This is a genomic window from Sporosarcina obsidiansis (assembly GCF_009651005.1).
In the GTDB taxonomy this organism is placed as follows: Bacteria; Bacillota; Bacilli; order Bacillales_A; family Planococcaceae; genus Sporosarcina; species Sporosarcina obsidiansis.
Genome location: NZ_WHVW01000019.1, coordinates 1 through 57,671 on the forward strand (window position 1 = coordinate 1; position 57,671 = coordinate 57,671).

Annotated in this window: 51 protein-coding genes, 1 other RNA gene, 2 CRISPR repeat arrays and 1 riboswitch (1 of these 55 running past the window's edge); of the genes, 43 read left to right on the top strand and 9 right to left on the bottom strand. The window is 40.5% G+C overall.

Going from position 1 to position 57,671, the window contains the following annotated elements:
• Positions 1-214: 214 nt before the first annotated feature.
• Together GD002_RS13845 and dapA are read right to left on the bottom strand one after the other, a co-directional pair.
• Complete coding sequence (locus GD002_RS13845) at positions 215-499, bottom strand: hypothetical protein (protein ID WP_153732958.1); 285 nt, start codon at positions 497-499, stop codon at positions 215-217.
• Between the two features lie 533 nt (positions 500-1,032).
• The gene (gene dapA / locus GD002_RS13850; RefSeq protein ID WP_153732959.1) at positions 1,033-1,917 is read right to left on the bottom strand and encodes a 4-hydroxy-tetrahydrodipicolinate synthase; all 885 of its coding nucleotides are present in this window, start codon (positions 1,915-1,917) and stop codon (positions 1,033-1,035) included.
• A gap of 120 nt (positions 1,918-2,037) precedes the next feature.
• A riboswitch (Lysine riboswitch) is annotated at positions 2,038-2,216 on the bottom strand.
• 393 nt (positions 2,217-2,609) lie between these two features.
• Between dapA and GD002_RS13855 the strand changes: the two genes are divergently transcribed.
• The 16 genes from GD002_RS13855 to GD002_RS13930 all read left to right on the top strand — a co-directional run bounded on the left by GD002_RS13855 (position 2,610) and on the right by GD002_RS13930 (position 22,933).
• Complete coding sequence (locus GD002_RS13855) at positions 2,610-3,134, top strand: D-glycero-alpha-D-manno-heptose-1,7-bisphosphate 7-phosphatase (RefSeq protein ID WP_153732960.1); 525 nt, start codon at positions 2,610-2,612, stop codon at positions 3,132-3,134.
• A 352-nt stretch (positions 3,135-3,486) separates the two neighbouring features.
• Complete coding sequence (locus GD002_RS13860; RefSeq protein ID WP_153732961.1) at positions 3,487-3,978, top strand: LURP-one-related/scramblase family protein; 492 nt, start codon at positions 3,487-3,489, stop codon at positions 3,976-3,978.
• Positions 3,979-4,450: 472 nt separating this feature from the next.
• Positions 4,451-5,294: direct repeats of the CRISPR family, unit length 33 nt; unit sequence GTCGCTCCCTTTATTGGGAGTGTGGATTGAAAT.
• Positions 5,295-5,610: 316 nt separating this feature from the next.
• The gene (gene cas3, locus GD002_RS13865) at positions 5,611-7,989 is read left to right on the top strand and encodes a CRISPR-associated helicase Cas3' (RefSeq protein ID WP_153732962.1); all 2,379 of its coding nucleotides are present in this window, start codon (positions 5,611-5,613) and stop codon (positions 7,987-7,989) included.
• 13 nt (positions 7,990-8,002) lie between these two features.
• Complete coding sequence (gene cas5c / locus GD002_RS13870; RefSeq protein ID WP_153732963.1) at positions 8,003-8,728, top strand: type I-C CRISPR-associated protein Cas5c; 726 nt, start codon at positions 8,003-8,005, stop codon at positions 8,726-8,728.
• Positions 8,725-10,659: a type I-C CRISPR-associated protein Cas8c/Csd1 gene (gene cas8c, locus GD002_RS13875; protein WP_153732964.1), complete on the top strand. Its 1,935-nt coding sequence runs from the start codon at positions 8,725-8,727 to the stop codon at positions 10,657-10,659. Before cas5c ends, cas8c begins: the two co-directional genes overlap by 4 nt.
• On the top strand, positions 10,640-11,515 hold the full coding sequence (gene cas7c / locus GD002_RS13880; RefSeq protein WP_153732965.1) for a type I-C CRISPR-associated protein Cas7/Csd2: 876 nt from the start codon (positions 10,640-10,642) through the stop codon (positions 11,513-11,515). The genes cas8c and cas7c overlap by 20 nt, the downstream gene beginning before the upstream one ends.
• Positions 11,516-11,531: 16 nt before the next feature.
• Complete coding sequence (gene cas4, locus GD002_RS13885) at positions 11,532-12,161, top strand: CRISPR-associated protein Cas4 (protein WP_330583386.1); 630 nt, start codon at positions 11,532-11,534, stop codon at positions 12,159-12,161.
• Entirely contained in the window at positions 12,158-13,189 is a 1,032-nt protein-coding gene (cas1c, locus tag GD002_RS13890) for a type I-C CRISPR-associated endonuclease Cas1c (protein ID WP_153732967.1), read from the top strand. Before cas4 ends, cas1c begins: the two co-directional genes overlap by 4 nt.
• A gap of 9 nt (positions 13,190-13,198) precedes the next feature.
• On the top strand, positions 13,199-13,489 hold the full coding sequence (gene cas2, locus GD002_RS13895; protein WP_153732968.1) for a CRISPR-associated endonuclease Cas2: 291 nt from the start codon (positions 13,199-13,201) through the stop codon (positions 13,487-13,489).
• Between the two features lie 158 nt (positions 13,490-13,647).
• A CRISPR array of direct repeats spans positions 13,648-15,297; the repeat unit is 33 nt; unit sequence GTCGCTCCCTTTGTTGGGGGCGTGGATTGAAAT.
• A 412-nt stretch (positions 15,298-15,709) separates the two neighbouring features.
• Positions 15,710-15,928 carry a hypothetical protein gene (locus GD002_RS13900; protein ID WP_153732969.1) on the top strand — a complete coding sequence of 73 codons (219 nt, stop codon included), beginning with the start codon at positions 15,710-15,712 and terminating at the stop codon, positions 15,926-15,928.
• Positions 15,918-17,189, top strand: coding sequence for a ribonuclease H-like domain-containing protein (locus tag GD002_RS13905; protein ID WP_153732970.1), 1,272 nt, complete (start codon positions 15,918-15,920; stop codon positions 17,187-17,189). Before GD002_RS13900 ends, GD002_RS13905 begins: the two co-directional genes overlap by 11 nt.
• Before the next feature lie 80 nt (positions 17,190-17,269).
• A complete protein-coding gene (gpsB, locus tag GD002_RS13910) occupies positions 17,270-17,563 on the top strand; it encodes a cell division regulator GpsB (RefSeq protein ID WP_153732971.1) in 294 nt (97 codons plus the stop codon).
• Between the two features lie 88 nt (positions 17,564-17,651).
• Positions 17,652-18,027, top strand: an RNA gene (gene rnpB / locus GD002_RS13915) — RNase P RNA component class B.
• 131 nt (positions 18,028-18,158) lie between these two features.
• The gene (locus tag GD002_RS13920; protein WP_194841613.1) at positions 18,159-19,820 is read left to right on the top strand and encodes a putative bifunctional diguanylate cyclase/phosphodiesterase; all 1,662 of its coding nucleotides are present in this window, start codon (positions 18,159-18,161) and stop codon (positions 19,818-19,820) included.
• Positions 19,821-19,840: 20 nt separating this feature from the next.
• Positions 19,841-20,968 carry a THUMP domain-containing class I SAM-dependent RNA methyltransferase gene (locus GD002_RS13925; protein WP_153732973.1) on the top strand — a complete coding sequence of 376 codons (1,128 nt, stop codon included), beginning with the start codon at positions 19,841-19,843 and terminating at the stop codon, positions 20,966-20,968.
• Between the two features lie 63 nt (positions 20,969-21,031).
• Positions 21,032-22,933 carry an ATP-dependent DNA helicase gene (locus GD002_RS13930; protein ID WP_153732974.1) on the top strand — a complete coding sequence of 634 codons (1,902 nt, stop codon included), beginning with the start codon at positions 21,032-21,034 and terminating at the stop codon, positions 22,931-22,933.
• A gap of 80 nt (positions 22,934-23,013) precedes the next feature.
• Here the strand turns inward: GD002_RS13930 and GD002_RS13935 are convergent, their stop codons facing one another.
• On the bottom strand, positions 23,014-23,472 hold the full coding sequence (locus tag GD002_RS13935; RefSeq protein ID WP_153732975.1) for a chemotaxis protein CheX: 459 nt from the start codon (positions 23,470-23,472) through the stop codon (positions 23,014-23,016).
• Between the two features lie 159 nt (positions 23,473-23,631).
• Here GD002_RS13935 and GD002_RS13940 point away from each other — a divergent pair, with 159 nt between their 5' ends.
• Genes GD002_RS13940 through GD002_RS13950 form a run of 3 tightly spaced genes read left to right on the top strand, consistent with a single transcriptional unit; the run spans position 23,632 to position 28,661 of the window.
• Positions 23,632-27,225 carry a dynamin family protein gene (locus tag GD002_RS13940; RefSeq protein WP_153732976.1) on the top strand — a complete coding sequence of 1,198 codons (3,594 nt, stop codon included), beginning with the start codon at positions 23,632-23,634 and terminating at the stop codon, positions 27,223-27,225.
• A complete protein-coding gene (locus tag GD002_RS13945; RefSeq protein ID WP_153732977.1) occupies positions 27,222-28,043 on the top strand; it encodes a sulfurtransferase in 822 nt (273 codons plus the stop codon). The genes GD002_RS13940 and GD002_RS13945 overlap by 4 nt, the downstream gene beginning before the upstream one ends.
• 18 nt (positions 28,044-28,061) lie before the next feature.
• Positions 28,062-28,661 carry a metallophosphoesterase family protein gene (locus GD002_RS13950; RefSeq protein WP_194841614.1) on the top strand — a complete coding sequence of 200 codons (600 nt, stop codon included), beginning with the start codon at positions 28,062-28,064 and terminating at the stop codon, positions 28,659-28,661.
• Between the two features lie 542 nt (positions 28,662-29,203).
• On the opposite strand, the gene GD002_RS13955 is transcribed toward GD002_RS13950, so the two are convergent.
• Complete coding sequence (locus tag GD002_RS13955) at positions 29,204-29,605, bottom strand: ribonuclease HI family protein (protein WP_153733022.1); 402 nt, start codon at positions 29,603-29,605, stop codon at positions 29,204-29,206.
• A gap of 108 nt (positions 29,606-29,713) precedes the next feature.
• Between GD002_RS13955 and GD002_RS13960 the strand changes: the two genes are divergently transcribed.
• Entirely contained in the window at positions 29,714-29,911 is a 198-nt protein-coding gene (locus GD002_RS13960) for a zinc-finger domain-containing protein (protein ID WP_153732979.1), read from the top strand.
• A gap of 110 nt (positions 29,912-30,021) precedes the next feature.
• Here GD002_RS13960 and GD002_RS13965 read toward each other — a convergent pair whose 3' ends face one another.
• Entirely contained in the window at positions 30,022-30,234 is a 213-nt protein-coding gene (locus GD002_RS13965; protein ID WP_153732980.1) for a cold-shock protein, read from the bottom strand.
• A 286-nt stretch (positions 30,235-30,520) separates the two neighbouring features.
• On the opposite strand from GD002_RS13965, the gene GD002_RS13970 reads away from it, so the two are divergent.
• On the top strand, positions 30,521-30,898 hold the full coding sequence (locus tag GD002_RS13970; protein ID WP_153732981.1) for a CidA/LrgA family holin-like protein: 378 nt from the start codon (positions 30,521-30,523) through the stop codon (positions 30,896-30,898).
• Complete coding sequence (locus tag GD002_RS13975; RefSeq protein WP_153732982.1) at positions 30,895-31,587, top strand: LrgB family protein; 693 nt, start codon at positions 30,895-30,897, stop codon at positions 31,585-31,587. Before GD002_RS13970 ends, GD002_RS13975 begins: the two co-directional genes overlap by 4 nt.
• Before the next feature lie 12 nt (positions 31,588-31,599).
• Here the strand turns inward: GD002_RS13975 and GD002_RS13980 are convergent, their stop codons facing one another.
• On the bottom strand, positions 31,600-32,139 hold the full coding sequence (locus GD002_RS13980) for a transcription repressor NadR (RefSeq protein ID WP_153732983.1): 540 nt from the start codon (positions 32,137-32,139) through the stop codon (positions 31,600-31,602).
• 16 nt (positions 32,140-32,155) lie between these two features.
• Positions 32,156-33,313 (bottom strand): IscS subfamily cysteine desulfurase, encoded by a 1,158-nt coding sequence (locus GD002_RS13985; RefSeq protein ID WP_194841615.1) that lies wholly within the window; start codon positions 33,311-33,313, stop codon positions 32,156-32,158.
• 110 nt (positions 33,314-33,423) lie between these two features.
• Between GD002_RS13985 and nadC the strand changes: the two genes are divergently transcribed.
• The 6 genes from nadC (at position 33,424) to GD002_RS14015 (ending at position 40,550) form a co-directional block, all read left to right on the top strand.
• Positions 33,424-34,257, top strand: a complete 834-nt coding sequence (gene nadC, locus GD002_RS13990; RefSeq protein WP_153732985.1) for a carboxylating nicotinate-nucleotide diphosphorylase — start codon at positions 33,424-33,426, stop codon at positions 34,255-34,257.
• A 20-nt stretch (positions 34,258-34,277) separates the two neighbouring features.
• A complete protein-coding gene (nadA, locus tag GD002_RS13995) occupies positions 34,278-35,387 on the top strand; it encodes a quinolinate synthase NadA (RefSeq protein ID WP_153732986.1) in 1,110 nt (369 codons plus the stop codon).
• Positions 35,388-35,804: 417 nt separating this feature from the next.
• Entirely contained in the window at positions 35,805-36,902 is a 1,098-nt protein-coding gene (gene proB, locus GD002_RS14000; protein WP_153732987.1) for a glutamate 5-kinase, read from the top strand.
• 13 nt (positions 36,903-36,915) lie between these two features.
• Positions 36,916-38,160 (top strand): glutamate-5-semialdehyde dehydrogenase, encoded by a 1,245-nt coding sequence (locus tag GD002_RS14005; RefSeq protein ID WP_153732988.1) that lies wholly within the window; start codon positions 36,916-36,918, stop codon positions 38,158-38,160.
• A 19-nt stretch (positions 38,161-38,179) separates the two neighbouring features.
• Entirely contained in the window at positions 38,180-39,256 is a 1,077-nt protein-coding gene (locus GD002_RS14010) for a branched-chain amino acid aminotransferase (RefSeq protein ID WP_153732989.1), read from the top strand.
• Positions 39,257-39,758: 502 nt separating this feature from the next.
• Positions 39,759-40,550, top strand: a complete 792-nt coding sequence (locus tag GD002_RS14015) for a DUF6612 family protein (RefSeq protein ID WP_153732990.1) — start codon at positions 39,759-39,761, stop codon at positions 40,548-40,550.
• Positions 40,551-40,570: 20 nt separating this feature from the next.
• On the opposite strand, the gene GD002_RS14020 is transcribed toward GD002_RS14015, so the two are convergent.
• Positions 40,571-41,866, bottom strand: coding sequence for a replication-associated recombination protein A (locus GD002_RS14020; RefSeq protein ID WP_153732991.1), 1,296 nt, complete (start codon positions 41,864-41,866; stop codon positions 40,571-40,573).
• Positions 41,867-41,993: 127 nt separating this feature from the next.
• On the opposite strand from GD002_RS14020, the gene cymR reads away from it, so the two are divergent.
• The 15 genes from cymR to mtnN all read left to right on the top strand — a co-directional run bounded on the left by cymR (position 41,994) and on the right by mtnN (position 56,714).
• A complete protein-coding gene (gene cymR / locus GD002_RS14025; protein WP_153732992.1) occupies positions 41,994-42,413 on the top strand; it encodes a cysteine metabolism transcriptional regulator CymR in 420 nt (139 codons plus the stop codon).
• 13 nt (positions 42,414-42,426) lie between these two features.
• On the top strand, positions 42,427-43,575 hold the full coding sequence (locus tag GD002_RS14030) for a cysteine desulfurase family protein (protein WP_153732993.1): 1,149 nt from the start codon (positions 42,427-42,429) through the stop codon (positions 43,573-43,575).
• Positions 43,576-43,597: 22 nt separating this feature from the next.
• Complete coding sequence (gene mnmA, locus GD002_RS14035) at positions 43,598-44,716, top strand: tRNA 2-thiouridine(34) synthase MnmA (RefSeq protein ID WP_153732994.1); 1,119 nt, start codon at positions 43,598-43,600, stop codon at positions 44,714-44,716.
• A 12-nt stretch (positions 44,717-44,728) separates the two neighbouring features.
• Positions 44,729-45,397: a tetratricopeptide repeat protein gene (locus GD002_RS14040; RefSeq protein ID WP_153732995.1), complete on the top strand. Its 669-nt coding sequence runs from the start codon at positions 44,729-44,731 to the stop codon at positions 45,395-45,397.
• 24 nt (positions 45,398-45,421) lie between these two features.
• Entirely contained in the window at positions 45,422-47,845 is a 2,424-nt protein-coding gene (recD2, locus tag GD002_RS14045) for an SF1B family DNA helicase RecD2 (protein WP_194841616.1), read from the top strand.
• A gap of 273 nt (positions 47,846-48,118) precedes the next feature.
• Positions 48,119-50,752: an alanine--tRNA ligase gene (gene alaS, locus GD002_RS14050; RefSeq protein WP_153732997.1), complete on the top strand. Its 2,634-nt coding sequence runs from the start codon at positions 48,119-48,121 to the stop codon at positions 50,750-50,752.
• A 96-nt stretch (positions 50,753-50,848) separates the two neighbouring features.
• Positions 50,849-51,121, top strand: coding sequence for an IreB family regulatory phosphoprotein (locus GD002_RS14055; RefSeq protein ID WP_153732998.1), 273 nt, complete (start codon positions 50,849-50,851; stop codon positions 51,119-51,121).
• Positions 51,118-51,537 (top strand): Holliday junction resolvase RuvX, encoded by a 420-nt coding sequence (gene ruvX, locus GD002_RS14060; protein WP_153732999.1) that lies wholly within the window; start codon positions 51,118-51,120, stop codon positions 51,535-51,537. Before GD002_RS14055 ends, ruvX begins: the two co-directional genes overlap by 4 nt.
• Before the next feature lie 11 nt (positions 51,538-51,548).
• On the top strand, positions 51,549-51,839 hold the full coding sequence (locus tag GD002_RS14065) for a DUF1292 domain-containing protein (RefSeq protein WP_153733000.1): 291 nt from the start codon (positions 51,549-51,551) through the stop codon (positions 51,837-51,839).
• 216 nt (positions 51,840-52,055) lie between these two features.
• On the top strand, positions 52,056-53,192 hold the full coding sequence (gene mltG, locus GD002_RS14070) for an endolytic transglycosylase MltG (RefSeq protein WP_153733001.1): 1,137 nt from the start codon (positions 52,056-52,058) through the stop codon (positions 53,190-53,192).
• A gap of 27 nt (positions 53,193-53,219) precedes the next feature.
• Positions 53,220-53,855 carry an O-methyltransferase gene (locus GD002_RS14075; RefSeq protein WP_153733002.1) on the top strand — a complete coding sequence of 212 codons (636 nt, stop codon included), beginning with the start codon at positions 53,220-53,222 and terminating at the stop codon, positions 53,853-53,855.
• Between the two features lie 23 nt (positions 53,856-53,878).
• The gene (udk, locus tag GD002_RS14080; protein ID WP_408020094.1) at positions 53,879-54,520 is read left to right on the top strand and encodes a uridine kinase; all 642 of its coding nucleotides are present in this window, start codon (positions 53,879-53,881) and stop codon (positions 54,518-54,520) included.
• A 168-nt stretch (positions 54,521-54,688) separates the two neighbouring features.
• Entirely contained in the window at positions 54,689-55,165 is a 477-nt protein-coding gene (greA, locus tag GD002_RS14085; protein WP_153733004.1) for a transcription elongation factor GreA, read from the top strand.
• A gap of 123 nt (positions 55,166-55,288) precedes the next feature.
• Positions 55,289-55,966, top strand: a complete 678-nt coding sequence (locus tag GD002_RS14090) for a YrrS family protein (protein ID WP_153733005.1) — start codon at positions 55,289-55,291, stop codon at positions 55,964-55,966.
• A gap of 55 nt (positions 55,967-56,021) precedes the next feature.
• Positions 56,022-56,714 carry a 5'-methylthioadenosine/S-adenosylhomocysteine nucleosidase gene (mtnN, locus tag GD002_RS14095; RefSeq protein ID WP_153733006.1) on the top strand — a complete coding sequence of 231 codons (693 nt, stop codon included), beginning with the start codon at positions 56,022-56,024 and terminating at the stop codon, positions 56,712-56,714.
• Positions 56,715-57,190: 476 nt separating this feature from the next.
• Here mtnN and sigK read toward each other — a convergent pair whose 3' ends face one another.
• Positions 57,191-57,671 carry the 3' portion of an RNA polymerase sporulation sigma factor SigK gene (gene sigK, locus GD002_RS14100; protein ID WP_153733007.1) on the bottom strand. The gene runs 218 nt beyond the window's last position, so 481 of the gene's 699 nt are visible here — the last part of the coding sequence; its start codon lies beyond the right edge, outside the window; it ends in the stop codon at positions 57,191-57,193.

Genomic DNA, 57,671 nt, shown 5'->3' on the forward strand with positions numbered 1-57,671 from the left:
TGGCGTTTACTCTATTGTAAAAGAAAATAGACTGTAGGAAAACTCCAAATTTCCGGAGTTTGTCTACAGTCTGAAACGCTCAAAATTTTGAGCGTTTTTGATATAGTATTTTGCTAGAAAGTGCGAATTGATTGTTCGACAATTGCACCCGTTAGTAATACACAAAGATTTACACAATAATTACACATTATATAAATGATGCGACAATAAGTAATTATTTTTTGTTTTTTAGCTCTAAAAGTATAGGTGTTATATTTAATAAAATCGATATAATCGTCAAAACCCATAACGCTGTTTCCATCGTGGGCACTACATCTAATAAAGCAGACCAATCTTCCACCTTTACCCAATCGGACACCATACTGTAATCTGCAACAAGTGTTAGTGCTGTAAATGATAATCCCATTGCCATTGCCAATTTATAATCTTTGCCTGTTCCATACATATAAAGATTTATACAAGTTGCTATTATTGCGATAACTCCTAATATTAACCACATAATTATACCTCCATTCACACTAAAAATTCTTGTTAGTTAAGACGGAAAGAGATAGTAATTAGTTTCATAACTGCAATAAAATGGTTCGTTTGTTGAATAACGAATACTCCCAAATTCTTTTAACTTATTTTAGCATAGAGTTCCTTAAATCCTTCGGAAATCTATCTTCCTCTTAAAAGTTGCAACATAATTGGTTATACAATTCGCAACCACTTTAGCATAGCGATTAACAACACCACATAAATTTATATGGTGTTGTTAGTGTGGACGCGAATTTGAGTGCCGATTATTGCACTAAACCCTTCAAAAGATTGGTATATCAATAAAATAGGGGACACCAATTCGTATGTGAATTGTGTCCCCGATTAGCTTGTTATTTAATGTTTTCTCCCCGTGAACCGAACCCGTTCCCATTTTAGGGATTGTCTTTTTTGAAAATAAAGGAATAGTAGAAAATGAACAATACCCAATTCCTAAATCAGATGATTATAAAGGGCGGTAAACGATAGCTATACTGCTACAAAACATTTTATTTAAATTGCTGCTTCCTCACGAATACCTAACACATGCTTTAATGACTGCAACTGTGCATCCGGTAAAGGTAGAATCGGCAAACGTACGCCTCCTACATGAACCCCTCTCAAATTTAATGCCGCTTTAACAGGCGAAGGATTGGGAGCTTTGAACATTTCTTTCATAATCGGCAGCAGTTGCCGGTGTTCTTTTGCCGCTGCTTGAAGATTACCGCTCTTGAAGTGATTAATCATAGACTGCATTTCATTGCCAATCACGTGCGCAGAAACGGAAACAACTCCAATTCCGCCGATTGCCAGCACAGGAAGCGTTAACCCATCATCTCCACTGTATAAAGAAAAGCTATCAGGTGTGTGTTCGATGATAGATGCCATAGCCTCTAAATTTCCGCTCGCTTCTTTGACCGCGACAATATTGGGTACATCAGCTAGCCGTATGATCGTCTCTGCTTCCATGTTCACCGCGCTGCGTCCTGGAATATTGTAAAGCATGACTGGCAAGGAAGTCGTGTTTGCTATTGTCTTAAAGTGCTGATACATGCCTTCTTGACAAGGTTTATTGTAGTAAGGAGTGACCAGCATGATCCCGTCGACTCCTGCATCTTCCGCTAGTTTTGTCATTCCTATGGACTCTTTCGTATTGTTCGTTCCTGTTCCGGCGATCACTGGCACTCTTCCAGCTACCACCTCTACAGTGAACTTGAATAATTCCACCTTTTCTTCGTTTGTCAGGGTAGGGGATTCTCCAGTCGTACCTGAAACAACCAACCCATCCGATCCATTTGCGATTAAATGATTAATTAAGTTCCTTGTTGCCTCAAAATCAATTTCTCCTCGTCCGTCAAACGGAGTCACCATAGCAGTTACAATTTGTCCAAAATTCATCTTTTCTCCACATCCTATCTTTTTATTAAAAAACATAGAGGTGGAGGGCAAGTAAGTCATTGAACGCAAAAAGCAGTAACGAGGGCTCGTTACTGCTTTGAAATAATGAATTATTTCTTTGCATAAGATAGCCCTCCATATAGTCGCCTATATGACAATTCTGCACTTGTTCAGTCCAGAACCAGCCTAGAGACAATGAGGATCTCTTCAGCTTCGGCAAATTCCCCTTTCCACAATCTTCATCGGATCTCATCATCCTCTGATTGTATACTGATGGTTTTTGCGCCTCTATCCTTACTTCGGAATTTTCGAAATAAGTGAATGTTTAATTACTCCTACCTTACACGTTATCTGAAAGAAAAGCAATCATAAGATACAAAAAGAAATTAGAAGTATATATTCAACGAAAGATATACTAAGACAAGCAATGAGAGCTGCTTTTAATAGGAGCTCGTGAATGGATTTAATATCATTCACGATATCTCATTTTTTAGATGGATCACGCTTCCTCTGTTTCCACCAATTGAAGTACAATCAATTTCATTTCCTTGATCTTTGAATCCATGACTTTTTACGCATGTAATAGAAAAAGGTTTTATGGAATAACTATTTTAAAATCGTATCACAATGTGTATTACAAAAGTCAAAGTGTAGATAATGCCTTTTAAAATGAAAATTAGGAGTGGTTTTTTATGAAAAAAGCAGTATTTCTCGATCGGGATGGTGTCATTAATGAAGTCTTGACTGACCGAGTGAAGTTTGTAAATCGTCCTGATCAGCTATATTTTTTGCCTGATGTGGCGGAAGCGATTCATCAGCTAAATAAAGTATTCGATCATGTGTTTGTCGTCACCAATCAAGGAGGCGTAGGGTTAGGTTTTATGAAAGAAACGCAATTACAACGGATACATGACCACATGATGGACGAGCTTAAGAAAGAAAGGGCAGTGATTGAAGAAGTTGCCTACTGTCCGCATAAACCAAAAGCAGGTTGCAAATGTAGGAAACCGAACAGCAAGCTAATTGAAGATCTAGCGGGAAAATATAAGGTAGAACTTTCCTCTTCGTACATGGTGGGGGATACCGACACGGATATTATCGCTGGAAAAAAAGCAGGAACAAAAACAGTATTTATTGGGGAAAATGATCCACTTGCAGACGCTGTGTTTCCTGATTTACTTAGTGCAGCAGAATGGATTATTGAAGATTCGAAATAAAAAAGGACCTTGCTCTCCAGAATCTTATGGGGGGAGGTCCTTTTTGAAATTGGAATTTTTAAGTTAATGGGTTTATTGTAGTCTTTTCTGTTGCATATAAATCTAAAATAAGTATGTAAGTGTTTAGAGTTTCATTGAAAATAGCAATTATCATTAAATATTGAGACTAAGAAAAATAGAAGCGAAAAATAGTCGGTCAACTGCTGCCTCCATAATAGAGTCATCGCTCGGCGGATTGTGTTTTGAAATTACGATATACTCCTTCTTCAAAGATTGTAAATACGAAACTTTTTCTGGAAACTAAGCGTATAGGTAAGTAGACAAAAGCTTGATATCAGGGGGAGGGAGTAGAATGAAACAACTGTATATTAAACAAAAAGTATTCAGTATGAGCGGGAAGTTTACAGTGAAAGATCAGGACGAGAAGGACGTCTATTATGTAGAAGGAAGTTTGATGAAGATCCCCAAGACGTATTCGATTATGAATCCGGAAATGAAAGATGTGGCACTGATTACGAAAAAGACATTCAGTTTCTTACCGACCTTTTTTGTGGAGGTAGATGGTCAAGAAATGGTAACAATTAAGAAGGAATTTACTTTTTTAAAAGCACGTTACGCAATTGATGCGGTGGGGATCGAAGTTCGGGGTAATTGGTGGGATATGAATTTTGAAGTTATACAAAATGGAGAAGTCATTGGGGCTGTTGATAAGCACTGGTTTACGTGGGGGGATAGCTACCAGGTTCAAATTGTGAAGGAAGAAATGGAAACTCTCCTCGTTGCACTCGTTGTTGCTATTGATTGTGCTAAGGCGGACCAGGCAGCGGCGGCTTCTTCTGTGTGAAGGCCTTTATTTTCGGTAAGATATTCATTTTCTTAAGACATACCTAGTTTCGTAAATGTTAGTGGGTAACCTATATTATCAAAAACTACATTTATCTAATGGGCTTTTATAATGAGGTAAATTGGTTAATAAGAAAATCTGGATGGAGAACGGGCCGTGAGAAGAAATAGCGTAAAGTGTTACGGTGGTAAATGTATTAGAGGGCATTAAAAAAGTCTCATTATAAGTTTTGTTTATAAAGATTTTCACGTCTAAAGTTATTCAGAATATTTCGTTGTCATATTTTGTTGTGGTATATTGAATAGAGGCGCTATGTGCGAACCTTAAGTGAACATGAAAACTCTGGGAGGTTCGCGCATAATAGCTTAATTAATTTGCATTAAATGGTTTAAAATGAAGCCGAGTATTGTTGTTTATATTTCTGTCCACTAGATATTGTGGAATGAGATCTAACCACGCACAATATTTCGCAGTCGCTCCCTTTATTGGGAGTGTGGATTGAAATTTTCTGCTAAACTGTTAGTAGAAAGGTAGGTGATAGTCGCTCCCTTTATTGGGAGTGTGGATTGAAATCACTTCCGTTAGATCGGTTGGACAACTTTATTAGTCGCTCCCTTTATTGGGAGTGTGGATTGAAATTTTGATCCGTTGGATGGTGGAAACGCAAAAGCGTGTCGCTCCCTTTATTGGGAGTGTGGATTGAAATGCTTCACGTTGTTGCATCTTGTAGAGTTCCCAGGCGTCGCTCCCTTTATTGGGAGTGTGGATTGAAATCGGGGTGGTTGAATGTGATACAAATACAACGTCGGATGGTCGCTCCCTTTATTGGGAGTGTGGATTGAAATCGATATACTTCCACTTCCGTTAGATCGGTTGGAGTCGCTCCCTTTATTGGGAGTGTGGATTGAAATACGTTGCTCCAACTCTTTAATACCAAAGCTTAGGTGTCGCTCCCTTTATTGGGAGTGTGGATTGAAATCTTCAAAACTTCCTCTTTAATTGATTGAATAAAAGTCGCTCCCTTTATTGGGAGTGTGGATTGAAATCATGTCGTGCGATAATCGGCAATGCATTTTTGTGTCGCTCCCTTTATTGGGAGTGTGGATTGAAATCTTATAGCGTTCACAGAATCAAACAATTCGTCGATCGTCGCTCCCTTTATTGGGAGTGTGGATTGAAATGGGGGATGGCTATCAGCTGTCCTTTTATTTTTGGTCGCTCCCTTTATTGGGAGTGTGGATTGAAATTCCACGAGCTTGCCTCCGTAAGTTTCTACCTTGCCCGTCGTTCCCTTTATTGGGAGCGTGAAACGAAATTAAGTATACAAAAATGAAGCTCTTTAAGGAGAAAGACCTCTGTATATAAAAATGCAGGGGTCTTTCTGTTGGAGAATATTAAGTAATTTTGTCTTTTCCTATTTTGATATTATATTAATAAGAACTATTTACATGAAAAATTTTCTTGTTTTAAAATATTTAGTGGATAAACTGTAAAACGGTATGAAAGAGAATAAATGTTTTTATTGGTTTTACTCAACCAAATTTTAAATAATCTTCTATTTTTAATATTGATATGATACATTAGTAATATATTTTCTTGAAAGTTAAGTCATCCTAACTATGGAAGGACGCGATGCTATTGCTGATAGCACATATCCGGCAAAGTGATTTTGTTGAACAATCCGTTCAGGAACATCTAGAAGAGGTTGCAAAACTTGCTCGTTCTTATGGAGATTCAGTTGGGTTAGGAGCCCATGCGGAATTGTCAGGATTATTACATGATATGGGCAAGTTTACAGTTCACTTTACTACCTATCTTAAGGACGCGGTGCTTGAAAATATAATTGCTGGAGATAAAATCGATCATTCTACAGCAGGAGCAAAGTACTTATTTGAACAATATGGTGGCCAAGATCCTATCCAAGATTACGTGATCGAGACAGTAGGAATGGTTGTTTTGTCTCATCATTCGGGTATGCAAAATTTTGTTCAACCAGATTTAAAACCTTCAGATTATGTGAGACGTGTGACGAATGAACAACTTCCCTACTTTGAAGAAGTAGTGTTTAATTTTGAAAGTATCACTGGAAATGTTGAAAAAGTGGAACGTCTTTTAGCCGAAGCAAAAGAAGAGATGAAGAAGTTTATTCAACTGGTAAAACCGCTTGGACATGCAAACATCTATTTAACGCTTATGCAAAAATTAGTCTTTAGTTGCCTCGTTGATGCAGATAGGACAAATACTAGGTGCTTCGAAGAAAACAGTAGTGTTCCAGATGAAAATAATGAGGCTGTATTTGAAGAAGGCTACCGTCACTTGATGGAGAAAGTGACAGATTGGCAGAAAAACAGAAAAGGTATTAATGCATTGCGTAATGATATGTCGGAAAGTTGTGATAAAAGGGCTGATTTACCATCTGCTATTTATACACTTACGATTCCGACGGGCGGTGGAAAGACATACGCCTCTCTTCGATATGCATTGAAGCATGCGAAAAAGTACAACAAGTCCCGGATTATCTACGTGGTTCCTTATACGACGATTCTTGAACAAAATGCAAAAGAAGTGAGAGAAATAATAAAGCAACCTGAGGCTGTACTCGAGCATCATGGCAATGTGATAGATGATGAAGGGTTAGACAATGGGACGGACTATTATGATACCCCATACCATAAGAATATGCAGCTTGGTCGGGATAATTGGGATTACCCTATTATCTTCACTACAATGGTACAGTTTCTCGATGCATTTTATCAAAAGGGGACGAGGAAAAGCCGTCGTCTTCATAATATGACGGATGCCATTATTGTGTTTGATGAAGTGCAATCTGTGCCTTATCAACATCGAGAATTATTTCATTCGGCAGTCAATTTTCTTCATGCGATCGGCAGGAGCAGTATCATACTTTGTACCGCCACACAGCCTGCCAATCATGCCGCGATCAAACAAATAGAAGTTCCGGTTCTTTTGGCAAAGGAACCAGAGATGATACCACATCTTGATGACGTGGTGGATGCGTTTAAACGTGTAAATATTACTTCGAAAGTGGATCTTGAAGGCTGGGATGCTAAACAAATAGCGAACTTTACTGAAACACTTTTAGAAGATCGAGATTCGGTTTTAATCATCTTGAACACAAAGTCCGCTGTAAAGAAACTGTATCAAGAGCTGGAGATACTTCAAGACACCTATATAGCACATTTGAGTACGTCCATGTGTCCTATGCATCGTAAAGTAGAACTTGAAAAAATCAAGGGGAAGTTAGGGAAAGAAAAAGTGGTTTGTGTTAGTACGCAGTTAATTGAAGCGGGAGTAGACATTTCATTTGAGTCGGTTATTCGGTCTCTTGCAGGATTAGACTCGATAGCGCAGGCAGCAGGTAGATGTAATCGCCATGCGGAGAGGGAACTAGGGGATGTTTATGTTATTCGAGCAAAAGACGAAAATTTATCCAAACTTCCAGAAATCCGTATTGGTGCTGAAGTCACGGATCACTATATCTTAACCAATCCTGAATTGGCAGAGCGTTTACTTCATCCGAAGACGATTGAAACCTATTTCACTCACTTCCTGGCGCAAGCTAAACGTGAAATTCCAATAGCCCCTGCAGGACTGGATTATGATTTATTAACTTTGTTGAGAGGTTCACTTGCAAGGAAACAGCCGAAGAAAACCAAGTCTTCAGGAATGTTTAAAACAATTGAAAAGCATTTTGAAGCGATTCATTCTCCTACGACAGCTGTTTTAGTACCGTATGAAAAGGAGGGGGAAGAGATCATCGCTAGTTTAAACGAACAGATCCATGATTTTACTCTATTCAATAAACTAATCAAGAAAGCACAGCAATATAGCGTGAACCTTTACTCGCATGAATTGCGAATATTAAGCAATGAAGGATTAATAGAATCTCTGCACGATGACTCAATTTATTGTTTAAAAGAGAAAGCTTACGATCTAAAATACGGGGTGACTTTGGAAGGCAAGGCGGAGTTAGAGGCACAAATTTTTTAAGGAGGTGAATGACATGAGAAATCAAATCGAATTTATCGTTCATGGGAAATATGGACTTTTCACAGATCCAGTTACGCGGATAGGTGGAGAAAAGTTTACGTATCAAATTCCTACCTATCAAGCATTGAAAGGAATTACGGAATCGATTTACTGGAAACCTACAATTACTTGGTATATCGATGAAGTACGAGTCATGAATCCGATCCAGACAGAAGTAAAAGCAATGCGTCCCACTAAGTATCAAAGTGAAGAAAATGATTTGATGTATTACACCTATTTGCGTAACCCGGTTTATCAAGTTCGTGCACATTTTGAATTTAACGAAAATAGACCAGATTTAGCGTACGACCGTAATGAAAATAAGCATCATAATATTGCCAAACGTTCTGTCGAGAGAGGTGGCAGACGAGATATTTATTTAGGCACAAGAGAATGTCAAGGATATGTGGAAGCTTGTACGTTCGGTGAAGGTGAAGGATTTTATGATCAGTATGGTGAAATCAGTTTTGGACAAATGTTCCATGGATTTACTTATCCTGATGAAGGGGATGGAAAGTCATTTCAAGCGCGATTATGTGTACCTGTGATGAAAGACGGTATCATTCAATTCACACGTCCTGAAGAGTGTGAAATTATTCGGACAATCCATGAAGAACCAATGAAATCTTTCGAGAAAGGAAAAAACTTTACTTCGGTAGATGAAGAGTACGAGATGATCTTTGAGGAGGTGGACAAATGAGCTGGATGAAACAGCTGGCAGAAGTATATGATCACAACGTTCATCAAGTGGGAGAATTCGAGGAGCGAAGAAAGCAACGGATGACGCTATTGCCAGTGTCGCATGTAATGCAGAGCGCTCAAATCGCGGTGTTACTGACCAAAGAAGGAGAATTTCATAGTGCAAAGGTGATTGAGAAGGAAAATGCTCGTACGATTGTTCCAGCGACTCCTAATTCTGCAAATAGAAGTAATTCCAGTGCACCGCATTTCATACATGACAAGCTGGTGTATGTTGCTGGGGACTATGTTCAGTTTGGTGGAGATGTAAAGTTTGCAGAACATCATCAACATTATAAAGAGCAAATGAGGGAATGGTCTGAATCAGAAGGTGTTTCTAGAAAGGTAAAAGCTGTATATCGCTATATATCTAAGGGTCAAGTTATTAAGGATTTAGTCAATGAAAAAATACTATATCTCAATGATGTAGGTAAGATATTGGATAAATGGCCGGCTACAGCAGAAATAGAAAAGCCTGATATTTACAAAGTGGCTCCATCAGAAGTTTCAGCAGCCTTCGTACGTTTTGATGTCATGCATGAAACAGCAGATGACCCAGTTATATGGGAAGATAAAGAAATATTTAAGAACTTTATCGATTTTCTCAATACAACAAACCAGATGGAGAGCGGAGTATGTTACATTACGGGAAAACAAACGAACTTAACAACACAACATGGTTCTCGAATCCGAAATGCAGGTGACATGTCTAAACTTATTTCTGCGAATGATAATACAGGTTTTACTTATCGTGGACGCTTTGGCAAACCTACGGAAGCGGTGCAAATCGGTTATGTGACTTCCCAAAAAGCGCATCATGCATTGAGATGGTTGATCCAACGGCAAGGTACGTATGTAGATTCGCGCTATTTTATTACGTTTGGTAAAGAGCAGCCAGAAGTGCCAAATCAGTTTGATGGCACTATGGATCTATGCAAGAATAGCATAGAAGATTTTGAGGATATTTTCTCAGATGAAACTGCAGAGTTTAGCCAAAAACTTGCTCATACAGAAGAATTAGTAGCGACAGAATTGAACAAAGCTATACAAGGTATGCGCTATACACTAGATAAAGATTTTTTGGAAAATATTGTCGTCCTGGCACTCGATGCAGCCACCAAAGGACGTCTTGCTATTGTGTATTATCAAGAGCTACGTGTTGATTTATTTTTAGATGCGATCCAGCATTGGCATAGTACATGTAAGTGGCTACAAACATATAAAAATCCCGACACGAAAAAAATACAAACCTTTATCGGCACACCTTCTACATATAGATTGGCAGAAGCAGTTTATGGAAGTAAAGCTGACAGCAGGATTAAAAAAGACTTCTATACCCGGATGCTCCCTTGTATCGTAGAGCGTAAACCATTGCCAAAGGATATTGTATCGCTGATTTACAATCGAGTGAAAAATCCATTCAGTTTTAAAAATACAATGGAGTCATGGGAAGCGACATTACAGATTGCCTGTGCACTCATCAATAAACAATATGAAAGTGAGGGACACACTGTGGCTATTCAAGAAGAAAATAATTCTCGCGACTATTTATTTGGTCGTTTACTTGGAATTGCTGAAGTCATGGAAAGACGTATTTTAAAAGAGCGTGATGAAAATAGAGCGACAAATGCAACTCGATATTTCAATGCGTTTTCTCAGCACCCAGCCCGTACATGGATGGTGATCAGAAAACAATTAACACCATACTTCCAACGTTTTGGAAGTGATACCGGTTTTTACGCCATGTCAATACAAAAAATTGAAGAACGATTAACGGTGGAGCAAATGACAGATGCACCTCTAGGTCCAGTGTTTTTACTCGGATATAGCAGTCAAATTCAAGAGATGTATACAAAAAAGGAGGATAAAGAACATGTCAGCATTGAAAAATAAAATTGACTTTGCAGTAGTATTTACAGTGGATAAAGCCAACCCAAATGGTGATCCACTCAATGGTAACCGACCACGCCAAGACTTCTTTGGACATGGTGAAGTGTCAGACGTTGCGATTAAACGCAAGCTGAGAAATCGTCTTCAAGATGAAGGTGAATCCATTTTAGTACAGTCAGATGAGCGACGATCTGATGAATATCGTAGTATCAAAGACCGTGTGGAATCAGTGGCAGAATTGAAAAAGCTGTTATCCAAAGCAAAAGCAACTGGAACGGATGAACAAACTGCCGAAATGATTGCGTGTGAAAATTGGTTTGATGTGCGTGCCTTTGGACAAGTATTTGCATTTAAAGGCGCAAAGATGTCAATCGGAGTTCGCGGTCCGGTATCCATCCATACAGCTACAAGTATCGAACCTGTTGATGTGACAAGCATGCAAATCACAAAAAGTGTGAACTCCACAACGAATGAAAAAGATCCGAGCCAAAAAACGTCTGATACGATGGGCATGAAACATCGAGTCGACTTTGGTGTCTACGTTTTCTTTGGCAGTATTAACCCACAACTTGCTGAACGTACAGGCTTTACTTATGAAGACGCAGAGAAATTAAAAGAAGCATTAAAGACGTTATTTGCGAATGATGCTTCCTCAGCACGACCGGATGGAAGTATGGAAGTGAATAAAGTATTTTGGTGGGAACATAATTCGAAATTAGGACAATATTCATCCGCTGCTGTGCATCGTACAGTAAAAGTGGAAAAAACAAATGATGCTGTAAGATCTTCTATCGAAAACTATCAAATTTCCTCAACACCATTGGAAGGGCTTCTTGTAGAAGAATATGCTGGGCTATAACGAAGAAGAGTATTTAATGCTTTCTGGTATTCAACACTTTGCATTTTGCAGAAGACAATGGGCTCTCATTCATATTGAGCAGGAGTGGGAGGAAAATGTACTGACGATTGAAGGGAATTATCTTCATGAAAAAGTAGATAATCCTTACACTAGAGAAAAACGTGGAGATACATTGTATGTCAGGGCGTTACCTGTTCACTCACAATATTTAGGGATTAGCGGCATATGCGATATGGTGGAATTTATTCAAGATGATAAGGGGGTTCCGCTCGATAAAGAAAAAGGTTTGTATCGAGTGAAGCCTATTGAATATAAGCGTGGAAAACCCAAAAGTCATGATGCAGATATTCTTCAACTCACTGCACAAACGATATGTCTTGAAGAAATGCTTGGCACTCGCATTGAAGAAGCTGCACTATTTTATCATGAAATCAAGCGTAGAGAACCTGTATTCATCACCGAAGAAATAAAAGTGCGAGTGAAAGATTTAACTAGAGAAATGCATCATTATTATAAGCGGCGACATACACCACGCGTAAAGACAGGAAAGCATTGTTTGCAATGTTCGCTTCGTCACCGCTGTCTTCCTGAACTACTCGAACGTGAAAAAGTATCGACTTATATGAATAGGATGTTGGCGGAATGAAACAATTATTGAATACCGTATATGTTTCGGATCCAGAAGTATATCTTGCATTAAAAGGGAAAAATCTTAATCTGTTGAAAGGTGAAGAATCTTTAGCCCGTATTCCATTGCATAATATAGAAGCAATCTGTACATTTGGACATCAAGGTGCAAGTCCCGCCTTGATGAGTGAATGCATGCAACAGAATATTAGCTTAACATTCTTTTCTAGCAGTGGGAGATTTCGTGGTCGTGTGACAGGAGAACTTAATGGCAATGTAACACTTCGAAAAAAACAATATCGTGTCTCTGATAAGGAAGACGAGTGTGTCCGTATTGCTGGAAATATGATTATCGGGAAAATATTTAATAGTGAGCAACTTTTGAAACGGACTATAAGAGACCATGCACTGAGAGTGGATGTTGATCGAATGACCAAAGTAATTGAGCGGTTAAGGGATTCAAGAAAAATAGTGAGTGAATGTAATGATTTAGAAGCACTTCGTGGAATAGAGGGGAATGCAGCAAGCGCCTATTTCAGTGTATTTGAGGACTCTATATTGCAACAGAAAGACGTTTTCTTTTTTAAAGGACGCAATCGGAGACCGCCGCTTGATCCGGTCAATGCTTTACTTTCTTTTGCTTATTCACTACTTGCCTCTGAAACGGCAGCGGCTCTTGAAGGGGTTGGCTTGGATTCGTATGTAGGATTTCTACACCGTGACAGACCCGGTCGTACCTCGCTTGCACTTGATTTGATGGAAGAGTTGAGACCGTTGATTGCAGACCGTTTCGTATTGAAAATAATTAACCGTCAGCAACTAAGCGACTCAGATTTTATCGTGAAAGAAAACGGTGCGGTCATTTTGACAGACGAAGCAAGGAGAAATTTTTTACAACTGTGGCAAAAAGATAAACAGCAGACAATTACTCATCCATTTTTAAAAGAAAAAGTATCTTGGGGGCTTATTCCGCATGTACAAGCATTAGTATTAGCTCGTTACTTACGCGGAGATTTAGATGCATATCCTCCTATTTTAATAAGGTAGGTGCTGTAGATGCTCGTACTCGTAACCTATGATGTCCAGACGTATACAAGCAGCGGTAAAAAACGTTTGCGAAAAATTGCGAAAAAATGTGAAGAGTATGGTGTCCGTGTGCAAAATTCGGTTTTTGAGTGTATCGTAGACAGTACTCAATTACGACAATTGGAAATTCAGCTTGAAGAAATTATTGATCCGAAAGTCGATAGTCTGCGATATTATCGTTTAGGCAATAACCATAATACTAAAGTTAGGCATGTTGGGGCAAAACCAGCAATTAAAGTAGAAGATCCCCTCATTTTCTAATGTGCGAACCTTAAGTGAACATGAAAACCCTAGGAGGTTCGCGCATAATTCCAATGATTATTTACCTCATAATGTAATCATATGATTTGAAATTTAAAATTATATGCAGATAAAACTAGATATAGTAGTGTGCTGTATTAATGCGTCTATATCTTGCGGTCGCTCCCTTTGTTGGGGGCGTGGATTGAAATTTCACTGGCGCCACGTGTTCCAATTGCTTCTTTCGTCGCTCCCTTTGTTGGGGGCGTGGATTGAAATTCATCCTGCTTGCCCTCTTGATTGCGTAAGCACGATGGTCGCTCCCTTTGTTGGGGGCGTGGATTGAAATCGATAATAGGTGCCATAATCACACCACCTCCGCGTCGCTCCCTTTGTTGGGGGCGTGGATTGAAATAGGATCGCGTACCATACGACCAACAAGAATTATCCGTCGCTCCCTTTGTTGGGGGCGTGGATTGAAATATTTGCAACCATTCGGCAGCGCTTTTATTGTCCATGTCGCTCCCTTTGTTGGGGGCGTGGATTGAAATCATGTCATGCGATAATCGGCAATGCATTTTTGTGTCGCTCCCTTTGTTGGGGGCGTGGATTGAAATATCCAAGAAAGCTGGCGTTTCAACAAGTACATAGTCGCTCCCTTTGTTGGGGGCGTGGATTGAAATAACCGATTGAAAGATCATCCCGCAAAAATAAAAATCGTCGCTCCCTTTGTTGGGGGCGTGGATTGAAATATCATCTGCAAGTGTTCTAATTCCAATATATTCGGTCGCTCCCTTTGTTGGGGGCGTGGATTGAAATCGTTTGTTGTTCAGGGGTTGGAAGCAGCAATTCGGTCGCTCCCTTTGTTGGGGGCGTGGATTGAAATATCTTATTGCGCCTTAAATAATCATGCGTCTGTTTGTCGCTCCCTTTGTTGGGGGCGTGGATTGAAATATCTTCTATTTTTTGATAATCTCGTAGCCATTCGGTCGCTCCCTTTGTTGGGGGCGTGGATTGAAATTTTGATGACGCTTTTGACCTGACAGAAGATGAAAGTCGCTCCCTTTGTTGGGGGCGTGGATTGAAATTTCCAAGGCATCAAGTTTGCGGTCATGGATATGTGTCGCTCCCTTTGTTGGGGGCGTGGATTGAAATAAATGCAGAAATATGGTGAAACACTTCGCTAAATTGTCGCTCCCTTTGTTGGGGGCGTGGATTGAAATCACGCTTGCGTAATACTGGCAAACTCCCATCAACGTCGCTCCCTTTGTTGGGGGCGTGGATTGAAATATCAAAACGGACGCCCCAGATTACGGTTTTATGCTGTCGCTCCCTTTGTTGGGGGCGTGGATTGAAATCGATTACTACTATATTAGGAGGTTATAAACGATGTCGCTCCCTTTGTTGGGGGCGTGGATTGAAATCCGACAGTAGATACGTCTGCACCATCAAGAACCGTCGCTCCCTTTGTTGGGGGCGTGGATTGAAATCGAGATAAAGTGGTGCAACGCTCTTTATGTGATAAGTCGCTCCCTTTGTTGGGGGCGTGGATTGAAATGATTATACGTCTGTCAGCCCCTTCTCCCTGTCCGGGTCGCTCCCTTTGTTGGGGGCGTGGATTGAAATACCTTGTCCGGCAACGATTGCTGTATTTTGATAGTGTCGCTCCCTTTGTTGGGGGCGTGGATTGAAATTGCAGTACCTACATAAGTTGAAAAATAGTGACAGCCGTCGCTCCCTTTGTTGGGGGCGTGGATTGAAATAATACGGATCTTCACATCCACATTTACTTCCTGGTCGCTCCCTTTGTTGGGGGCGTAGATTGATAGCTATAAAAAAACGAATCGGTGCTCCGTATGAATTATATCGCCCTCTTAATTGGGAACAGAGATTATTTTAAACTTACTAGGAAATCATCGATTACTACCCCTCACACTCCTTCTTATATATCTCTTCACAACTTACGGATTCACTTATGTGAATAGCTGTAAAATACGAAAAAGTGATTACTTCCTAATAGATTGCTAGATAAGGTAGCTATCCCATTCCTTAAATTAATCATTTATGTTGATAAAATATTGATAGCAAATATATAGAGCATTTCCATTGGGTTGCCCTCTTTTATTTCCTAAGAAATAATGTGCTTACATTAACGTGAAAAGACGGATACTACTATTCAATCCATCAAATATAGTATAATTCGTTATACAATATATAGTTATGTTAAGAGGTGGCATTACGATGTTTGTACAAGCGTGTAAACCATACTTCATTCTTGATAAAAAGTTCTGGTTTCTGTGGCAACTGGAATATGAACATATAGCGAATCATATGATTGAATGCATTTGTATAAAAAGATATACAGAGTGTCTTCGAGCAATAAATGCAGATGCAAAAGTTGAGCTTCATACAAACGATCCACTGGAACGGGTAGGAGAAGTGAATCGTCGTGTCGTATGAGAAAAAATTGATGGCGATGAAGTCTCTCGTCAAAAAAACAACGGTCGTACCTGAGCCCATTCAAACATTTCATAAGCCGCCAGCTCCAACGTACGAAAAAAGATGGCTGACGACAGGACTTGAAAAGATTGAAAATGAATTCGGAATCGTTTATAAACGTATGATTCATTATCCGCTTTCCCATATGCATGGCAATCTCCAGTTAGGAGAGGTACGGGAGAAGTTAGCAAATTGGGCGGAGACTGGTTACATTCATCCCCTTGCACCCACATCGGATCAGTTGCTGTTTTTCGATACCGAAACGACGGGTCTAAAAGGAGCCGGCGCAGTGATTTTTTTGATTGGTCTGCTGGAGCTGAAATCGGATGAATTTGTGATGACGCAATATGTATTGCCGAATCCCGATCATGAAGCAGCGTTTCTCTTTGCCTCGGAACTTTGGCGAGAAGGGTTAACGTTAGTGACTTATAACGGCAAAAGCTTTGATTTCCCGCAACTGCAAACTAGATGGTCGTTACACAGGAAACAGCTGCCACCTTTGCCGATTCCAAAACAAATTGATTTACTGCATGGGTCCCGCCGAATTTGGAAAGGTGAAATGGAATCTTTTAAACTTACTGAAGTGGAGCGTAAGCAGCTTGGCTTTCATCGCAAAGATGATATCCCCGGACATATGGCACCGATCATCTATCAAGATGCGGTGAAAAATGGTCGAGCGGAAATATTGATGAAAGTGTTGTGGCATAATGAATGGGATATTCTATCTCTCGTTACGCTCTTCAGTTTGTCATCAGATCTAGTGATGCGAGAAGAACTTCAGGAAAATGCGCAAATCTCAACGAACATAGCGAAGTGGTTTCAGGATCTTGGCTTATCGGAAAAAAGCTTTGCGGAGTTGGAACGAATTGCAGAAACATACGGAACGAGTTATCCACTCACACACTATCATTTAGGCTATCTACTGAAACGGCATAAGGAGTTTGAACGAGCTGTTCAATCATTTGAAATCGTTGCGACATACGGTGAAGGCAGAGAACAAATTATTGCCCATGAGGAATTAGCGAAATTATATGAACATCAGCTTAAAGATTTCCAACTGGCATATGATCGAATTCACACGGGTAAAGCATTACTAGGACAGCAACAAAGCCTCTCACAACGGTTTGTTGATAGCAAGCTTCTTCATTTTTCAAAACGGGAAATACGTGTTACGGAAAAACTATTTCCCGGGCAAGCGCAGAAACCGACAAATAAAGCTTGACAACCTTCTTTATTAAGACAAAGACTGACATGGTATGCTATAATGACCGTACGGAATCATAGACGGAGGGACGTTTTGTCATGGAATTAAAGTTAGATTCAAAAGCGATTTTGGAGAAAGAATTTAAAACTGGTATGCGTGGTTATAAACAAGAAGATGTTGACTTGTTCTTGGATGAAGTGATACAAGATTATGAGACATTCAAAAAAGAAATAGCGAGGCTTCAAGAAGAAAATGAGCGGTTGAAATTAGCAGCAAATTCAACACCACAGAGATCGACCGTTCCGACTCCTCAACCAACCAATTTTGATATCCTTCAAAGGATCTCTAACTTGGAAAGACAAGTTTTTGGAAGCAAACTCTCTGAAGATTAATTAAACATCTAATATGAAAATAATGGATTGTAGATGAATTCATTGATAGCATGACTGATTTGATGTATACTAAAGAACACCATAGAGAGTATTCAGGTAATCGCTGCAATTTCGATTGTAGAGGAAAGTCCATGCTCACACGGATCTGAGATGACCGTAGTGTTCGTGCTCGGTGAAAAAATAAGCCGGGGCAATGCTTTTGCATTGATGGCGGGAATAAATCCTACGTCTTCGGATATGGATGAGATTCTCTGAAAGTGCCACAGTGACGTAGCTGGCATGGAAACATGTCAGATGGAACGGGTAAACCCCACGAGTGAGAAACCCAAATTATGGTAGGGGCGCTCTTCCGAAAGAATTCAATGGAGGAAGGGACAGGCAATTGTCTGTAGATAGATGATTACCACTTCTAGTACGAGGTGCAAACCGTTTGAGTACCGAAGAACAAAACATGGCTTACAGAATATTCTATGGTTTACCTTACAATTAGCTCTCCTACAGTTTTGGGAGAGTTTTTCTTTTGTACAGAAGGCTAGTAAAGCGCTCAAATATGATAATGAAAAATAAACTATACATATGCAGGAGGGGGAAGGAAATGATAAATGAGTCTGATTTTTTTCGGTTGAATACCGCCTTCCCGCCAGCAGTATATCATACGCTTCTTAAAGAAATGCAGCAAGGTGCTTTTATTGCAGATGATCATAAACACTTGCTTTTTGCGAATACTTCATTCTTTCGTTTAACGCAAAACGATAACCTAGATCTTCCTGTCGTCAATTTTTTTCGGGCGACAGAACTAGACTATATATGGAAAGAAGCTGAAGTGATAGGTTATTGGAAAGGTAATATATCCCTTGGAATAGAAGGGAATAATAAATATCTCAGATTGTTCTATTATCAGGACACTGTGAATCATCGTGCGTATTATTATGGTTTGCTGCAGAATCCTCTCGTATCAGATCGGCCAATAGAGAAAAATGAAGCCTTTACCGATTCGTTAACGGAAATTGGAAATCGAAGTTATTTAAATAGTCGAATGGATAGTTTGTTCTCAGAAGATCCAGAAAGAAATAAAATGCATGCGGTGTTATTTTTAGATTTGGATCGGTTTAAACAGGTTAATGATATGATGGGGCATTTTGTTGGTGATGAATTACTGAAAGAGTTTACTCGAAGGTTGAAAAAAATATTAAGGAAAAATGATTTGTTTGCTCGTTTAGGTGGCGATGAATTCGTCATTGTACAAACTAACATTAAGCATGAAGGTGAAGCGGTACTTTTAGCTGATCGGATTTTCGAACAGATTGAATTACCTCATCATTTTGCTTCTTATGAAATCATGATGTCGACAAGTATTGGCATCAGTATGTATCCGGAAAATGGAACCGACAGAGAGAGTCTTATAAATAAGTCTGATCTAGCGATGTATGAATCTAAGCGTAAAGGGCGTAATCGTCATACGGTCTTTAAGCAGGACTTAGAGCAACGTATTTTAGACCTTCAACAATTTGAAAAAGAATTGACGGACGTTATTCAGAGTAAGAAATTCGATTTATTGTATGAGCCGAAACTTCACTTAGAAACGGGTCTGCTCTGTGGTGCAGAAGTTTTATTTCAGTGTCGAGAATGTAATCAAACATCAGAGACGTTAAGGGGTTATCATTATAAGTTAGAAGAAATGGGTCTTGACATACCTATTACTGATTTGATAATTGAAAGAATTTGTGAAGATTTATGTCGAACGCCGGAAAAGATACGGTCTCGCATAGTTATAGCGGTCGATATTTCTAGTAGTTACTTCAAGCATCCATTGTTTATACAAAATCTCTGTGAAATTCTTGAACGGTTTCATATGAAACCTCATAATTTTGAATTAGAATTAGAAGAACAGGTTATTATGGTAGATATAGATCAATCGATCAGTAGATTAAGGAAGTTGAAACAGTTAGGATTTCATCTGACGATTGACCATTTTGGTAATGGCTTTTCATCTATTCCGTTGTTATCGGATCCCTCCATTACTCATTTGAAGCTAGATCAAAATCTTATCAATAGATTATCGAGCGAGGAAGACCAGTGGACCATTGTAAAAGCGATTATTGGGATGGCGGAGATTTTGGAGATCGAAGTGTCAGTTGATGGAATTGATAATGAAAGACATTTTGAGCAGTTACGCACACTAGGTTGTCGTGATGCACAAGGGAAATATATTAGTAAACCGCTGAATTTTGATGAATTTCTTCAACTGTTTCAGTAACAGAGAATGGAGTTGTGAACGTGAGCGAATATAAGTTAATTGCTACTGCTGCAATGGGACTTGAGTCGATTGTGGCGTCTGAGGTAAAAGATCTTGGCTATGAGTGCCAAACAGAGAATGGAAAAGTTTTTTTTCATGGAGATGAAGAAACGATAGCTAGAGCCAATATGTGGCTGAGAGTAGGGGATCGGGTTCGCATCGTTGCAGGGGAATTTAAAGCCTACACATTTGACGAATTGTTTGAACGAACAAAAGCGATACCGTGGGAACAATTTCTTCCTGTAGACGCAGCTTTTCCGGTTTCAGGTAAATCCGTCAAATCGAAGCTGTTCAGTGTGCCAGATTGCCAGGCTATTGTGAAAAAAGCTATTGTGGAACGATTGAAGATTGCTTATAAAAGAATTGGTTTCTTGGATGAGTCAGGACCTCTCTTTAAATTAGAAGTATCGATCTTAAAAGATCAAGTAACGATCACGCTCGATTCCAGTGGTACTGGATTGCATAAACGTGGCTATCGATTAGGGCAAGGTGATGCACCCCTTAAAGAAACGATGGCGGCAGCACTTGTGAAATTATCAAAATGGAGTCCTAATCGTCCATTTATTGATCCGTTTTGTGGGTCTGGTACGATTCCTATTGAAGCAGCGATGATTGGACAAAATCTTGCACCAGGCTATAATCGTTCATTTTTAAGTGAAGAATGGCCTTGGATGAAAGCGCAAGTATGGGATCGAGTAAGAGAAGAAGTGGAAGACGTAGCAAAATATGATCAAGAACTGGATATCCGTGGCTACGATGTAGACGGTAAAATGATCTCCATTGCTGAAAAAAATGCGGTAGAAGCAGGATTTGCAGACTTAATCTCCTGGCAACAGCAAGATATTCGTGACTTAACTATCGAGGGCAATAATGGCGTTCTAATTGCCAATCCGCCATATGGTGAGCGACTAGGAGAGACAGAAGAAGCTGAGGATATAGCGGAGATTCTCGGGACGATTATGAAGAACTATCCTTCGTGGTCTGTTTATATTTTATCTTCATTGGAAAATTATGAAGAGATGTATGGCCAAAGAGCTACGAAAAAACGTAAACTATTTAACGGGTTTATCCGTACTGATTACTATCAGTATTGGGGACAGCGTGTATAAAAACCATTGATGGGAAGAGGAACCACTCCTCTTCCTTTCGCTTGCATTCAGGAAGGAGTCAGTATGAATACTAAAATTCCATTTCAATTGGTGAAAAACCAAACATTTTATGAATCACTGAACGATTGGTTAGGTGATACGTTATATGATGATTTGACGGAAAAAGGATTCGAATGCCGAGATGAGCAAATATATATGGCATTTCAAATTGAACAAGCGTTAAAAGAGAAGAAAGTTTTATTAGCAGAGGCAGGAGTAGGAACAGGTAAGACGATTGCTTATTTATTGCCAGCGATTGCCTATGCACGCTACACAGGGAAGCCCGCTGTGATTTCTTGTTCAGATGAGACGCTGATCGACCAATTGATCAAAGAAGAAGGCGATATTCAAAAGTTAAGTCAAGCTTTGGATTTGTCGATTGATGCAAGATTGGCAAAGGCGCGCAATCAATATATATGTCTCAAGCGTTTAGAGGAAACGAGTAATCGGACGGATGAAGAATTTGTGGATCAAGTGGAAGATGAGTTGCCTGATTTCGTTTATGCAGACCGTTCGTTACAGTCTGTTTTCCCATACGGTGTGCGTTCCGATTATCCTTATTTGAAAGATGAAGAGTGGGACATGATCAACTTTCATCCTATTCAGCAGTGTGCAGCGTGTGATATACGAAATCGCTGTGGACAAACGATACATCGCAATCACTACCGAGAAGCGGTTGACTTGATCATTTGCTCACATGACTTTTATATGGAACATCTCTGGACAAAAGAATCAAGAGTTCGCCAGGGGCAATTACCGTTGCTTCCAGAAGTGTCGATGGTTGTTTTCGATGAAGGACATCTATTAGAATATTCAGCCCAACGAGCATTGACGTATGAAGTGCAGCAACAAACGATTGTGCAATTGCTCGAACGTATTATGGTAGATGGAATTAGGGAAAAGTCCTTGCTGTTGATGGAACAACTGCTGGATGTCCATGAGCTGTTCTTCCAACAATTGAGGAATCACGCTACTCAGAACGATAATGAACGTTTGACGATTGAAAAGAACGAAGACATGATGAGGTTGGCTAAACAGGCCGTCTCTTTATCCAATCAGCTTCTTGAAGAATTTGTCTTTGAAGGTGAGTTGTACGTCATTCCTGAATACGATTTGAAAATAGTTGAAGAGTATTTGGAGCAATATATTTACTCGATGGAATTGTTTGCGGCTGAGAATGATGCGGTCGACTGGCTAGAGAACAGGCGCAATGAGAGCACATTGCTCATAATGCCGAGACTTGTAACGTCCATTTTGAACGAAAAGTTATTTACTGGCTCTATGCCGATTATTTTCTCCTCTGCGACGTTGTCTGTAGAAAAATCGTTTGAGTACTTAGCGAAAAGTTTAGGGATTGAAGAATATCAATCGTTTTCAATTGAGTCTCCATTTGACTATGAAAACGTAATGAAGATTCATTTAGAACAAGGTACGGGGGAAGACCACGTCGAACGTCTAGCATCACTTCTTACAGTGAAAGAACAGACACTTGTATTATTCAACTCCAAACAAACGATGATGGACACTCTGGAAAAAATGCCGCTTGAGCTTAGGATGATGATTACTTATGAAGGAGAGCGTGCGTTATCCTCTTTAGTGAAAGATTTTCAGCAACGTAAAGTCCAAATTTTCTTCTCATATCACTTATGGGAAGGTCTTGATTTGCCAAATGAATCCTTAACACGGGTCATTATTTTCGATTTGCCGTTTCCTCCAAAGGATCCGCTCTTTGAAGCGAGAAGGCAATATGCTACACAGCCGTTTGAAGAGGTCGATTTACCTTTCATGTTGCTGCGCCTGCGTCAAGGGATCGGCCGGTTAATAAGAACGAGTGAGGACTCGGGTTCCATTCATTTGTTCGTTCAGCCATCGAGCGAAGAGTTACTGCCTGTAATTGAACGAGTGCTACCCGTTCCATTTTCATAATTCAAACGCCCAGAAGTTGAGTTTTCGGCTTCTGGGCATTTTTCCGTTCAATTAGCTTGCTTATGATTCTAAATGGATCTTCAATTTTCTTCATCAATTGTGAGTAAAATGTTTAATATCTCGCCATCTTCAAATTGAACGGGAATTTTAAAAGCTTGTTTAAAACCATAAAACTTTGTGTGTCCAGTTAAAACGGTTGGCGGGGAAATATCAAGCGTCATCTCGTCTTTTTCTAAAATGGTACAAAGGTTTCCCGCAATCATATTACCAAGCTCACCGGTAAAAGATTCTGCCATTTCCCCTTCAATATTCATACCGAACATCGCCATGCCTATTTTACCAATGATGTCATGAGTAGGTTCAACGATTAAACGTCCTTTCATTTTGCCGATTAGCCCGATTAACACACTGATTTCACGTTGTTCGTATGGTTGCTTAATTAGAGAGGGAGAAAGGACTTGGAATTTTACAGGAATAACAGTAGTTAAGGAGGAGATGGTGGCGTTTAATACTTTTTGCACATTAGTGGCTGTACTCATCTAAAGATACACCCTTTCAAAGTTAATTAATAGTTCAATCATATCACTAAAGGTAACTAAAAGACTACTTAAAATTTGGAGAGCAATTAAAAGTTAGGATCTATTTTTTTCAATATTAATGGTATGATAAGGTGAGTTATAAGTGAAAGGACGACGATCATGTCTACAAACAATCTATTTTTACAGCAAACTGCTACATATGGACAAATTTTTCTAACGAATGAAGATGATGAGCGGATGGAGAAAACCGCTTTATTGGCAAATAAAATAATTGAGAAAGAATATACGATTGCATTCGCAGGTCATTTTTCGGCAGGTAAATCATCGACGATTAATGCGCTGACTGGTGAAGATTTATTGCCATCTAGCCCTATCCCTACAAGTGCGAATATTGTGAAGGTCCGTAAGGCGAATGAAGACTTTGCTATTATTCACCGCGTGGATGGAAGTGCTGTTAAATTTAGCGGTCATGGTTTTTCTGAAGCGGTGAAGGCATTCAGTAAAGATGGTGCTGCCGTTTCTCTAGTGGAAATTGGTCATACTGAATCCAATTTACCTGAAGGCATTACTGTGATGGACACGCCAGGTGTGGATTCTACAGATGATGCTCATCGACTATCTACAGAGTCTTCTTTACATTTAGCAGACTTAGTTTTCTACACAATGGATTACAACCATGTGCAGTCTGAAATGAATTTTCGTTTTACAAAGGAATTAATGCGATATAACGGTAACGTCTATTTAATCATCAACCAGATCGACAAACATCGGGAGAGCGAGTTATCATTTGAAGCATTTAAGAGATCAGTAGAAGATTCATTCAAGCTGTGGGGTGTTGAACCAAAAGGGATTTTCTATACATCGTTAAAAGAGCTCGATCATCCACATAATGACTTTCAAAAAGTGAAAGCCATCGTGGACGGTTCGATTGAACACCGAGAAGAGAATTTTGAACAAAATATCGATCAATCCCTCCTTAAATTGAACGATGAACATATGAATTTTCTCCAGCAGCAAGTAGATGATGTGAAAGCGAATCATAGTGAAATCGTCAGTGACAATGAGTGGGATCAGTACGAGGAACTTCATGCAGATTTAAAAGAAGCGAAAAAAAGGATGGAGCTTTTATCAGGTGATGAATTCTACGTGAACTTTGAAAAAGAGCGTAATGAATTGTTATCTAATGCTTCACTTACACCATTTGAAACAAGAGAGTTGTTGAAAGATTATTTGGAGTCCAAATCTCCAAAATTTAAGGTAGGACTTTTATTTGGTGCGAAGAAAACAGCTGAAGAGCGTGAGAATCGCCGTAAACGACTTGATGAGAACATTTCGGGTCTAGCACACACGCAAATTGAAATCTATATGAAGACATTGATGAAAAATTCGTTGAAGCAAGCAGGAATTTTAACGGACGAACGTTCACTTGCGATTGACTCGATGGATCTATCTCTGCCATTTGATGCGGTTGATGAGCAACTTCATATGGCAGAAGTTATTACGGGTGAAACGATCCTAAATTATGCAGAACAAATGCGACGAGCAATCCATCTGGTGTATAAACGTAAGACAGACGAGTGGAAGGAAGAAATGTCTGTTATTGCAAAATCAGCTGGAGGCGAACAGTCAGCTCCACTTGCCATCGTAATTGAGTCCCTACAGGAAAAAGTAGATGCGATTCAACAAGTGAAAAAGTGGCAAGATCGTATGGAATGGGTACGTAAAGAAATTGAAACTCCTTCTGCTCCTACGCGGATAGGCAGAGACAAGTTGCTGTCAGAGTGGCAACAACCGAAAAAGATTGAGACGATTGATTATGTGGTGAATACAGAAGAGGAAGCGATCGCATCAAACGAAGTGATGCACGAAGAGGAAGTGGATCGTAAATTGGTCGACTCTCAAAAAGCGATCACACACGCTCAACATATTGCACAGTCCGTAGAGACCATTCCAGGTTTTACGGAGACCGCCACGTATTTGCAGACGAAAGCTGCTCGATTGAAAGGACAGGAATTTACTGTTGCTTTATTCGGTGCGTTCAGTGCCGGGAAATCATCATTTTCTAATGCGTTGATCGGTGAAAAAGTGTTACCTGTCTCACCGAATCCTACGACAGCAGCGATCAATCGAATTCGCCCTGTGAGTGAGGAGCATCAAGACTGTACGGCTGATATTCATTTGAAGACGGTTGAACGGATGACAGAAGATGTTGCGCTATCTTTTGAAGCATTGGGAATCCATATTGCTACATTGGAGGATGCATTTGCGAAGACAGAAGAGGCGTTGAAACAGCCATTGGAAAATGAAAACTTACATATCCACAAGTCCTTCATCCATGCGTTTCAGAAAGGCTATCCTGTCTATACATCATCCCTTGGTACTACGTTGACTGTAGAACGGGAAGAATTCACGAAATTCGTTGCACAAGAAGAACGTAGCTGTTTTGTAGAGTCCATTGATTTCTTCTATGATTGTCCGTTAACGCGTCATGGTATTACGCTTGTTGATACGCCAGGAGCCGACTCGATCAATGCGCGTCATACGGATGTGGCGTTTGAATATATCCGCAATGCCGATGCGATTTTATTCGTTACTTATTATAATCATGCGTTCGCACGTGCAGATCGTGAGTTCCTCATTCAGCTTGGCCGTGTGAAAGATGCATTTGAACTGGATAAGATGTTCTTTATCGTCAATGCAATTGACCTCGCTTCCAATGAAGATGAAGCGGAAGAAGTAAAGGGATTCGTGGCCAATGAACTCCAAAAATTTGGTATTCGTAACCCGCGTGTTCATGGAATTTCCAGTCTGCAAGCGTTAGAAGGTAAATTGAACGAACAACCAAATCCTTTGATGGAACACTTTGAAGAAAAGTTCTACGCATTCTTGGAGCATGATTTACGCGCTCAAGTTGTACAAGCTTTGGAAGAGGAAACGACGAAAACGATCGATCGTTTAGCTTCGCTGATCGACCGGACGATACAGAACCGTTCACGGAAGGCGGAAAGGCTAGAAGAGTTGGTAGCAGCTGAGCAGGCCATTCAAGAGCGCTTTGCGAAGAGTGCGAGTGAAGTATTAGTAAAAGCGACACATGACGAACTAAGTGAACTCGTTTACTATATTTTACAGCGTGTGTTCTTGCGTTTTGGTGACTTCTTCAAGGAAGGATACAGTCCTTCCACGTTCGCGAAGAACTCTTCAGATCGCGCCTTGAAAATCGCGTTGGCAGAAACAGTTGATATGGTGGGATTCGATTTAACTCAGGAATTAAAAGTAACGAACTTGAGAATTCTCCAGTACATGAAAAAACAATTGCTCGAACGTCAACGAATGGAAGTCCGTGCATTGGCAGATATGGATCAATCTGTCGTGCCATCGCCATATGAACCGAACGACCAAGATATGTTGTCATTTGAGGCGCCTTTTGAGAATCCAGACCTCTATAGTGCGGTCAATAAATCTTTTAAGAATCAAAAGTCGTTCTTTGAGCGTGGAGATCGGGATATCCTTAAAGGACGGTTAGAGGAAGTATTGAAAAAAGATGCTGCTACTTATTTGGGTGAACAGAAGGAACGTATGGAGAAATGGGCAGATCTTTGGATCGAAAATGAAGCGGAAGCATTACGTCTTCACTTATTGCAAGAAAGTCTTGTGCAAATTGAATCTGAGCGCACGTTACTTGAAGGGACTGAACAGCTAGAACAATGGCAAAGTATTTATGAGAAAATCCGTAAAGAGGAGATGGCTCAATGAATCAGGCATTCGTATCCATCAAAGACGTAATTACAGAACATGCAAAGTGGATCGACGCACGGTTTTCACTTCAAGATGTAGACTTTGGATTGAAAGAGTATAATAAAGAGCACATTCAAAACGCTGTTTATTGGGATTTAGCAGAAGATCTTTCAGATTTGTCTCTGGCTGGTGGGCGGCATCCTTTACCATCTAAAGAAAACTTGACGGAGCTATATCGTTCAAGTGGTTTGCAACTAGAAGATACTATTTTAATTTATGATGACGGTGGTAGTCCATTTGCTGCGCGCGCTTGGTGGGTTTTGCAATATGGAGGATTTACAAATGCTCGAATCTTGCTAGAAGGCTATGAAGAACTCAAGGTAAGTGGTTGTGCTATCGAGCAAGAACAATTTGTATCGCCCGCACAGACTCTAGTACAACCAAATTGGCAAGATCATCTCTACGCAAGTAGAAGAGACGTGGAACAAGTGGTAGCCGGAGAACTTGATGCGGTGCTACTTGATGCCCGTGCTCCAGAACGATATCGTGGGGAAAAAGAGCCAATAGATAAAAAAGCTGGGCATATTCCGACAGCACGCAATTTTAATTGGGAAGAGTTAAAAGAAGCTGGAAGTTATCAGGTCAAACGTGCAGAAGAGCAGTTAAAACAAATAGCTTCTCCTAATGACGAAGTTATCGTCTATTGCGGAAGCGGTGTGACAGCTTCTCCTTTGTTCGCCGCTCTTTCAGAATTGGGTTATCAAAACGTGAGATTGTATATGGGGAGTTTCAGCGACTGGATTTCACAGGACGATGCACCGATCGAAACAAAGTAAAAGTAGGAGTTGACCAAATTGCAATATGCGTTGCTTGGTGATATTCATTCATCCATCGATGACTTGCAAGCAGTTTTAAACCATATTTCAAATGAATCGCCACATGCAGAACTAATTGGCACAGGGGACTTGTATGAATGTACAGTAAGCAAAAAAAAGCTTCATGGGCAGATCTATTCGTCTGTGAATGAAGTAATCCAACATCCCGATAGCTTTGATGAATTACTGTCATTCCTGTCTGTCTATGGCAATCAGGAAGAGCGTATTTTATTGATTACTGAACAAGAAGAACCTCTACGTAACGTTCTTAGTAACTTACCTGAAACGTTGAATGCAGGAAGAGCGCTAGTAATTCATGGCCACCAATGGAACCCAGAAGAGAGGGATTCTTGGTTGGATGAAAATATGCCTGAAGAAGTGCTCGTGTTTCATGGACATACTCACCAATCTAGCTTTACGGTGGATGGAAATAACATTCGAATTCCGGTTAATGGAGAAGTAATGCTTTCTGGTAAAAGAAGCGTGGTAAATGTAGGGGCTGTTGTCGAGTCAAGAGAATGGGTTTTATATGATACAGTAGAAAATACGGTGAAATTTATGAAAGCGCAAAAAAGCTAAGGGTCTATCCCTTAGCTTCATCTTGTAGACAAACTCCAATAACTAAAAAGTTTGCTCACAACCTGTAATTTTACAAATGTCTTAGCACTTTACTGTTTATTCAATAATATGAACTTAACTAATGCTTTTAATCATTCAGAAGAAGAGGCAATAACTACTAAAAAATCAATGAAATACGCTAGTTGATCGTAGTGGAAGGCAACCTAAGTCCGCCGCGTCCTGCGGCAACGGTTGCATGACTCACTTCGTGTGAGCCCGCGGCAAAATCGATTCCTTGGGGATCAGCGTGCGTCTTGAGACCCCGCAGGAAGCGAAGCGGACGAGGAGGCTCAAGCCACGCCCCCCGGAAAGCGTGCCGTCTGGAGCGTAAATCCCGAAGCAGATACTAGGTTTTGTCATCTCCTATTTAGAAATCTCATCCTATTTCTCATCTTTTTTAATAAAACACTTGACTACAGGTAAGAAAGCGTCCGTCTGGAACGCAGATCGACGGTAGCATGACCACTTTCTATATCTTTTGTCTCCACTCTGAAGCTAAGGGTTTATCCCTTAGCTTTTTTTTGTTGGAGGATCGCATTCCTGGCTAAAGAATCCGCTGTACGGTTGTTGCTATCAGGAATCCATTTAATGAAAAAGAATTCAAAGTGCTCAATTAACTGTAAGATTTGTAGTAAATAAGGAGCGTATTGTTCACTTTTGACGAATTGTTTATCAACGGATTGGACAACAATTTTAGAATCTGAACGAACAGACACCATACCAGTAGTCAGTTTAACTGCCTCTTCTAGACCTCTTATAAGCGCTTGAAATTCTGCGCTATGATTGTTCGTGGGTTTGATCGGTTCACTAATTTTTACATCGTGCCCTTCACCTTTGATATATATGCCAATTCCACTTAAGCCAGGATTACCGGCACTTGCACCATCGATATATACTTCCAGCAATTTACTCAACACTCCTCACTCATGAAAAATTAGGGAATCATTTAAAGGTTGCAACATCTTACAGCCCTCTCTAAAATAGAAGGAAGAAAGGTGGGAGTTCATTTTCTTATGGAAAAGGTAATGGTTATGAAAGATATCAATCAATTGCTCGATCTATATTGTGAAGGATGCTACGTCAAAAAACAACTTATAAAAGAACGAGGAAAAACAGGAGCTCACCAATTCTGTATATCTGAATGTACAATCGGTGAACAACTAAAATTTTTAGGGACAGAAATTAATAAACTCGGTACTTCTTCCAAGTGACGATAAATAAAAAGCATCCCGCTCACATAAGCGTGGATGCTTTATTTATCTTTATTCAACTGAAAAACCCACTTCGAATAGAGCGGGGTCCTTTGGTTGCCGAGTCTTCGTTAAACTTCTTCTTCAAGTGTTGATACATTTGCCGCCTGAGGACCACGATTTCCTTCGATTACTTCGAAAGAGACAGTTTGACCTTCAGCAAGTGTCTTAAATCCATCTGTTGCAATTCCTGTGAAATGGACAAAAACGTCTTCACCATCATCTGCTTCGATAAATCCATAACCTTTGTCACTGCTGAACCACTTAACCTTACCTTGGTACATGTAAATTCCTCCTCGGCAATTCAGAAATTCGTAGCGGCTATAAAAGTAGAGAAAATGAAAAAGCCATCCAAATATACCTATATAGCTCCCTACACTATACATGAACTCCCTCACTGCGTCAATGATATGAAAAAATATTCTGACGAGTGATGGTGTTTTCTAAATAGTATTGCAACTAAGTGTTGGTTTTTATTCGTTTCAACTCTATAATGAAATAGTATTTAGTTTATTTTAATCTGTTTAATAATACACCGTGTCTATCATTTTAAGAAAGGAGAGTAGTCTATTGAAAATAGTCAAAATACTCGTTCAAGTTGCATTTCTTTATTTGTTTTTCATGCTTGGACAATTCTTGCGTGACTGGCTTTCCATTCCCTTACCCGGAAGCATCATAGGACTGCTCATTTTATGGGGACTGCTATCTTTCAAAATCGTTCCACTCCGTTGGGTAGAGAATGGAGCTTATGTATTTTTGTCAACGCTCCCACTCTATTTGATCCCGGCAACAGTAGGTGTCATGAACTATGGATATGTCTTTAAAGGAAAAGGGATTTGGTTAATCATCATCACGATAGGAAGTACGTTTATCACGATGGCAGTAGCAAGCTTAGTAAGCCAATGGATGGCAAAACGCAAGCTGGATAATGAGGTGGAAATTTCATGAACGAATGGGTATTGGCTATGCTCATGATTGGTTTAACCGTCATGATGTATTTCATTATGAACGCAGTCTATGTAAGGCTCCGTTCCCCATTTCTCGTTCCCATTTTAACAACTACAATTATGGTCATAGTTATTCTAACTACTTTTAACGTTCCATACGATACATATATGGTTGGCGGAAAATGGATCGACGCGCTACTTGGTCCAGCGATCGTTTCACTTTGCATTCCGTTATATAAACAAAGGGATATAATTAAGAGGCATTTATTTCCAATTATAAGCGGCGTAGTAGTGGGTGGTATTGTGGGTATGGTTACGGGTGTTGTAGCAGCCAGACTGGTAGGCTTCTCCAATGAACTTCTCGCAAGTATCTTGCCGAAATCCATCACTTCACCTATTGCGATGCAAATTGCAGACGAACTTGGTGGGATTCCATCATTAGCCACTGTTTTTGTCATCATTGCTGGTTTGGCTGGCATTCTAATTGGGCCTCCGCTAAATAAATGGCTGAAAATCGATACACCACTAGGACAAGGTATTGGATTAGGCGTTGGGGCTCATGCGATTGGCACTTCTAAAGCACTTGAATATGGTGAACAGACAGCATCTATGAGCTCAGTAGCTATGACATTATCCGCTATTATCGGTGCTCTCATAGGACCTTTATTCGGTATATGGCTATTTCCTTAATAAGCGGATTTCCTATTCAACTAGGAAACCCGCTTTTTTTAATGCCTGTTCCGCTTGTTCTAGCTGATCTTCACGTGGAGCAGAAAGGGTATGCATGTGAATTCCGCTTTCATCTAAATTTAGCAAGTAAGGAGCCTTCGCTTGTTGAATTTGTTCAATGAAAGCTTTCACTTCCTGACGATTGGATACCATGATGGAAGCACACACATCTCCATACACGAGATGTTCCACTCTGACATCTTTTACTGTCACTCCATGATCCACAAGAATATTCAGTTCCTCTTCAGTTTGCTCAGGCTCGTGGCGACAGACAATTATTTTTTCTATTTTCTCTGCTGTTGGAGGGAGTACTGTATAAAGATAGCCTTGGTTTGTCGCGATGATCGGCTCTCTTTTCGCCTTTAGTAAGGTGACATCACTCACGATGACTTGTCGACTGACATTCGTAAGTTCTCCTAGTTCACGTCCGGTAATGGGACGTCCAGCGTCTTGTAGCGTACGAAGAATCAGATTTCGTCGCTCTTCTCCTAATACTTTCTCTTTATTCTGCAAATCAATCACCTGCTACTTATAAGATGGATGGAGCTAGTTTACTGCCATTTTGTTCCTTCGAAATTTCGACTAAGGTATTTGCTAAACCAAGGACTGTGTGTGGATTGGATGATTGGCCGAACGAAATACGGACTAACCCTTTTGACTCGTGATCTGGTATCTTCATGGCGCCCATCGTGGTCGAAGTTTGTTGCTGGCCGACTTGACAAGCGCTTCCTGTAGACACAGCAAATCCTCGTCTATTCAATTCTAACATAATCAGCTGACCTTCCGAACGATTTACCCGTAACCCGATAATGTGTGGTAATTGCTCCGTCTCTTGATCCGTACCAAAAAAAGTGAATAACATTTTATTTGGATTCAATGAATCAAAAAATGTCTTTCGAAGACCACGAAAGTATTCGAGATCTGCGGTTTTTTCTGTGAGTTCGGCAGCTGTCAGAAACGCTGCGATACCGGGTACGTTTACTGTACCACCTCTAAAGCCTTTTTCTTGGACGGCTCCTGGGAATAACGGAACCGTTCGCAAACGTGGATCAATGTATAGAGCTCCAACTCCTTTTGGTCCATATATTTTATGACTTGAGACAGACAGGCTGTCAACAAAAGGTGTAATTTCCCGTATGTTCAATTTGCCGAAAGATTGTACACAGTCACTATGTAAAAGAATACCTTTTGCTTTCACAATATCATGGACTAAGCGGATTGGTTGAATCGTCCCAATCTCTGGATTGCAATGCTGAATCGATACAACGATTGTTTGCTCTGTGAGCGCAAGTGTGAGTTCCTCGAGGTCAATAAAGCCATTTGCTGTAAAAGAAATGGTGGTGATAGTAAAACCTTGTTGTGTAAGGTATGCAGCTGCTGAATGAAGAGAAGGGTGCTCCGCTGCACTTAATATTATATGATTCCCTTTTTGACGGGCAGCATATGCGAGAGAAATCAAGGCCAGTGAATTACTTTCTGTTCCGCCAGAGGTAAAATATATGCCTTCTGATTGTACATCTAAAAGAGTAGCTAGCTGTTCACGACAATGTCTCAAGACCGTGTGAGCGATACCTCCTACGTCATGTAAACTCGTCGTGTTACCAAACTGTTGTTGAGCAATCGATACATAGACCTTTGCAGCCTCAGGATGAAGTGGAGTGGTCGCTGCGTAATCGAAATAATACAAAAGGATGACCTCCTACAATTAATTGTCTATCTATCTTGTCATAGATCTGTAATTGTGTAAAGATAGATGTAAAGACATCTGTCTGTTGAAGATAAGTAGGGGGATTGCAGATGAATAGTATAAAACTAGTATCGATGCTTGAGCAGTTTTTTATTGAAGATATAGGAGAGGGCGATGTAACAGCCAATACGCTATTTCCGGATACAATGGTTGGAATAATGGAGATTATAGCAAAAGAACCAGGTGTTTTTTGTGGATCAGATATTATACTTCAAGGATTCCGATTAATTGACCAGTCAATTCAAGTGACCTTATTTAGTAAGGATGGGGAGCGGATGGAGAGTCAGCAGGTCCTGGCATCTATAAAAGGTCCTGTAGGGAAGTTATTGTCGGGTGAGCGTGTTATTTTGAATTGTATTCAGAGAATGAGTGCGATTGCTACGAAAACGGCACAACTTGTTACGTTACTAGAAGGGACAGGAGCTAGGGTTTGTGATACTCGGAAAACAGCACCAGGACTGCGAATGTTAGATAAATATGCTGTCCGGATGGGAGGAGGTTTTAATCACCGTTTTGGGTTATATGATGCAGTGATGCTAAAAGATAACCATTTGGCATATGTCGGATCAATCACTGAAGCAGTTAGTCAGTTGCGAAGTCGTATAGGACATACTGTAAAAATAGAAGTCGAGATCGAAACAATTGACCAATTGAAAGAAGCTGTGCAAGCTGAAGCGGATATTATCATGTTCGATAATTGCCAGCCTCATCAAATAAAAGATTGGCTATCACTTGTTCCACAGCATATTGTGACAGAAGCTTCCGGGATGATTACAGAAGATAATATTGTTTCGTATGGACGGACGGGGATTAATTACATATCGGTAGGTGCACTAACTCATTCAGTAAAAGCAATCGATATTAGTGCGAATATCCACATTTGAAAACAGGAGGATGGTAAATCGTGTCAATAGTAGATCTGGTAAATGGGCAGGTGGCGACTATGTTGCCTGAACGATATAAAAAGTATACCAATGAAGAAATGGTAGAGAAAATTTGGGCAATTAAACAGTCGCTAGGTACAAAACTATTTATTCCTGGCCACCACTACCAAAAGAACGAAGTCATTCAATTTGCAGATGAGACAGGGGATTCATTGCAATTGGCACAATTATGCGCTGCAAATGAACTAGCCGAACATATTGTCTTTTGTGGTGTACATTTTATGGCGGAAACAGCTGATATTCTGACCAAGCCTCATCAAAAAGTATATTTACCTGATATGCGTGCGGGTTGTTCTATGGCAGATATGGCGGATATATATCAAACAGAACGAGCTTGGAACCATTTACAAGAACGCTTTGGTGATACGATATTACCGCTCACCTATGTGAATTCTACTGCCGCGATTAAGGCGTTTGTCGGACGTAATGGAGGAGCAACAGTAACTTCTTCGAATGCGAAGGTTATTGTAAAGTGGGCATTGACTCAGAAAAAGAGAATCCTTTTTTTGCCGGATCAGCATTTGGGACGCAACACCTCCTATGATCTTGGCATACCACTAACACATATGGCAGTATGGAATCCTCTTACGGATGTATTGGAATTTGAGGGGAGGGATGACGATTGTGAAGTGATTCTTTGGAAAGGGCATTGTTCGGTCCATGAAAATTTCACAGTGGAAAACATTCGGTACATTCGTGATAATGAGCCTGATCGGCAAGTTATTGTCCATCCTGAATGTACTCATGAAGTGGTTATGCAGTCAGATGATAATGGGTCGACAAAATATATTATTGAACAAATAACCGCTGCGCCACCCGGTACAAAATGGGCAATCGGTACAGAAATGAATCTAGTAAATCGACTGATGGATGTGCATCCAGAACAAGATATTATTTCATTGAATCCACTCATGTGTCCTTGCTTGACAATGAACAGAATTGACTTACCACACTTGCTTTGGTGTTTAGAGAATATTACAGAAGGAATCGAACACAATATCATTTCAGTAGATGACTGTACCTCATTAGAAGCGACTAAGGCACTTGATCGGATGCTTCAACGTCCTTAAACTAGTAAGAAGTTACAGATGAAAATAGGAACTAACGCTTGACAAAATCGCCTAGTATTGTATGATTGGTGAAAATGAATGTTGAACGTTGATGAAGGATTAGTAGACAAACAGCGTGTGAAAGAGAGCGGAATCCAGCGGCTGAAAGTTTCCGTCACATAGCAGTTGTTGAACCTGCCTTTGGAGTCCTATCAAAACATAGGCGCGGACCTCGGCGTTACGAGGAGAGCGGGATTCAATTACTGAATCCAATACTGGTGGTACCGCGGAAGCTAAGCCCTTTCGTCCTGATAATTTCGGGATGATTGGGCTTTTTTATATCAAAATCGTAACGACCCATGAGACTGGTCCTTAAAATTAAAAGTCAACCAAATTTTTATAGTATTTAGTAAATGAAGAAATGGCAGGAGAATGAACATGAAGAGACAGCGAATTGTTGTGAAAATTGGTAGTAGCTCTTTAACGAATGATAGTGGAGAAATTGACCAACTGAAATTTAATGATCATGTAGATGCATTGGCTGCATTGAAAAATGCCGGTCATGAAGTCATTGTCGTCTCGTCTGGAGCTGTGGCGGCAGGATTTGCTCGACTGGGTTACCCTTCTCGACCTGTTACCATAAAAGGAAGACAAGCTGCTGCAGCGGTAGGGCAAAGTTTATTAATCCAGTCGTATATTGAGCGTTTCAGTGAGCATGGTGTCATACCAGCGCAAATTCTTCTGACGAGGCAAGACTTTGCGAACCGAGAGCGTTATCGAAATGCCTTTGCGGCTATGTCGGAGCTGTTGGAACGAGGAATCATGCCGATCATCAATGAGAACGATACCGTCGCCATTGATGAATTGACTTTTGGCGATAATGATATGCTATCTGCGTTAGTCAGTGGGTTTTTACATGCGGATCAATTAATTATCTTGACAGACGTCAATGGGATTTACACGAGTAACCCTAGAAAAGATCCTGACGCTGTTCGTTTGACGGAGTTAGATGACATCACAGATGAACTCCTTGGAGGTACTGATGATCTTGGTTCGAAAGTGGGTACGGGCGGTATGCGGTCTAAGTTATTAGCTGCAAAAACGGCTCACACGTTAGCTGTTCCTGTTTTTATCGGTACAGGTACGGGTTCTTCTAAGTTATTAGATATTTTGCAAGGTAATGGTGACGGTACGTACATTTCTAGCCCGGTCGGCGGTGGGATTAATACCAAGCGTCAATGGATTGCGTTACATTCAGAATCGACCGGACGTTTATACGTTGATAAAGGAGCTGAAGCAGCGATTTTACACGACGGACGTAGTTTATTACCAGCAGGAGTATTTAAGGTTAACGGTAGCTTTGAAGTAGGAGAAGTTGTAGAGGTGTACGGTTTAGAAGGTTTAATCGGCAAAGGGGAAGTGACCTATTCATCGGAGCAGTTAAAGGAAACCATTGCTGAAAGAGGGAAGAGTCAAGAAGTGTTTACCCCAATGATGGAGGTAATTCATCGAGATCATTGGGTACAAATAAAATAAAGGGGCGAATACAATGAGTGAAATTAGACGTAAAGGGAAAGCGGCAAAAGAAGCGAGTTATCTATTAAACATGGCAACGACAGATGAAAAAAACGAAGCGCTACAATTAGTTGCTGATCAGCTGCTGGAAGAGCAAGAGCATCTTCTGGCAGAAAATAAAAAAGATATTGTGGAAGGTCGCAATAATGGTATAGAAGCAGCAGTTCTTGATCGTATACTGCTAACAAACGACCGAATTGAAGCGATGGCAGAGGGAGTTCGTTTACTGATTGATTTGAAAGATCCAATCGGTGAGACACTTGAAGAAATAGAGAAGGAGAACGGCTTACATATTGTAAGAAAACGAGTGCCAATTGGTGTGATCGCCATGATTTATGAAGCGCGTCCGAATGTCACAATCGATGCAGCATCATTAGCGCTAAAGACAGGAAATGCTGTGGTTTTACGTGGCAGTTCTTCTGCGAAATATTCCAATTTAGCGTTGTGGCGTGTGATTCAACGTGGTTTGGAAAAGAGTTCTTTACCTGTTGATGCTGTTCAATTAATTGAAGATACTAGTCGTGAGACAGCTAAAGAATTGTTTACACTGAATGAGTATTTGGATGTGTTAATCCCACGTGGTGGCGCTAAATTGATTCAGACGGTTATTCGTGAGTCGACGGTTCCTGTCATTGAAACAGGAGCTGGAAATTGTCACGTATTCATTGACGAATCAGCTGATCCTCAAATGGCAATCAATGTCGTCATTAACGCCAAAACGCATCGTCCATCTGTTTGTAATGCAATTGAGACTGTGATCGTTGACAAAAACTGGCTACAACAATATGGAGAAAAGCTGATTGAAAGTTTACGTGAAAAGAATGTTCAGTTGTTGGGAGATGAAACTGTTCGTCAGCTGGATTCATCGATTGCTGAAGTAGAACGAGATGATTGGTCTAGCGAATTTCTCGACTTGACGTTACGAATAAAAACAGTTGAAAATATGCAACAAGCTCTCGAACATATTCAAGAATATAGTACAAAGCACTCCGAAGGTATCCTCACGCAAAATGATGAGCACGCAGAACAGTTTTTAAATAGTGTGGACGCAGCGGCTGTCTACTTGAATGCATCTACACGTTTTACAGATGGTTTTGAATTTGGTTATGGTGCAGAAATTGGAATTAGCACACAGAAACTCCATGCAAGAGGACCGATGGGCTTAGAAGCTTTAACTTCATCAAAATTTGTCATTACAGGTACTGGCCAAATTAGATAATATTCAGGAGGGTGTTACGATGACAGCAAAGAACGATATCACAATTAAATTGACTACGCAACCGAAAGAAAAGCCGGCATCGGACCAATTAGCGTTCGGAACAGTCTTCACGGACCATATGTTTGTGATGGATTATACGGAAGGTTCAGGATGGCATGATGCGCGTATCGTGCCGTACGAGCCTTTCCTATTGGATCCTGCGGCAATTGTATTGCACTATGGGCAAACGGTATTTGAAGGAATGAAAGCCTATGTAACCGCTGAAAAGGAAATCGTGTTGTTCCGCCCTGATGAAAATATGAAACGTTTAAACCGTTCTAACGAAAGATTGTGTATGCCGCGTTTTGACGAAGATTTTGTTTTGGAAGCATTAAAGGAATTGATATCGATAGATAAAGAGTGGATTCCCGATAGAGAAGGCACATCCTTATATATTCGTCCATTCATTTTTGCTACTCAACCCTATTTAGGTGTGGCTCCGTCCAAAACATATCGCCTGATGATTATTCTTTCACCAGTAGGAGCTTATTATAAAGAGGGGATGAATCCGGTCAAAATTGCAGTCGAATCGGAGTTTGTGCGTGCAGCGGTAGGTGGAACAGGTAGCGCCAAAACAGCAGGAAATTACGCAGGTGCCATGAAAGCTCAAGAGGTGGCAGAGGCTAGCGGGTATTCCCAAGTACTATGGTTGGATGCAAAAGAGCATCAATACATCGAAGAAGTTGGCGCGATGAATGTGTTCTTCAAGATTAATGGGGAAGTTATCACTCCAAGCTTGAATGGTAGTATTCTAGAAGGGATTACGCGGAAATCAGTTATTGAGTTGCTTCGTTCATGGGGTATTCCAGTCATTGAACGTAAAGTGTCCATTCAAGAAATCATGGATGCAAATGCACAGGGAACTCTTGAAGAAGCGTTTGGCACAGGTACGGCTGCTGTGATTTCCCCAATGGGTGAATTATCATGGAACGGACAAAAATGTGAAATTAATAACAATCAAATTGGTGAATTGTCGTTGAAGTTATATGATACGATCACTGGCATTCAGACCGGTAAAGTACAGGACCCATTTAATTGGGTAATCAAAGTAGATTAATCCAAAGTTTGTCCTGTATAAGTTGAATTAAACTTTTTACATCATCAGAAATCCATGTTCTATCTGCTCAGTTGATTGGAGTGCAAGGCAACCTAAGTACGCCGCGTCCTGCGGCAATGGTTGCATGACTCACTTCGTGTGAGCCCGCGGTAAAACGACTCTGGGAGGATCAGCCCGACAGGTGAGACAACTTAGGGGAGCGTAGCGACCAAGTTGGCTCACCGCGGGCCCTCCAGAAAGCGTCCGCCTGGAACGGAAATCAACGGTACCAGGTGACTTATAGAATGCAGGTTTATTAATTCAACTTATATGAAAGAACGATAAATATCGAATGGTCCGTGACAAGTACGCTCCTGTGCAGTACACTGTTAACTGAATTCAGTTTATGCTGCCGGTGGATGTCACAGATTTTTTAGAGGAGCTTTTAGAGCAGGCTAGAAAAATCTGTACACCATTACGCCAAGGTATAATTGATTAGTTTTGATTGAAAGGAAGTTTCTTAATGAACAAACGAATTTTCGTTCTTTTCCTGGCAGTAATTCTATTAACAGTGGCAGGTTGCGGAAAAACATCTTCAGCACCGTCTAGTCCTGAAGATTTGCTACAGAAAGCTGATTTAGCGATGAAAGAGTTGAAGTCGGTACATTCTAGCATTGTGTTTGATGAAAGTAGTGTCACGTCCGAGCCTGTAGAACGCAGCAGTAAGAAGCTGCATATTCAATCCAATGTAGAGCTTGATCCTGTAAAAGTTTCGGAAGAAGTAGTCTTACAAATACCAAAACAACAGCCTAAAAACCTTCATATATTCCACCAAAATGAGCAAATGTCTATAAAAGAAGAGGGTGGCGATTGGCAGACGTTGACAAACGAGGAACGGAAAGAACTATTGGACGTCTGGGTGCCATTTACTGCTCCTGCAATGGATCTATCGCTGCTCGAACCTTTTGTAGAGGATGCTGAATTGGAGAAGATTGATTACGGCTATGCATTACAGTTTTCATTATCGCCTGCTCAATATCGACAATTTATGAAAGAGGTTGCGGTGAATAGTCCGATACCTGAACAATTCATCCACACACATACTGGATTTCCAGTCATCGATAAAATGGAACTAGAACTTACGGTGAATGAAAAAACATTTTTTGTTACAGGTTTGAAAATGTCCGCAAATGTCACTAGCTATTTTGATCGTGATTATATTCGCTACAAACAAAAATTGGATGCAACCTACAGTTACTTCAATGACATTGATGCAATTCAAACGCCTGCTGGGGTTATCGACTTGTTGAAATGAAAAATCCACGATGGCCTCGGCTATCGTGGATTTTTATTTCCTTTAAAAGAAAGCAAACGCTTATATATAGCTGCCATTCTCGTTTCGTCCCCTGCTTCTACAGGAGAATAAAACTCAACGTTTGCTAGGGTGTCAGGTAAATATTGCTGGTCTGTCCAGCCGCCAAAAGATCCAACTGGCGTATCATGCGGGTACACATACCCTCCATGTCCTAACTGTGCAGCTCCGTTATAATGGGTATCACGTAAATGCAGCGGAATCTCACCTGTTGGCTGCTCGTGAAGGACTTTCGTTGCGGCATCAATCGCCCTGTATGCGGAGTTGGATTTTGAGGCTAAACACATCTCCACAGTTGCTACAGACAATGGAATACGTGCTTCCGGCATACCTAAGCGTAAAGCGGCATCTGTTGCAGCGACGACATGGGCCCCTACATCTGGAGCTGCTAACCCAATATCTTCATAACTCATAACAAGCAATCTTCTCGTAACAGCGGTTAAATCACCAATTTCCAGTAATTGCGCTAAATAATAAAGTGCAGCATTGACATCACTGCCTCGTACACTTTTTTGAAGAGCAGATAACAGGTTATAATGGTGTGAGCCTTTCTTGTCACCTAGTAAACTAATTCGTTGCAGAAGTTGCTGTAATAGCTCATCCCCAACAATAATTTGGCCGTTTTCCTCGTCGCTAGCAGCAAGTAAAGATTCCAGGAATGTCAATGCTTTACGGGCATCTCCATTTACGCTTTCTGCAATTTTACTAAGCTGTTCGGTCGTAATGAGGATATTTTCTTGACCAAGACCTTTCTTCGTATCTTCTAACGTTCGTTCTAATAAATTTAGCAAATCTGTCGGTTGTAGCCGTTTCAATTGCACAATTTCACCGCATCGAGATCGAATCGCGGGGTTGACATCATGAAAAGGATTCTCCGTCGTAGCGCCAATGAGCACGATCGCCCCACTTTCTACATGTGGGAGCAGCGTATCTTGCTGTAATTTATTGAAACGATGAATTTCATCTAAAAACAATAGAACTTTGCCAGTCATTCTAGCTTCTTTCACGACGTCTTCCACATCTTTTTTTCCAGCCACTGTCGCATTCAACGCAATAAAAGGTAGTTTAGAAGTTCCAGCGATAGCGTATGCAAGAGAGGTCTTACCAATTCCAGGTTCACCATACAATAAAAGAGACGGAACATGTCCGTTTTTAATCATCCGATATAAAGGAGTATCATTCCCAATTACGTGATCTTGACCAATCACTTCATCGATTGATTCGGGTCGCATGCGGAAGGCTAAAGGTTCATTATGCATTTATATCATTCCTTCGTACATTTGTTCCTTCATTATAGCGCAAAATGGTATTGAAGTCATTTCGAAGAACGAACGCTATAATTATGCTATACTAATTTCAGCAATTTTAGTAAAGGACGATGCCAATATGAAAATTTCAACTAAAGGACGATATGGACTAACGGTAATAGTAGAATTAGGACGAAAATACGGAGAAGGCCCTGTGCCGTTGCGGAAAATCGCAGAAGAACAAAATTTATCGGAGGCGTATTTGGAGCAATTAATTCCTCCTTTACGCAATAGTGGTCTTGTCAAGAGTATACGTGGAGCGTATGGAGGCTATAAATTAGCCAAAGACCCATCTCAAATTACAGCAGGAGATATCATTCGACTGCTTGAGGGACCCATTCAGTTAGTTGAAGGCTTAGAAGATGTCGATATCCCTCAACGAGAATTATGGAAACGAATAGGAGACGCAATTCGTGGAGTGTTGGATCATACAACGATTAAAGATTTGATTGAGATTGAAGATACACCATCTCAAGATGAATACATGTTCTATATTTAAAGGAGTTTACCAGATGAAACCAGCCATTTATTTAGATTATGCTGCCACGACACCTATGCATCCGGCTGTGTTGGAGCGATTCACAGCTGTGTTAACAGACACCTATGGCAATCCTTCAAGTACCCATCAATTTGGCAGACAAGCGAAAAAGTTGCTAGAAGAAGCGCGGAAAATTCTAGCTCTCTCAATCGGAGCGTCACCCAATGAAATTATCTTTACCTCAGGAGGAACAGAGGCAGATAACTTGGCGATTTTCGGCACTGTACAAATAATGCAGCAGCATGGACGCCATATCATTACCACGGCCGTAGAACATCATGCCGTATTAAATCCGTGTAAACAACTGGAGTCACAAGGCTATGACGTGACCTATTTACAGCCTGATCCATATGGTGTTATTTCTTCAGAGCAGGTACAAAAATCATTGAGAGAAGATACGATATTGGTGTCCATTATGTTTGGCAATAACGAAGTCGGTACGATTCAGCCGATTGCCGAAATAGGAAAACTACTTCAACCGCATCAAGCGGTATTCCATACGGATGCAGTTCAAGCCTTTGGTATTTCATCCATGCATGTTGATGAACTGCAAGTGGATTTGCTGTCTGTCTCAGCTCATAAATTGAATGGACCAAAAGGTATTGGTTTTCTGTATCAGAGAAATGGTAAATTGTTGAATGCGCAGTTACTAGGTGGAGAGCAAGAGAAGAAAAGAAGAGCCGGAACGGAAAATGTTCCAGCCGCTGTAGCATTTGCAGAAGCGGTGACAATTGCAGAGCAAAAGAAGTCGGAGAATGTCCGCATTTATCAATCATACAAAAAAATTATGAGTGATATTTTTAAACAAAATGACGTGGAATTTCATCCAACTCTACCTGAATCTATCGTGGCGCTACCACATATTTATCATGTTTCTTTTCCGGGAACAGATGTGGAGACATTTTTAATGAGTTTAGATTTAGAAGGAATTGCTGTATCCAGTGGCTCCGCTTGCACAGCAGGCTCTTTTGAACCTTCCCATGTAGTAACCGCTATGTTCGGGAAAGAATCAGACAATGTTAGAAATTCGATACGTATTAGCTTTGGTTTTGGCTTGGAACGCCCCATGATCGAAGAAGCTGCAGAGAGAATATCAGCAGTTGTCAAACGTCTAGTGAAATGAAACAGCAAAGGATGAAGTGGAAATGAGAACGACAAAAGCACCTGCGGATACACGGGTAGTTATTGGAATGTCTGGCGGAGTGGACTCTTCGGTTGCAGCATTACTATTAAAACAGCAAGGCTATGAAGTGATCGGGATTTTCATGAAGAACTGGGATGATACAGATGAAAATGGTCATTGTACCGCAACAGAAGATTTTGAAGATGTACGAAGTGTTTGCGATCACATTGGTATTCCTTATTATTCCGTAAACTTTGAGAAGCAGTATTGGGATAAAGTGTTTACATACTTCTTGGATGAATACAAAGCAGGCCGTACGCCGAATCCAGACGTAATGTGTAATAAAGAAATCAAATTCAATGCATTTTTAGAGCACGCCAAAAGTTTAGGAGCAGATTTCTTAGCTACTGGACATTATGCGCAAGTCGTCGAGCGAGAAGATGGCGTCGCAATGCTTCGCGGTGTGGATAACAATAAAGATCAAACGTATTTCTTAAATCAATTAACACAAGATCAGCTTCAGCAAGTGATATTCCCTTTAGGTCACCTAGAAAAGTCGAGCGTCAGAGAAATCGCAGAAAAAGCAGGACTGGTAACAGCAAAGAAAAAAGATTCTACAGGAATTTGTTTCATTGGTGAACGAAACTTTAAAGAATTTCTAAGTGAATACTTACCTGCAATTCCAGGAGAAATGCAGACGATGGATGGTAAAGTGATGGGGAAACATGATGGACTGATGTACCATACAATCGGCCAGCGACACGGGCTTGGAATTGGTGGAGCAGGAGAACCTTGGTTTGCGATTGGAAAAGATTTAGAACGTAATGTCTTGCTAGTAGGTCAAGGTTTTCACCATGATGCGTTGTATTCGACGAGCTTACGGGCGACCGATATGAATATTTGTACAACGAAAGAATTAGTAGGTTCATTTTCGTGTACTGCCAAATTCCGTTATCGTCAGCCAGATACAAAAGTGACCGTGGAAATTACAGGTACCGATGCAATCGTAACGTTTGCTGAGCCAGTACGTGCTGTCACGCCTGGACAAGCAGTAGTCCTCTACGACGGCGAAGAGTGTCTAGGTGGCGGAACGATTGACGAGGTATTTAAAGACGGCAAAAAGCTGACATATGTAGGGTGAGGAGCTAGTGAGATGACAATTCAAAATGAAGCCATTAAAGAAATGCAAGAAGGTAATTATGAAAAAGCAGTGGAATTGTTTATGAAAGCAATTGATGAGAACCCTGAAGATGCAACAGGTTATATAAATATAGGTAATATTTTCGCCTCTCTCGGAGATGCTGAGCATGCGGAGCCTTTTTTTCAAAAGGCATTGACCCTTGACGAAAAGGCAGGTACTGCATTTTACGGATTGGCCAATCTTTACTACAATCAAGAGCGCTTTGAAGAAGCAGCTAAGCTATATGAGAAGGCGATCCAAACTGGTTTAGAGTCTGCAGATGCTTTCTTCATGTTGGGCAAGAGTATGGAACAGGCAGGAAGCGATCGATTGGCATTGCCTTACTTGCAGCGAGCTGTTGAATTAGATGAAGAGGATCAAGAGATATTACTTGCTTATGGAATTTTATTGGCGAAACTGGAACTATTCCAAGAAGCACAACCTATTTTCGAATCTATTTTGCAATTAGAACCAGAACATGCGGATGCCCACTATAATTTAGGTGTGTTATTCGCAGTCTCTACTGAAGACAAAGAGCGCGCGTTATCTCATTTGGAACAAGCTTTTACAATTGAGCCTGAACATACACAAGCGCGTTATATATATGACATGATCCAACTTGGCAACGAACAAGGCGAATAAGAGTAAAAGAGGGGGTCCCTGGTGATGAATGAATCTGAACAGTATGTAATTGGAAAACCAATTGTAACGATTTTTCATAATGCCACCAATCTATTCTCGATCGTGAAAATGAAAATCACGTCGACGAATACGGACTATAGCGAAAGAGAAATTGTCATTAAAGGTTCGTTCCCTCCCTTGCTAGCTGAAGAGGATTATAAATTCACAGGCCGAATGATCAATCACCCAGTTCATGGTCAGCAATTTGATGTCCATACGTTTTCAAAGGAGTTACCTGCAACGGAAGCAGGGCTCATCCATTATTTGTCGGGTGACTTATTTCCTGGTATAGGGAAGAAGACTGCAGGCGAAATCGTAAAGGTGCTAGGGAATAACGTCATTCAGAAAATATTGGAAGATCGTTCCGTACTCGATCAAATCCCTCGTTTGACGGATGAACGGAAAGATACGCTTGTAGCCGTTTTACAAGAAAATCTAGGTCTTGAACGGACGATGGTTCAACTGAATGAATGGGGTTTTGGCCCTCAAATAGCGATGAGAATCTATCAGGCGTATCAAGACGATGCCATTACTATATTAACGGAGAATCCGTATCGGCTAATAAAAGAGATAGAAGGCATAGGTTTCCAGCGTGCCGATGATCTTGCAAAACAATTAGGATTGGTAGGCGATCATCCTGCACGAATTAAAGCTGCTGTTTATTATAGTATACATAGTGAAGTGCAATCTTCAGGCCATGTCTATCTAGAAGCCGAAGCCGTTTTACCGCAAGCTAAGCAACTATTAGAAACCAGTCAGCCTCATGTAATTCCTTACGAATCCATCTCAACTGCAGTCATCGAATTGGTTGAGGAAGGTACGCTATCAGCGGAAAAGCAAAGACTTTACTTGCCTTCCCTCTATTTTTCTGAAATTGGTATTGCCACGAAAATAAATCGAATTTTGGAAAATGAAGTCGATACACAGTTCCCAGCTTCAGAGATCAGAAAGGCAATTGGTGAAATTGAAGAACGTTTAGGGGTGGAATATGCGGAAACGCAAGTGGAAGCTATCGAACGAGCGTTGCATTCTTCATTGCTCGTACTGACAGGTGGACCAGGAACAGGAAAAACGACAGTCATTAGAGGTCTAGTTGAAGTGTACGCTGAATTGCATGGTGTATCCCTTGATCTAGAAGAGTATGCTCGTAAGAAAGAGACATTCCCAATTATTTTAGCAGCGCCAACTGGACGAGCTGCTAAACGGATGTCAGAATCAACGGGCTTGCCTGCGATGACAATCCATCGCCTACTTGGTTTTACTGGTCAGGAATCCGAAGAAGAGACCGAGCGTGAAGTAGAAGGCAATCTTATTATTATCGATGAAACGTCCATGGTGGATACATGGCTCATGCATCAATTGTTAAAGGCTGTTCGTGATGATGCACAACTTTTATTTGTGGGAGATCAGGATCAGCTTCCTTCAGTCGGACCAGGCCAAGTGTTGCATGATTTTATGACTTCGGGTAAGATCCCTGTCGTGGAACTGACCGATATTTTCCGTCAAAGTGAAGGATCTACCATTATTGAAATGGCCCATATGATTAAGCAGAAGAAGTGGTCCATGGATGTAACGAAAAAGACATCTGATCGGTCTTTTATCAGAGCGTCAGGTGAGCAAATTTTACCTGCTGTGAAACAAATCATACAAAATGCCACTTCAAAAGGACATTCCATAAAGGACATTCAAGTGCTGGCACCAATGTACAAAGGTCCAGCAGGCATTGATGGCTTAAATAAGATGATTCAAGAAATTACGAATCCGCCTGCAGAAGGAAGAAAAGAGATGGTCTTCGGTGAAACAACGTATCGGGTAGGAGATAAAGTGTTGCAACTAGTGAATCAGCCTGAGAGTAATGTATTTAATGGAGATATGGGAGAAGTTGTCGCGATTTTGTTGGCGAAAGAAACGGTTGATAAAAAAGCACAGCTAGTTGTTTCATATGACGGTAATGAAGTAAGTTATGAACGAAGTGATTTGAATCAAATTACGTTAGCTTATTGTTGTTCAATCCATAAATCTCAAGGCAGCGAGTTTCCGATTGTCGTCATGCCGATCGTCCGAAGTCAACGCAAGATGCTTAGGCGTAATCTTCTATATACAGGTATTACGAGAGCTAAAAATTTCCTGATTTTATGTGGTGAGGCGGAAGAGTTTAAGGCGGGTATTGAGCGATCAGACGAAACAGAACGTCAAACGACTCTGAAGGAACGGATTGCGGGTAGTATGGATACGGTAGAAGAAATAGAAGCTTTAGTTGCAGAAGATTCCGTAGAATCACAACAGCCAATCCAACAAGTCGAAGACACGACACCTGCAAAATTAACGATGGAAAATTTCAGTCAAATAGATCCAATGATCGGTATGGCTACTTTGTCTCCTATTGACTTTCTAGAGGTGACGGATTGACAAAGCAGTTGAACTTTCCTATAATTCGTTTAGAAATAATGAAAACGTCGAAGGAACGAGTACTCATGTATTCTGTGCCAAAGAAAAGAGCTTCTAGGCTGAAAAAGCTCTCTCAGATCATGAAGGAAAGCTATTCCAAAGTGCAACTAATCCCTGCCGTATTGCTGCGTTAAAGCAACTCGAGATACCGTGTAAGGCGGTAATGAGGGTGGTACCGCGTTCTTCGCCCCTTTTTATAGGGGTGGAGTTTTTTTAATTTTAGGAGGAGTCATGATGAAAAAATTAACCGCATCTGAAATTCGTCAACTTTTTTTAGACTATTTTAAAGAGCATGGACATAATGTAGAACCATCAGCTGCTTTAGTACCTGTTGATGATCCATCGCTACTATGGATAAATAGTGGTGTTGCTACACTAAAAAAGTATTTTGATGGACGTGTCATACCTGAAAACCCACGGATTGCCAATGCGCAGAAGTCTATTCGTACAAATGACATTGAAAATGTCGGATACACAGCACGTCACCATACGTTCTTTGAAATGCTGGGGAACTTTTCGATTGGTGATTATTTTAAAGAAGAAGCAATCGTTCGTGCCTGGGACTTTCTGACGAATGAAAAATGGATTGGTTTTGATCCTGAATTATTATCCATCACGATCCATCCTGAAGATGAAGAAGCATATGCGATTTGGAAAGATCGGATTGGAATTCCAACGGAGCGAATTATCCGTTTAGAAGGGAACTTCTGGGATATTGGAGAAGGACCAAGTGGACCGAACTCAGAAATTTTCTATGATCGTGGTCCCGCTTATGGTGATGATTTTTCTGATCCTGAATTATATCCAGGTGGAGAAAATGAGCGATACTTGGAAATTTGGAATTTAGTATTCTCTGAGTTCAATCATAATCCTGACCACACGTACACACCACTACCTAAGAAAAATATTGATACAGGTATGGGTCTAGAACGGATGGCATCAGTCATTCAGGATGTACCTACTAACTTTGATACCGATTTATTTTTACCGATAATTGAAGCCGTAGAGAATGTTTCAGGTGAAAAATATGGGGAAACGACTGTAACAGATACAGCATTTAAAGTAATTGCTGACCATATTAGAACGGTTGCATTTGCGATAGGAGATGGAGCATTACCCTCGAATGAAGGTCGCGGATATGTTCTTCGTCGTCTGCTAAGAAGAGCCGTTCGTTTTGCTAAGCAATTAGGCATCGATAAGCCGTTCATGTATATGCTCGTTCCGATCGTCGGGGATATCATGAAGGACTTCTATCCTGAAGTACATGATAAACAGGCTTTCATTATGAAAGTCGTGAAAAATGAAGAAGACCGTTTCCATGAAACGCTGCATGATGGTATGTCGATCTTATCTACTATTATTGAGAAAGCAAAAGCTTCAGGACAAGCAGTCGTGTCTGGAAGTGATGCATTCAAACTGTATGATACGTACGGTTTTCCTTTTGAATTAACCGAAGAATTTGCTGCCGAAGAGCAAGTTGCGGTCGATCGCATTGGCTTCGATGAAGAGATGGCGGCACAGAGAAATCGTGCACGAGCAGCGAGAGCAGACGTTGATTCGATGCACATTCAATCAGGTGTATTAGGTGAGATCCATGATTCAAGTGAATTCATCGGTTATCAGCAACTACAGACAGAAGCATCGGTCATTGTATTGCTGAAAGACGGCCAGCGAATTTTACATGCTTCTGAGGGAGAAACCGTCCAAGTGATTTTGGATCAAACGCCATTCTACGCAGAAAGCGGCGGTCAAATCGCTGATAAAGGTACGTTGACAAACGAGGCATTCATTGCCGAAGTCCAAGACGTTCAAAAAGCACCGAATGGTCAGAATCTGCATACCATTTTCATCAGTTCAGGAGAAATGAACGAAGGCGCTACAATTGTTGCTAAAGTGGACGAGTATTCTCGTCGTTTGACGATTAAAAATCATACTGCTACTCATTTACTTCACCGTGCTTTGAAAGATGTACTTGGAGAACATGTCAATCAAGCAGGTTCCTATGTTGGACCGGATCGACTTCGATTTGACTTCTCTCACTTCGGTCAAGTGACGAAGGACGAGTTAGAACGTATTGAGCGTCAAGTAAATGAACAGATTTGGGCAGGGACGCCTGTAAACACTTCCCTTGCACCAATTGCAGAAGCGAAAGAAATGGGTGCTATGGCTTTATTCGGTGAAAAGTATGGAGACATCGTTAGAGTTGTGCAAGTAGGCGACTATTCAATTGAACTATGCGGTGGTTGCCATGTGACGAACACTTCCGATATCAATGTCTTTAAGATTGTGTCTGAAGGCGGTATCGGTGCAGGAACGCGTCGTATCGAGGCTTTCACGGGTGGACAAGCATTCCAATCGTTTAAAGAAGATCAATTCGTCATCGATCAAGTAGCAGTGGTAGCAAAAGCAACACCGAAAACGGTCGTTTCTAAAGTGGAGTCCATTATGGCGGATTACAAAGACCTCCAACGTGAAAACGAATCGTTGGCTGCGAAATTGGGTAATAGTCAATTAGCTGATGTTATGGAAACGGCTCGCCAGGTAAATGATGTCACTGTAATTTCAGCTCACGTAGAAGTGAAGGATAATAATGCGCTGCGTCAGCTTATCGATGAACTGAAACAAAAGACCTCTAAAGGCGTCCTAGTCCTAGGTACAGTAACCGATGATAAAGTAATGCTAGCAGCTGGCGTCACAAACGATTTGAAAGAGAGTGGCTACCATGCTGGCAAAATTGTCAATCACGTCGCTTCATTATGCGGCGGTAAAGGCGGCGGACGTCCTGATATGGCAATGGCTGGAGCAAAAGATGCGTCTAAACTTGATGACGCGCTTCAATCCGTGTATGATTATGTAAAATCTGTTTAACTGAGTTCACCAAGAGTTCTTCTAGTAAAGTTAATATGCTAGAAGAACAATTGGTTGAGATACACATAATGGGAATCGGAAAGCGGGGTGTCGAGTATGAGTTCATCTGATAAAACGATGAAATTCAACTTTCCAGAAGAGTCTATGGAGGAAGAAGTCAAAGCAGTCATGCTCCATGTCTACAAAGCATTAGAAGAAAAAGGATATAACCCGATCAATCAGGTTGTCGGATACCTATTATCCGGAGATCCAGCCTATATTCCACGCCATGAAGATGCTCGCAGTCTAATACGAAAATTAGAACGAGATGAAATTCTCGAAGAACTAGTTAAATTTTACATTCGAGAGAATAGAGGCAAGTCTGAATGAGAATAATGGGGTTGGATGTCGGTACGAAAACGGTAGGTATCGCAATTAGTGATAGTCTCGGCTGGACTGCACAAGGTATCGAGACGATCAAAATTGATGAAGAAGCTGGTTTTTTTGGGTTGGAGCGAATCGAAGAACTAACAAAAGAATATGAAGTACAGGAGTTTGTCGTCGGCTATCCTAAGAATATGAATAATACAATCGGTCCAAGAGGACAAGCTTCTGAACACTATGCCAACAGCTTACGTGAGAGATTTGGTTTTCCCGTAGTTCTCTGGGATGAACGACTTACCACAATGGCCGCGGAACGCGTTTTGATTGAAGCGGATGTTAGTCGCAAGAAGCGAAAATCGGTTATTGATAAGATGGCTGCAGTAATGATTCTTCAAGGGTATTTAGATTCAAAAAAATTTTAGAGGTGATTAGATTGGAACATGGACAAGAAACAATGACAATCGTAGACGAGAATGGTGAAGAACATGTTTGTGAAGTGATTTTAACATTTGATTCAAAGGAATTTGAAAGATCTTATGTACTTTATCACGTCTTAGACGGTGAAGAAGTTGATGAGGATGAAGAAGTCGAGATTCATGCGTCTGCGTTCATACCAACTGAAGAAGGCGAAGAGGGCGGCGAGTTATTGGAGATCGAGTCCGATGAAGAATGGGATATGATTGAAGAAGTATTAAATACTTTCCTTGAAGAAGAGGACGAGTAAGGATTGAAGATCTGATCATGTGACGGACGGAATGGTGCGGACCGTTCCGTCTTTTTTCACTTGATTTATCTGAATTCTTCAGAAAACCCGCAGTTCTATGAGTTTCGGAATAAATGTAGTGATTTTTCTGTTCACAGAGAGTTTAAACTACAGAGGAATCCAGATACAATTATGTTATAGCGTACTGGATCAGTAGTGGAAAATGAGGTGAGGGTGATGGAAAAAGAACCCCAAAGAAAAAAAGAAGTAATGTTCCAACGGATGCTTGAACAAAAGGAAGAAGTGAGGATTATTCGAAAAATAGTGCTTTGGATCGTAGCCATTGTACTCGTTGTGGGAATAATTAGTGGTCTGTCTATCTATACATACATAAAAAGTGCTCTCAAGCCAGTAGATCCAGATTCAGAAAAAGTTGTCGAAGTGGTAATTCCCATTGGCTCTGGTTTAGATACGATTTCAGAAGTACTTGAAAAAGAAGGTATTATAAAAAGTGCTCGAATTTTTAAGTACTATGCAAAAGTGAACAATGAGGCGGATTTTCAAGCTGGAACTTATGGTCTAACTAAATCTATGACACCAGACGAATTGATTCAGAGTTTGAAAACAGGGGTGGTTTATAGAACACCTGCGTTTACACTGGTTATACCTGAAGGCTTGACGTTGGAACAAATAGCAGAAAGAACGAGTGAGAAAACATCAATTACAAAAGAAGAATTTATGGATTATGTAACAAATAAAGAGACGATTCAACATTATATCGCAAAATATCCTGACGTCATTACGGATGAAATCTTACAGGAAAACATTCGCCATTCATTAGAGGGGTATCTTTTCCCGGCTACTTATCCATTCTATGAGGAAACACCTCCAGTGGAAGAAGTGGTAGATACGATGGTAGAAGCAACTGTTCAGAATATCATACCTTATCATGGATTTTTAGAAGAAAAGAAAAAGACGGCACATTGGTTGTTAACATTTGCCTCTTTACTTGAAAAAGAAGCGACTAGTAAAGCGGATCGCGAAACCATTGCGAGTGTATTCAATAACCGTCTAAATGAGGGAATGCCACTGCAAACAGATCCTACCGTTTTGTATGCACTTGGAAAACATAAAGAACGTGTATTACACGAAGATTTAAAAGTAAAAGATGCCTATAACACGTATCAAAATAAAGGGCTACCGCCTGGTCCGATTGCTAATGCAGGAAGCGCATCAATACAAGCAGTAGTCGAACCTTCTGACACAAACTATTTGTTCTTCTTGGCGGATAAAGATGGTGTAAATCATTTTGCAAAAACATATGAAGAACATTTAAAAAATAAAGCAGAGTATATTGACAGCCAGAATAAATAAGGCGATTGCTTTAAAGGGGAAGTTGTGATGAAGGAATACAATGCGTATATTAGCCGTTTTTCTAAAGAAAAAGATGTACTAATCCAAGAGATGGAGCAATATGCAGCTGAACACCGAGTGCCGATCATGGATGATATGGGTTTACATACACTGATCGGACTGCTTCAAATTCAACAACCAAAGCGAATTCTAGAGATTGGAAGTGCAATAGGCTACTCGGCCATCCGTTTAGCTGAGGCCTTTCCAGAAGTAGTGATCGATACGATTGAACGGGATGCAGAACGTTATATGAAAGCAGTAGAGCATGTTCAGCGAAGCGGACTAGAAGATCGGATTCATATCATTCATGATGATGCGTTGGAGATGGATGTAGAAAGCTTATCGACACAACCATTCGATACATTGTTTATTGACGCTGCAAAAGGGCAATATCAGAAGTTTTTTGAAAAGTATAGCCCACTGCTAAGTACAAAAGGTGTAATTTATTGTGATAATATGTTTATGCATGGTATGGTGCTGCTGGAAGATGCAGAAATTCCTAAACGGAATCGTACGATGATTCGTAATTTGCAAAATTTCACAAGTTGGGTCATGGAGAATGAAGGTTATGAAACAGCTCTATTGCCAGTCGGTGATGGAATTTTAATTGCGATTAAAAAATAAGAACTAGCAAGCAGCAAAGGGGAATAGCTGTGAAGAAAAAACCTGTTGTGATTGGAATTGCTGGAGGTTCAGGATCTGGTAAAACGAGTGTCACAAAAAAAATTCATGAAGTGTTTCAAGGTCATTCGGTTGTAGTCATCGAACAGGACGACTATTATAAAGATCAGACACATTTAGATTTTAAAGATCGACTAGAGACAAATTATGATCATCCATTAGCTTTTGATACAGATTTATTAATCGAACATATTGTACAGCTAGTAAACAGACAATCCATTCAAAAACCTACGTATGATTATACAATACATACGCGGTCTACCGAAACGGTGACTGTAGAATCGCAAGATGTGATCATTTTAGAAGGTATTCTAATACTTGAGGATGAGCGATTGCGAGAATTGATGGATATTAAATTGTTTGTAGATACAGATGCAGATATTCGGATTATTCGAAGATTATTGCGCGATATCAATGATCGAGGACGCACGGTGGATTCAGTAATTCATCAATACTTGTCAGTAGTCAGGCCGATGCACAATCAATTTATTGAACCGACAAAAAAATATGCTAATATAATTATTCCTGAAGGCGGAGAGAATGCGGTTGCCATTGATTTGATGGTTACAAAAATAAAAACAATTCTTGCTTCTACAGACGAAGTATAATATGATGATGACATAATTTTAACTGAATTCAGCAAAACTCTCCCCTAAATACAAGACTAAGCTGAATTTAAAGTAAGATGTAAACAAAAATAGCAACACTATGTCACATACCTGAGATGGGTGTGGCATAGTATTTTTTATGAACAGAAATTTGAGGAGTGTTGTTAGATGGTTTCAGAAAAAAAATTTCCTATGACTGTATCAGGTAAACAAAAATTAGAAGAAGAGCTTGAATATCTAAAAACAGTAAAGCGTAAAGAAGTAGTAGAACGAATTAAGATTGCTCGAAGCTATGGAGACCTTTCGGAAAACTCTGAGTATGATTCCGCGAAAGAAGATCAGGCATTTGTTGAAGGGAAAATCTCTTCTTTGGAATCCATGATCCGTAATGCTGTCATTATTACAGAAGATGAACTCAACACAGATGAAGTTCAATTAGGTAGAACGGTGACGTTTAAAGAAATTCCTGATGGAGACGAAGAGACGTACACAATTGTTGGTTCTGCTGAAGCAAATCCTTTGGAAGGGTTGATTTCAAATGATTCACCAATTGCCAAAGGATTAATGGGACGTAAGAAAGATGATAAAGTGAAGATTCAAACTCCCGGCGGTGAAATGTCAGTTGAAATACTCGAGATAAAATGACAAACGTACCGTCTTCTTACTAGTAGAAGACGGTATTGCTTTATCTGATTTCGGGAAACCAATTGACTCGTAAAAACGTCTGAATGGACAGTAGTACATGCCATACGTAAGGAGATGTGATGAATGGCAGAACGAGAACCTAACTTTTCCAGGATGTCACGTAAAAAAAGCAAGAAAGACAAAGTGTTAAATATTTTAATTGGTATTGTGGTGGTACTTATTTTAATTGTTGGAGTCACTTTTATTTTGGGAGATGACAAAGACGAGGTAAGTGATGATAAGCAGCAAGAACCACAACAGACTGAAGAAGTATCCGATAAACCGATATTAGTGGGAGAACAACCAGTTGGTAAGGATGCTGTAGAAACAGAGCCGAGTGAAGAGGAGGGGTCTTCATCAGATGAAGAGGGGAAAATAGTGAATGAAGCCGTACAAGAGGATGAGTCAGTAACGGATGCTATTACTACTACACCTTCCACTGATCAAGCTGTTAAAGAAACAGTAGTGGATGCTAATTGGAAGCCACTTGGGACGAAGCAAACAGGTACACATGTTTCTAAATATGATGGAGAATCGGATGATTGGTATGAAAAGAAACAAGCGATAGCTTATGCCACAGGTTTATCCGAAGATCAATTAATATACTGGCGTATCCAAAATGGTGGCAGTCCTCAAAAAGCAGAGGGCATTGTGTCTAGCTTGGATAAGTCGGAGAAATATAAAGTCTATTTGGAATGGGTAGACAGCGAGGGCTGGAAACCAGTGAAAATGGACGTATTGAATACTTTGGAAACAAAATAAAATGGCATTCGCATGTTGTAGAGAATTATGTACTGTAAAGGGGAGATCATGACATATGAAGATAGCTATTGTGGGTGCAATGGACGAAGAAGTAGAAATATTGCGTAGGGAGATTGGACTTGGTAAAGTCACAACTATCGCAAATTGTGAATTTATTGAAGGTAAGGTCGGAAAGCATCAAGTAATCGTAACAAAAAGTGGAATCGGTAAAGTAAATGCTGCGATGGCCACAACAATTCTTTTACAAAACTACAAACCGGATCTCGTATTGAATACGGGTTCCGCAGGTGGTACGCATCCTGACTTGGAAATCGGTACGGTCGTTGTATCTGATCACGTTCTTCATCATGACGTAGATGTGACCGCGTTTGGCTATGAACCGGGACAGCTTCCACAATTACCAGCTACTTTCCCTTCAGATGAGAATTTGATTGGTTTAGCGAGAGAAGCGGTCGTTGAATTAGATACATACGAGCATGCGGTTGGTACCATAGCATCAGCTGATACATTTATGGCAGACGCGGATAAGGTCATGAAAGTGAAGGAGAAATTTCCTCAAGTGATCGCTGTCGAGATGGAAGCGGCAGCTGTGGCTCAAGTTTGTCACCAATTCCATACCAAGTTTGTAGTCATTCGTGCATTATCGGATATAGCAGGAAAAGAGTCTTCGATTAGTTTTGACGAATTTTTACCACTCGCAGCAAAACATTCGTCACAGATTGTTTTGCGTGTCATCTCGAAACTTTAAGAGGTCTATGGTAAAATTAATAAGTAGACAAAGTATATGATAGTTTCATTGAAAGGAGGGACAACCAATGGGGTTCTTAATGGGCGGTGTATTTATAGTAACAGCAGTATTGTCAGCAATAATTTTACGTGAGGTCAGAGCAGACTGAGATCAGATAAAAAACAAAGCGTTTCCGATGTCGGGCAACCACATCAGAAACGCTTTTTATGATCAGATAAACAATCAAAAGCGGAAGGCGCCGTCTAGGGGCGACCGGCATAAGCCGAAGTTGCGAAGTGGCGTACTTTGCCACACAGTAACTTTGACTTATGACCCGAGCCCCTGGCGCCTGTAGCTAGATGAATCAAAAGCGGAAGGCGCCGTCTAGGGGCGACCGGCATAAGCCGAAGTTGCGGAGTGGCGCTCTTTGCCACACAGTAACTTTGACTTATGACCCGAACCCCTGGCATCAGTTAGCCGTGAAACACACGATGTGTTCATTGGTATTCATGTTTAAAAGACTGGTACAATTTCACGATCGCTCTTTTTTCAATACGGGAAACATAGCTACGGGAAATATTTAGTTGTTCAGCAATTTCTTTTTGCGTCATAGGTTTGTCATCTAACAAACCATAGCGGCGCTGAATAACCTCAAGTTCTCGGGCATCTAACTTACCCAAATGCTTGTATAGACGCTCTTTTTGCTCATTCTGTTCTACTGTAGTTTGAGGAGGGATGTCATCTGTTTGAAGAAGGTCTGCGATTTCTAGGGATTGGCCGTCTTTATCCAGGCCGATGGGTTCATTGAGGGATACATCTTTCTGTACTTTTTTTTGTGTTCGTAAATACATAAGAATTTCGTTCTCGATACAGCGAGCGGCATACGTGGCAAGTTTCGTTTTACGATCTGGCGTAAAGCTGTTGATGGCTTTCATAAGCCCGATAGCACCGATGGAAATATAGTCATCCAATAATTCA

What these genes read in the sequence shown, in the direction of transcription:
- ruvX (WP_153732999.1), top strand. Translation starts at nt 51,118, where the DNA reads ATGAGAATAATGGGGTTGGATGTCGGTACGAAAACGGTAGGTATCGCA.
- mltG (WP_153733001.1), top strand. Translation starts at nt 52,056, where the DNA reads ATGGAAAAAGAACCCCAAAGAAAAAAAGAAGTAATGTTCCAACGGATG.
- mtnN (WP_153733006.1), top strand. Translation starts at nt 56,022, where the DNA reads ATGAAGATAGCTATTGTGGGTGCAATGGACGAAGAAGTAGAAATATTG.
- cas5c (WP_153732963.1), top strand. Translation starts at nt 8,003, where the DNA reads ATGAGAAATCAAATCGAATTTATCGTTCATGGGAAATATGGACTTTTC.
- proB (WP_153732987.1), top strand. Translation starts at nt 35,805, where the DNA reads ATGAAGAGACAGCGAATTGTTGTGAAAATTGGTAGTAGCTCTTTAACG.
- GD002_RS13940 (WP_153732976.1), top strand. Translation starts at nt 23,632, where the DNA reads ATGTCTACAAACAATCTATTTTTACAGCAAACTGCTACATATGGACAA.
- GD002_RS14075 (WP_153733002.1), top strand. Translation starts at nt 53,220, where the DNA reads ATGAAGGAATACAATGCGTATATTAGCCGTTTTTCTAAAGAAAAAGAT.
- GD002_RS14030 (WP_153732993.1), top strand. Translation starts at nt 42,427, where the DNA reads ATGAAACCAGCCATTTATTTAGATTATGCTGCCACGACACCTATGCAT.
- gpsB (WP_153732971.1), top strand. Translation starts at nt 17,270, where the DNA reads ATGGAATTAAAGTTAGATTCAAAAGCGATTTTGGAGAAAGAATTTAAA.
- GD002_RS13960 (WP_153732979.1), top strand. Translation starts at nt 29,714, where the DNA reads ATGGAAAAGGTAATGGTTATGAAAGATATCAATCAATTGCTCGATCTA.
- GD002_RS13900 (WP_153732969.1), top strand. Translation starts at nt 15,710, where the DNA reads ATGTTTGTACAAGCGTGTAAACCATACTTCATTCTTGATAAAAAGTTC.
- GD002_RS13975 (WP_153732982.1), top strand. Translation starts at nt 30,895, where the DNA reads ATGAACGAATGGGTATTGGCTATGCTCATGATTGGTTTAACCGTCATG.
- nadC (WP_153732985.1), top strand. Translation starts at nt 33,424, where the DNA reads ATGAATAGTATAAAACTAGTATCGATGCTTGAGCAGTTTTTTATTGAA.
- GD002_RS14055 (WP_153732998.1), top strand. Translation starts at nt 50,849, where the DNA reads ATGAGTTCATCTGATAAAACGATGAAATTCAACTTTCCAGAAGAGTCT.
- greA (WP_153733004.1), top strand. Translation starts at nt 54,689, where the DNA reads ATGGTTTCAGAAAAAAAATTTCCTATGACTGTATCAGGTAAACAAAAA.
- GD002_RS13965 (WP_153732980.1), bottom strand. Translation starts at nt 30,234, where the DNA reads ATGTACCAAGGTAAGGTTAAGTGGTTCAGCAGTGACAAAGGTTATGGA.
- cas3 (WP_153732962.1), top strand. Translation starts at nt 5,611, where the DNA reads ATGCTATTGCTGATAGCACATATCCGGCAAAGTGATTTTGTTGAACAA.
- recD2 (WP_194841616.1), top strand. Translation starts at nt 45,422, where the DNA reads ATGAATGAATCTGAACAGTATGTAATTGGAAAACCAATTGTAACGATT.
- GD002_RS13930 (WP_153732974.1), top strand. Translation starts at nt 21,032, where the DNA reads ATGAATACTAAAATTCCATTTCAATTGGTGAAAAACCAAACATTTTAT.
- GD002_RS13855 (WP_153732960.1), top strand. Translation starts at nt 2,610, where the DNA reads ATGAAAAAAGCAGTATTTCTCGATCGGGATGGTGTCATTAATGAAGTC.
- cas4 (WP_330583386.1), top strand. Translation starts at nt 11,532, where the DNA reads ATGCTTTCTGGTATTCAACACTTTGCATTTTGCAGAAGACAATGGGCT.
- GD002_RS13860 (WP_153732961.1), top strand. Translation starts at nt 3,487, where the DNA reads ATGAAACAACTGTATATTAAACAAAAAGTATTCAGTATGAGCGGGAAG.
- GD002_RS13945 (WP_153732977.1), top strand. Translation starts at nt 27,222, where the DNA reads ATGAATCAGGCATTCGTATCCATCAAAGACGTAATTACAGAACATGCA.
- GD002_RS14020 (WP_153732991.1), bottom strand. Translation starts at nt 41,866, where the DNA reads ATGCATAATGAACCTTTAGCCTTCCGCATGCGACCCGAATCAATCGAT.
- cas2 (WP_153732968.1), top strand. Translation starts at nt 13,199, where the DNA reads ATGCTCGTACTCGTAACCTATGATGTCCAGACGTATACAAGCAGCGGT.
- alaS (WP_153732997.1), top strand. Translation starts at nt 48,119, where the DNA reads ATGAAAAAATTAACCGCATCTGAAATTCGTCAACTTTTTTTAGACTAT.
- cas7c (WP_153732965.1), top strand. Translation starts at nt 10,640, where the DNA reads ATGTCAGCATTGAAAAATAAAATTGACTTTGCAGTAGTATTTACAGTG.
- GD002_RS14005 (WP_153732988.1), top strand. Translation starts at nt 36,916, where the DNA reads ATGAGTGAAATTAGACGTAAAGGGAAAGCGGCAAAAGAAGCGAGTTAT.
- GD002_RS14015 (WP_153732990.1), top strand. Translation starts at nt 39,759, where the DNA reads ATGAACAAACGAATTTTCGTTCTTTTCCTGGCAGTAATTCTATTAACA.
- GD002_RS13845 (WP_153732958.1), bottom strand. Translation starts at nt 499, where the DNA reads ATGTGGTTAATATTAGGAGTTATCGCAATAATAGCAACTTGTATAAAT.
- GD002_RS14090 (WP_153733005.1), top strand. Translation starts at nt 55,289, where the DNA reads ATGGCAGAACGAGAACCTAACTTTTCCAGGATGTCACGTAAAAAAAGC.
- cas8c (WP_153732964.1), top strand. Translation starts at nt 8,725, where the DNA reads ATGAGCTGGATGAAACAGCTGGCAGAAGTATATGATCACAACGTTCAT.
- cymR (WP_153732992.1), top strand. Translation starts at nt 41,994, where the DNA reads ATGAAAATTTCAACTAAAGGACGATATGGACTAACGGTAATAGTAGAA.
- dapA (WP_153732959.1), bottom strand. Translation starts at nt 1,917, where the DNA reads ATGAATTTTGGACAAATTGTAACTGCTATGGTGACTCCGTTTGACGGA.
- GD002_RS14010 (WP_153732989.1), top strand. Translation starts at nt 38,180, where the DNA reads ATGACAGCAAAGAACGATATCACAATTAAATTGACTACGCAACCGAAA.
- GD002_RS14040 (WP_153732995.1), top strand. Translation starts at nt 44,729, where the DNA reads ATGACAATTCAAAATGAAGCCATTAAAGAAATGCAAGAAGGTAATTAT.
- cas1c (WP_153732967.1), top strand. Translation starts at nt 12,158, where the DNA reads ATGAAACAATTATTGAATACCGTATATGTTTCGGATCCAGAAGTATAT.
- GD002_RS13935 (WP_153732975.1), bottom strand. Translation starts at nt 23,472, where the DNA reads ATGAGTACAGCCACTAATGTGCAAAAAGTATTAAACGCCACCATCTCC.
- mnmA (WP_153732994.1), top strand. Translation starts at nt 43,598, where the DNA reads ATGAGAACGACAAAAGCACCTGCGGATACACGGGTAGTTATTGGAATG.
- GD002_RS13920 (WP_194841613.1), top strand. Translation starts at nt 18,159, where the DNA reads ATGATAAATGAGTCTGATTTTTTTCGGTTGAATACCGCCTTCCCGCCA.